General features: G+C 53.0%; 64 protein-coding genes and 4 tRNA genes (1 of these 68 only partly in view). 44 read left to right on the forward strand and 24 right to left on the reverse strand.

Annotated features, from left to right (window positions below; all coding sequences use genetic code 11):
* Positions 1–3,044: InlB B-repeat-containing protein (locus tag O0S10_RS06275; RefSeq protein WP_268925039.1), on the reverse strand; the 3,044-nt coding region annotated here is incomplete at its 3' end.
* A 957-nt stretch (positions 3,045–4,001) separates the two neighbouring features.
* Here O0S10_RS06275 and O0S10_RS06280 point away from each other — a divergent pair.
* A complete protein-coding gene (locus O0S10_RS06280) occupies positions 4,002–4,157 on the forward strand; it encodes a hypothetical protein (protein ID WP_268925040.1) in 156 nt (51 codons plus the stop codon).
* A gap of 4 nt (positions 4,158–4,161) precedes the next feature.
* On the opposite strand, the gene O0S10_RS06285 is transcribed toward O0S10_RS06280, so the two are convergent.
* From O0S10_RS06285 to O0S10_RS06295, 3 genes are all read right to left on the reverse strand, one after another.
* Positions 4,162–4,422 carry an elongation factor 1-beta gene (locus O0S10_RS06285; protein WP_268925041.1) on the reverse strand — a complete coding sequence of 87 codons (261 nt, stop codon included), beginning with the start codon at positions 4,420–4,422 and terminating at the stop codon, positions 4,162–4,164.
* A gap of 9 nt (positions 4,423–4,431) precedes the next feature.
* Positions 4,432–4,593, reverse strand: a complete 162-nt coding sequence (locus O0S10_RS06290) for a zinc finger domain-containing protein (RefSeq protein ID WP_268922908.1) — start codon at positions 4,591–4,593, stop codon at positions 4,432–4,434.
* A 65-nt stretch (positions 4,594–4,658) separates the two neighbouring features.
* The gene (locus O0S10_RS06295) at positions 4,659–5,249 is read right to left on the reverse strand and encodes an amino acid kinase family protein (protein WP_268925042.1); all 591 of its coding nucleotides are present in this window, start codon (positions 5,247–5,249) and stop codon (positions 4,659–4,661) included.
* 38 nt (positions 5,250–5,287) lie between these two features.
* Between O0S10_RS06295 and O0S10_RS06300 the strand changes: the two genes are divergently transcribed.
* A complete protein-coding gene (locus tag O0S10_RS06300; RefSeq protein WP_268925043.1) occupies positions 5,288–6,964 on the forward strand; it encodes a phospholipase D-like domain-containing protein in 1,677 nt (558 codons plus the stop codon).
* Between the two features lie 48 nt (positions 6,965–7,012).
* Here O0S10_RS06300 and O0S10_RS06305 read toward each other — a convergent pair whose 3' ends face one another.
* A complete protein-coding gene (locus O0S10_RS06305; RefSeq protein WP_268925044.1) occupies positions 7,013–7,237 on the reverse strand; it encodes a winged helix-turn-helix domain-containing protein in 225 nt (74 codons plus the stop codon).
* A gap of 231 nt (positions 7,238–7,468) precedes the next feature.
* Positions 7,469–7,708, reverse strand: coding sequence for a winged helix-turn-helix transcriptional regulator (locus O0S10_RS06310; protein ID WP_268925045.1), 240 nt, complete (start codon positions 7,706–7,708; stop codon positions 7,469–7,471).
* Positions 7,709–7,801: 93 nt separating this feature from the next.
* Between O0S10_RS06310 and O0S10_RS06315 the strand changes: the two genes are divergently transcribed.
* Positions 7,802–8,161, forward strand: a complete 360-nt coding sequence (locus O0S10_RS06315) for a hypothetical protein (RefSeq protein WP_268925046.1) — start codon at positions 7,802–7,804, stop codon at positions 8,159–8,161.
* Here O0S10_RS06315 and O0S10_RS06320 read toward each other — a convergent pair.
* Positions 8,158–8,343: a hypothetical protein gene (locus tag O0S10_RS06320; protein ID WP_268925047.1), complete on the reverse strand. Its 186-nt coding sequence runs from the start codon at positions 8,341–8,343 to the stop codon at positions 8,158–8,160. The two genes, O0S10_RS06315 and O0S10_RS06320, sit on opposite strands and share 4 nt — an antisense overlap.
* A gap of 57 nt (positions 8,344–8,400) precedes the next feature.
* Here O0S10_RS06320 and O0S10_RS06325 point away from each other — a divergent pair, with 57 nt between their 5' ends.
* A complete protein-coding gene (locus O0S10_RS06325; RefSeq protein WP_268925048.1) occupies positions 8,401–8,805 on the forward strand; it encodes a hypothetical protein in 405 nt (134 codons plus the stop codon).
* On the opposite strand, the gene O0S10_RS06330 is transcribed toward O0S10_RS06325, so the two are convergent.
* Positions 8,775–10,031 (reverse strand): tRNA (N(6)-L-threonylcarbamoyladenosine(37)-C(2))-methylthiotransferase, encoded by a 1,257-nt coding sequence (locus O0S10_RS06330; RefSeq protein WP_268925049.1) that lies wholly within the window; start codon positions 10,029–10,031, stop codon positions 8,775–8,777. The two genes, O0S10_RS06325 and O0S10_RS06330, sit on opposite strands and share 31 nt — an antisense overlap.
* An 83-nt stretch (positions 10,032–10,114) precedes the next feature.
* On the opposite strand from O0S10_RS06330, the gene ppk1 reads away from it, so the two are divergent.
* Positions 10,115–12,214, forward strand: a complete 2,100-nt coding sequence (gene ppk1 / locus O0S10_RS06335) for a polyphosphate kinase 1 (protein WP_268925050.1) — start codon at positions 10,115–10,117, stop codon at positions 12,212–12,214.
* A gap of 1 nt (position 12,215) precedes the next feature.
* The gene (locus tag O0S10_RS06340) at positions 12,216–12,806 is read left to right on the forward strand and encodes an HD domain-containing protein (protein ID WP_268925051.1); all 591 of its coding nucleotides are present in this window, start codon (positions 12,216–12,218) and stop codon (positions 12,804–12,806) included.
* Positions 12,807–12,813: 7 nt separating this feature from the next.
* Here O0S10_RS06340 and O0S10_RS06345 read toward each other — a convergent pair whose 3' ends face one another.
* From O0S10_RS06345 to O0S10_RS06355, 3 genes are all read right to left on the reverse strand, one after another.
* Positions 12,814–13,392 (reverse strand): MerR family transcriptional regulator, encoded by a 579-nt coding sequence (locus O0S10_RS06345; protein ID WP_268925052.1) that lies wholly within the window; start codon positions 13,390–13,392, stop codon positions 12,814–12,816.
* Between the two features lie 83 nt (positions 13,393–13,475).
* Positions 13,476–14,045 carry a DUF308 domain-containing protein gene (locus O0S10_RS06350; protein WP_268925053.1) on the reverse strand — a complete coding sequence of 190 codons (570 nt, stop codon included), beginning with the start codon at positions 14,043–14,045 and terminating at the stop codon, positions 13,476–13,478.
* Positions 14,046–14,100: 55 nt separating this feature from the next.
* Entirely contained in the window at positions 14,101–14,655 is a 555-nt protein-coding gene (locus O0S10_RS06355) for a DUF308 domain-containing protein (RefSeq protein ID WP_268925054.1), read from the reverse strand.
* 104 nt (positions 14,656–14,759) lie between these two features.
* Here O0S10_RS06355 and O0S10_RS06360 point away from each other — a divergent pair, with 104 nt between their 5' ends.
* Genes O0S10_RS06360 through O0S10_RS06370 form a run of 3 tightly spaced genes read left to right on the forward strand, consistent with a single transcriptional unit; the run spans position 14,760 to position 18,805 of the window.
* Complete coding sequence (locus O0S10_RS06360; RefSeq protein ID WP_268925055.1) at positions 14,760–16,811, forward strand: YIP1 family protein; 2,052 nt, start codon at positions 14,760–14,762, stop codon at positions 16,809–16,811.
* 10 nt (positions 16,812–16,821) lie between these two features.
* Complete coding sequence (locus tag O0S10_RS06365) at positions 16,822–18,261, forward strand: PKD domain-containing protein (RefSeq protein WP_268925056.1); 1,440 nt, start codon at positions 16,822–16,824, stop codon at positions 18,259–18,261.
* A gap of 13 nt (positions 18,262–18,274) precedes the next feature.
* Positions 18,275–18,805 carry a PKD domain-containing protein gene (locus tag O0S10_RS06370; RefSeq protein WP_268925057.1) on the forward strand — a complete coding sequence of 177 codons (531 nt, stop codon included), beginning with the start codon at positions 18,275–18,277 and terminating at the stop codon, positions 18,803–18,805.
* 184 nt (positions 18,806–18,989) lie between these two features.
* Here the strand turns inward: O0S10_RS06370 and guaB are convergent, their stop codons facing one another.
* Together guaB and O0S10_RS06380 are read right to left on the reverse strand one after the other, a co-directional pair.
* Positions 18,990–20,459, reverse strand: coding sequence for an IMP dehydrogenase (guaB, locus tag O0S10_RS06375; RefSeq protein ID WP_268925058.1), 1,470 nt, complete (start codon positions 20,457–20,459; stop codon positions 18,990–18,992).
* Between the two features lie 5 nt (positions 20,460–20,464).
* Positions 20,465–21,154 (reverse strand): (5-formylfuran-3-yl)methyl phosphate synthase, encoded by a 690-nt coding sequence (locus O0S10_RS06380; RefSeq protein ID WP_268925059.1) that lies wholly within the window; start codon positions 21,152–21,154, stop codon positions 20,465–20,467.
* A gap of 108 nt (positions 21,155–21,262) precedes the next feature.
* Between O0S10_RS06380 and O0S10_RS06385 the strand changes: the two genes are divergently transcribed.
* The 14 genes from O0S10_RS06385 to O0S10_RS06450 all read left to right on the forward strand — a co-directional run bounded on the left by O0S10_RS06385 (position 21,263) and on the right by O0S10_RS06450 (position 34,116).
* Complete coding sequence (locus O0S10_RS06385; protein WP_268925060.1) at positions 21,263–21,946, forward strand: HisA/HisF-related TIM barrel protein; 684 nt, start codon at positions 21,263–21,265, stop codon at positions 21,944–21,946.
* A complete protein-coding gene (tmk, locus tag O0S10_RS06390) occupies positions 21,940–22,533 on the forward strand; it encodes a dTMP kinase (RefSeq protein ID WP_268925061.1) in 594 nt (197 codons plus the stop codon). Before O0S10_RS06385 ends, tmk begins: the two co-directional genes overlap by 7 nt.
* A 257-nt stretch (positions 22,534–22,790) precedes the next feature.
* Positions 22,791–23,681, forward strand: a complete 891-nt coding sequence (locus tag O0S10_RS06395) for a dihydroorotate dehydrogenase (RefSeq protein WP_268925062.1) — start codon at positions 22,791–22,793, stop codon at positions 23,679–23,681.
* Positions 23,674–24,435: a dihydroorotate dehydrogenase electron transfer subunit gene (locus O0S10_RS06400; RefSeq protein ID WP_268925063.1), complete on the forward strand. Its 762-nt coding sequence runs from the start codon at positions 23,674–23,676 to the stop codon at positions 24,433–24,435. The genes O0S10_RS06395 and O0S10_RS06400 overlap by 8 nt, the downstream gene beginning before the upstream one ends.
* 4 nt (positions 24,436–24,439) lie before the next feature.
* Entirely contained in the window at positions 24,440–25,090 is a 651-nt protein-coding gene (locus O0S10_RS06405) for a CpXC domain-containing protein (protein WP_268925064.1), read from the forward strand.
* Entirely contained in the window at positions 25,087–25,782 is a 696-nt protein-coding gene (locus O0S10_RS06410) for a CpXC domain-containing protein (protein ID WP_268925065.1), read from the forward strand. Before O0S10_RS06405 ends, O0S10_RS06410 begins: the two co-directional genes overlap by 4 nt.
* Positions 25,769–27,250 carry an argininosuccinate lyase gene (gene argH / locus O0S10_RS06415; RefSeq protein ID WP_425438309.1) on the forward strand — a complete coding sequence of 494 codons (1,482 nt, stop codon included), beginning with the start codon at positions 25,769–25,771 and terminating at the stop codon, positions 27,248–27,250. The genes O0S10_RS06410 and argH overlap by 14 nt, the downstream gene beginning before the upstream one ends.
* Positions 27,247–28,488, forward strand: a complete 1,242-nt coding sequence (gatD, locus tag O0S10_RS06420) for a Glu-tRNA(Gln) amidotransferase subunit GatD (RefSeq protein WP_268925067.1) — start codon at positions 27,247–27,249, stop codon at positions 28,486–28,488. Before argH ends, gatD begins: the two co-directional genes overlap by 4 nt.
* Positions 28,489–30,327 carry a Glu-tRNA(Gln) amidotransferase subunit GatE gene (gene gatE, locus O0S10_RS06425; RefSeq protein WP_268925068.1) on the forward strand — a complete coding sequence of 613 codons (1,839 nt, stop codon included), beginning with the start codon at positions 28,489–28,491 and terminating at the stop codon, positions 30,325–30,327.
* A gap of 98 nt (positions 30,328–30,425) precedes the next feature.
* Positions 30,426–30,695 (forward strand): DUF5350 domain-containing protein, encoded by a 270-nt coding sequence (locus O0S10_RS06430; protein ID WP_268925069.1) that lies wholly within the window; start codon positions 30,426–30,428, stop codon positions 30,693–30,695.
* Between the two features lie 147 nt (positions 30,696–30,842).
* A complete protein-coding gene (gene mmp10, locus O0S10_RS06435; RefSeq protein ID WP_268925115.1) occupies positions 30,843–32,081 on the forward strand; it encodes a methyl coenzyme M reductase-arginine methyltransferase Mmp10 in 1,239 nt (412 codons plus the stop codon).
* Positions 32,078–32,530 (forward strand): ribonuclease III domain-containing protein, encoded by a 453-nt coding sequence (locus O0S10_RS06440; RefSeq protein ID WP_268925070.1) that lies wholly within the window; start codon positions 32,078–32,080, stop codon positions 32,528–32,530. Before mmp10 ends, O0S10_RS06440 begins: the two co-directional genes overlap by 4 nt.
* A gap of 132 nt (positions 32,531–32,662) precedes the next feature.
* Positions 32,663–33,010 (forward strand): peptidylprolyl isomerase, encoded by a 348-nt coding sequence (locus O0S10_RS06445; RefSeq protein WP_483869629.1) that lies wholly within the window; start codon positions 32,663–32,665, stop codon positions 33,008–33,010.
* Positions 33,011–33,030: 20 nt separating this feature from the next.
* Positions 33,031–34,116, forward strand: a complete 1,086-nt coding sequence (locus O0S10_RS06450; protein ID WP_268925072.1) for a HEAT repeat domain-containing protein — start codon at positions 33,031–33,033, stop codon at positions 34,114–34,116.
* Between the two features lie 15 nt (positions 34,117–34,131).
* On the opposite strand, the gene O0S10_RS06455 is transcribed toward O0S10_RS06450, so the two are convergent.
* Positions 34,132–34,779: a CDP-alcohol phosphatidyltransferase family protein gene (locus O0S10_RS06455; protein ID WP_268925073.1), complete on the reverse strand. Its 648-nt coding sequence runs from the start codon at positions 34,777–34,779 to the stop codon at positions 34,132–34,134.
* Positions 34,780–34,895: 116 nt separating this feature from the next.
* Between O0S10_RS06455 and O0S10_RS06460 the strand changes: the two genes are divergently transcribed.
* Positions 34,896–35,573 (forward strand): RibD family protein, encoded by a 678-nt coding sequence (locus O0S10_RS06460; RefSeq protein WP_268925074.1) that lies wholly within the window; start codon positions 34,896–34,898, stop codon positions 35,571–35,573.
* Between the two features lie 89 nt (positions 35,574–35,662).
* Here O0S10_RS06460 and O0S10_RS06465 read toward each other — a convergent pair whose 3' ends face one another.
* Entirely contained in the window at positions 35,663–36,139 is a 477-nt protein-coding gene (locus O0S10_RS06465; RefSeq protein ID WP_268925075.1) for a 23S rRNA (pseudouridine(1915)-N(3))-methyltransferase RlmH, read from the reverse strand.
* The gene (locus O0S10_RS06470; RefSeq protein WP_268925076.1) at positions 36,140–39,379 is read right to left on the reverse strand and encodes a tetratricopeptide repeat protein; all 3,240 of its coding nucleotides are present in this window, start codon (positions 39,377–39,379) and stop codon (positions 36,140–36,142) included. It lies immediately after the preceding gene.
* 132 nt (positions 39,380–39,511) lie between these two features.
* Here O0S10_RS06470 and nifB point away from each other — a divergent pair, with 132 nt between their 5' ends.
* From nifB to O0S10_RS06500, 6 genes are all read left to right on the forward strand, one after another.
* Positions 39,512–40,426 (forward strand): nitrogenase cofactor biosynthesis protein NifB, encoded by a 915-nt coding sequence (gene nifB, locus O0S10_RS06475; protein WP_268925077.1) that lies wholly within the window; start codon positions 39,512–39,514, stop codon positions 40,424–40,426.
* Positions 40,427–40,519: 93 nt separating this feature from the next.
* Complete coding sequence (locus tag O0S10_RS06480) at positions 40,520–41,203, forward strand: ArsR family transcriptional regulator (protein WP_268925078.1); 684 nt, start codon at positions 40,520–40,522, stop codon at positions 41,201–41,203.
* Between the two features lie 43 nt (positions 41,204–41,246).
* Positions 41,247–41,317: transfer RNA gene (locus O0S10_RS06485), tRNA-Gly, on the forward strand.
* A 9-nt stretch (positions 41,318–41,326) separates the two neighbouring features.
* Positions 41,327–42,001 carry a DUF5612 domain-containing protein gene (locus O0S10_RS06490; protein ID WP_268925079.1) on the forward strand — a complete coding sequence of 225 codons (675 nt, stop codon included), beginning with the start codon at positions 41,327–41,329 and terminating at the stop codon, positions 41,999–42,001.
* A 16-nt stretch (positions 42,002–42,017) separates the two neighbouring features.
* Complete coding sequence (locus O0S10_RS06495) at positions 42,018–42,671, forward strand: L-threonylcarbamoyladenylate synthase (protein WP_268925080.1); 654 nt, start codon at positions 42,018–42,020, stop codon at positions 42,669–42,671.
* Positions 42,672–42,724: 53 nt separating this feature from the next.
* Positions 42,725–43,216, forward strand: a complete 492-nt coding sequence (locus O0S10_RS06500; protein WP_268925081.1) for a TspO/MBR family protein — start codon at positions 42,725–42,727, stop codon at positions 43,214–43,216.
* Positions 43,217–43,220: 4 nt separating this feature from the next.
* Here the strand turns inward: O0S10_RS06500 and O0S10_RS06505 are convergent, their stop codons facing one another.
* The 5 genes from O0S10_RS06505 to recJ all read right to left on the reverse strand — a co-directional run bounded on the left by O0S10_RS06505 (position 43,221) and on the right by recJ (position 46,738).
* Positions 43,221–43,688, reverse strand: a complete 468-nt coding sequence (locus O0S10_RS06505; protein ID WP_268925082.1) for a peroxiredoxin — start codon at positions 43,686–43,688, stop codon at positions 43,221–43,223.
* 95 nt (positions 43,689–43,783) lie between these two features.
* Entirely contained in the window at positions 43,784–44,518 is a 735-nt protein-coding gene (locus tag O0S10_RS06510) for a methyltransferase domain-containing protein (RefSeq protein WP_268925083.1), read from the reverse strand.
* Positions 44,515–44,856, reverse strand: a complete 342-nt coding sequence (locus tag O0S10_RS06515) for a nascent polypeptide-associated complex protein (RefSeq protein WP_268925084.1) — start codon at positions 44,854–44,856, stop codon at positions 44,515–44,517. Before O0S10_RS06515 ends, O0S10_RS06510 begins: the two co-directional genes overlap by 4 nt.
* A gap of 57 nt (positions 44,857–44,913) precedes the next feature.
* A complete protein-coding gene (locus tag O0S10_RS06520) occupies positions 44,914–45,378 on the reverse strand; it encodes a PUA domain-containing protein (RefSeq protein WP_338148560.1) in 465 nt (154 codons plus the stop codon).
* Positions 45,341–46,738 carry a RecJ family nuclease gene (gene recJ, locus O0S10_RS06525; RefSeq protein ID WP_268925086.1) on the reverse strand — a complete coding sequence of 466 codons (1,398 nt, stop codon included), beginning with the start codon at positions 46,736–46,738 and terminating at the stop codon, positions 45,341–45,343. Before recJ ends, O0S10_RS06520 begins: the two co-directional genes overlap by 38 nt.
* Positions 46,739–46,894: 156 nt before the next feature.
* Here recJ and O0S10_RS06530 point away from each other — a divergent pair, with 156 nt between their 5' ends.
* From O0S10_RS06530 to O0S10_RS06590, 13 genes are all read left to right on the forward strand, one after another.
* Positions 46,895–48,268 carry an NAD(P)H-hydrate dehydratase gene (locus O0S10_RS06530; RefSeq protein WP_268925087.1) on the forward strand — a complete coding sequence of 458 codons (1,374 nt, stop codon included), beginning with the start codon at positions 46,895–46,897 and terminating at the stop codon, positions 48,266–48,268.
* A gap of 5 nt (positions 48,269–48,273) precedes the next feature.
* A complete protein-coding gene (moaC, locus tag O0S10_RS06535; RefSeq protein WP_268925088.1) occupies positions 48,274–48,747 on the forward strand; it encodes a cyclic pyranopterin monophosphate synthase MoaC in 474 nt (157 codons plus the stop codon).
* Between the two features lie 292 nt (positions 48,748–49,039).
* A complete protein-coding gene (locus O0S10_RS06540) occupies positions 49,040–49,624 on the forward strand; it encodes a 50S ribosomal protein L15e (protein ID WP_268925089.1) in 585 nt (194 codons plus the stop codon).
* Between the two features lie 20 nt (positions 49,625–49,644).
* The gene (locus O0S10_RS06545) at positions 49,645–50,295 is read left to right on the forward strand and encodes an RNase P subunit p30 family protein (RefSeq protein ID WP_268925090.1); all 651 of its coding nucleotides are present in this window, start codon (positions 49,645–49,647) and stop codon (positions 50,293–50,295) included.
* Entirely contained in the window at positions 50,292–50,741 is a 450-nt protein-coding gene (locus tag O0S10_RS06550) for an Rpp14/Pop5 family protein (protein WP_268925091.1), read from the forward strand. Before O0S10_RS06545 ends, O0S10_RS06550 begins: the two co-directional genes overlap by 4 nt.
* Before the next feature lie 2 nt (positions 50,742–50,743).
* Positions 50,744–51,571, forward strand: coding sequence for an archaeal proteasome endopeptidase complex subunit alpha (gene psmA, locus O0S10_RS06555; protein WP_268925092.1), 828 nt, complete (start codon positions 50,744–50,746; stop codon positions 51,569–51,571).
* A 9-nt stretch (positions 51,572–51,580) separates the two neighbouring features.
* The gene (locus O0S10_RS06560) at positions 51,581–52,285 is read left to right on the forward strand and encodes a ribosome assembly factor SBDS (RefSeq protein WP_268925093.1); all 705 of its coding nucleotides are present in this window, start codon (positions 51,581–51,583) and stop codon (positions 52,283–52,285) included.
* A gap of 50 nt (positions 52,286–52,335) precedes the next feature.
* Positions 52,336–52,620 carry a 50S ribosomal protein L37ae gene (locus O0S10_RS06565; RefSeq protein WP_268923034.1) on the forward strand — a complete coding sequence of 95 codons (285 nt, stop codon included), beginning with the start codon at positions 52,336–52,338 and terminating at the stop codon, positions 52,618–52,620.
* Between the two features lie 4 nt (positions 52,621–52,624).
* Positions 52,625–52,756, forward strand: a complete 132-nt coding sequence (locus tag O0S10_RS06570) for a DNA-directed RNA polymerase subunit P (protein ID WP_268923033.1) — start codon at positions 52,625–52,627, stop codon at positions 52,754–52,756.
* Positions 52,753–53,154, forward strand: coding sequence for a Brix domain-containing protein (locus O0S10_RS06575; RefSeq protein WP_268925094.1), 402 nt, complete (start codon positions 52,753–52,755; stop codon positions 53,152–53,154). Before O0S10_RS06570 ends, O0S10_RS06575 begins: the two co-directional genes overlap by 4 nt.
* Positions 53,151–53,423, forward strand: coding sequence for a KEOPS complex subunit Pcc1 (locus O0S10_RS06580; protein WP_268925095.1), 273 nt, complete (start codon positions 53,151–53,153; stop codon positions 53,421–53,423). Before O0S10_RS06575 ends, O0S10_RS06580 begins: the two co-directional genes overlap by 4 nt.
* 2 nt (positions 53,424–53,425) lie before the next feature.
* The gene (locus O0S10_RS06585; protein ID WP_268925096.1) at positions 53,426–53,803 is read left to right on the forward strand and encodes a prefoldin subunit beta; all 378 of its coding nucleotides are present in this window, start codon (positions 53,426–53,428) and stop codon (positions 53,801–53,803) included.
* 52 nt (positions 53,804–53,855) lie between these two features.
* Positions 53,856–54,344, forward strand: coding sequence for a hypothetical protein (locus O0S10_RS06590; protein WP_268925097.1), 489 nt, complete (start codon positions 53,856–53,858; stop codon positions 54,342–54,344).
* 61 nt (positions 54,345–54,405) lie between these two features.
* Here the strand turns inward: O0S10_RS06590 and O0S10_RS06595 are convergent.
* The 3 genes from O0S10_RS06595 to O0S10_RS06605 form a co-directional block, all read right to left on the reverse strand.
* Positions 54,406–54,478: transfer RNA gene (locus O0S10_RS06595), tRNA-Asp, on the reverse strand.
* A gap of 48 nt (positions 54,479–54,526) precedes the next feature.
* Positions 54,527–54,599: transfer RNA gene (locus O0S10_RS06600), tRNA-Asp, on the reverse strand.
* Between the two features lie 30 nt (positions 54,600–54,629).
* Positions 54,630–54,738: transfer RNA gene (locus tag O0S10_RS06605), tRNA-Tyr, on the reverse strand.
* A gap of 140 nt (positions 54,739–54,878) precedes the next feature.
* Here O0S10_RS06605 and O0S10_RS06610 point away from each other — a divergent pair.
* On the forward strand, position 54,879 holds a 1-nt sliver of the coding sequence (locus tag O0S10_RS06610; RefSeq protein WP_268925098.1) for an aldehyde dehydrogenase family protein. The gene runs 1,430 nt beyond the window's last position; just 1 of its 1,431 coding nucleotides falls inside the window; the start codon is cut by the window's right edge — 1 of its three bases falls inside, at position 54,879; the stop codon falls past the right edge of the window.

A 54,879-nucleotide genomic window follows, 5' to 3' on the forward strand; every position in this document is an offset into this window, starting at 1 on the left:
AAGAGTCCGCCAAGTACCGGGGCGGGTGCCTGCGTTAAGGTGGGCTGTGCGCCTGTCGCGGTGGTGGCGACCGGTGCCGCGGTGGTGGCGGATGTGCCGCTCTGCGCCTGCGTGGCTGCCGGTGCGGTGGTCGCTTTCGTGGTCGTCTGGGCGGTCTGCGTAGCGGTTGCTGCGGTGCCGGACGACGTCCATTTTGCATACAGGGTCATGTCGCCCGGGATGCTGTCGCTGAAGCTCCAGGCTTGGGTGCATGCTGCGTCTTTGTACCAGCCGCCGAAGGTGTAGCCGTCTTTGACGGGGTTGGCAGGTTCTGCTACGCGGTCGCCGTAGGAGAGGCCGGTCGCGGGGCTGATGTAGCTGCCGCCGGAGGTGTCGAAGAGGACACGGAAGGCGTTGTTCATGTTGCCGGAGCCGGAACTGACTGCTGCTGCGGTCAGGGTGACATAGTACGAGGAGAACTCAGATGCGGTAAAGGAGATTTTGCCGCTTACGTAGGTGCAGGGTACAAGGGAACGTACACCGTTCTTTGCGTGCCAGACCTGCGGGATCTTGGATCCGTAGTCAACATACAGTTCTACGGGTGCTTTGTCGAGCGTGAGACCGGTAAGGACTACCGAGAATCCTGCGACCGCTTTATCCTTGTCTTCCGGAGGAAGATCGTCTGATTTCGGTTCGTTGACAATCTGTAACGTATAATCAGTACTGAACAGGTTCTGGATGTTGTCGTCACTGCCGGGGATAACCAGAGACAGTTTCAGGTCTTTCCCGTTTGGAAGCGTGACCAGTGCCGGTTCGATGACGGCAGCCGAGATGTTTCCGGTTACGGAGTTGGATGTGGAGTCAACAGTCAGCGTTTCTCCAGTAACAGGCTTCAGGGTGATTTTGTCGCCGGTTGTTGTACCGCCGGATTTCAGGTTGAGGGTAACGTCATCGGCTGTCCCTGATGGCTCAATCTCTACGGTACTTGTATCTACTGTGATGCTGGTGGCACCGGAGGGTTCTGATGTAATGGTTGCCTTCGGTTTTGGCACTTCTTTTGCGACGGTCTTGTAGCTGTTGTCCTCGATGATGGTGAACGGTGCGAATACATAGGAGGCATTCAGCATTGGAGACTGAGCCTGATATCTTCCTCCCTGAATAGCAACTGCTCCATTTCTTTTAACAATTACATCATCGATCATGACCGCACTGGTGAGTGACGTATTTTGTGAAATGAACGTACCTCCCAGAATTGTTACATTTTTAATCTTCCCAGATGCATCCTGTCCCGTTGCAGCACCGCTGTAAAGACCATATCCGTTTTTACTGGTAAACGTTCCGCCCCGGATGGTCATTTCGGTGTTTCCAACATGACTGCTTTTACCGACAATACTTACGGCTGCTCCGGTCGTCTCTGTACCACTCGGGTTTCCCGTGGGTGGAATGGCATTCACACCGGTTGCAGTAAAGGTTCCACCGTAAATATCCCATTTGCCAGCAGGTGCACCAAGTGCTTCATCGCCGGAGAAGGTACCGCCGTAGATGGTGATCTGTGCATATCCGTTTCCGGCAATGGCCTGACCGTCGGCAGTACCAAGGTTAGAACTCGTACCGTGATATCCACGAACCTCAGCACCGTCACGAATGATGATCTGCGGGACATTGCCGCTAGTCTGGTACAAAAAGCCATATACAAATATACCAACGGTTCCAGATTCATCCGGATTACTTTCAGTACCTCCAATTATCGTGCCGGAAACATCCAGTAAGGAACCGTACCCCTGTCTTGAATTCGAAGTGAGAGATGTACTCACAACTGCACCATAGTCTTTACCAAGTACTTTCGCTCCCTTTTCGATAGTAGCTACAGCATAATTCTGGTCAGTACTAGTATCAGATCCATAAACATACAGACCTGCATAGGTACTATCGATCGTTACACCGGATTTCACGGTAAGGGAACCACGTTTAACATTTGCACCACAATAACCTGTGATAGTAGCTTCCGTTGATGCGGAGTTTTTGAGAGTGAGCGCAGCATTCTCGTTGTTCATCTCAAATACTGGTGTAGTAGTAGGTCCGGTGATCGTGTACCCGTTCAGATCGAGCGTGACCTTCTTGGTAATCGTAGCTGTCTCAGTTGTTGTGACGTTCTGTAACAAGGTAATCGTGGCACCGTCAGAAATGTACTTCGTGGCATTGACGAGGTCCTGATGCAGAGCAGGAATTGCCGATGAACTGTTCCGGACAATCACTGATGCAGTAGATGTAAGATCCTTGGGGATCTTGGCATTTGTGGCGAAATCGGATTTCGTCGTCCATGTGCGTTTGTAATTCCCATACGTCTTGATGGTAGTATCCGTGTACCAGTAGTACCAGTCATAGGCAGTATATCCGCTGGCGGATACTGTCACCTTTTCTGGATTGTCACTGTTGATCTGATACGGATCATTCAGGGTGTTACTGCCGGTAAGAGTCAGTGTGGCGGACTCTACACCGGGACTGCTGCTAAGGCCCACATCGATACTCTGCTGCCAATTGCTGTTGGAAATCTCAAGACCGGAAGCCGTAACCGTTGCACCGTTGATGGTGATTCCGCTGCCGGAACTGCCATTCAGTTCAACGTTATTCAAGATAACTGACTGAGATGATTCAAAAATATTCAGACCTTTTGCCTTGCCTTTACTATCGAGATGAAGATTTTTCAAGGTAACAGACTCAGAACCTGTGATGGTCTTCTCAATTTCAAGAAGATGGTCCGATATTTGAGAGGTGGATGAGATTGTGTATCCGGCACCATCAATCGTGACGGATTTGTTTACCTTAATTTCGTGTGTTGCCTCGATATTATTAGATAAGGTGATAATGGTTGTCGTAGAGTCTGCCAGCTTTGCGATCAAGTCGCTAAAGGTACTAACAGTCGCAGTACCAGTAGTATCCTCCGCACTGACAGCTCCCGCCATCAGCGTACACACCAGCAGGAGCGACGCGAGCAGCACCACACCGCGCCGCAGCAGTCCTCCGGTATCAATGGGACGATTCGTCCCGTAATTTCGTAAACTCATGAAATTCCTCCTCAGGACCAGCGGGAACACACTGCGGAAACGATCCGCCATACGCAAAACCCATTGAATCCTAAGATGAGAGGATATCATGCAGAAAATACTTTGATTCAAAATCGGAGGAAAATACTTATTTTGCGCGAGAAAACGGACAAAATTTCGACGTGAAAAATACGCGAAAAATAATAGTATATAATTATTTTGAGCATATTCTGGGTTTTGCAAAACACACAAATTGAATCCTGTTGAATGATTCCCCTCACTCCAAGAACAATTTATGATTACATTTATATTGCATTACGTGCCATATCCTCTCATCTAAGGATTCAACCCTTTGAAACATCCTGCGCGGACCTCTTTTGAAAAATCAGATGTATAGCTTTGGATAATCGCAGATAATAGAATATGATGATAATAGAGCTTCGCTCTATTATCTGCGATTATGTTCTCATCATCCATAAATGTATGGATAGACAAAACCAAGCAAATGCATAGTCAGACACCCCCTGTTTTTCCCGGAAAAACCTAATGTATGCTCAAAATATTCATATACTGCGAAAAGAAAAAACCAGATTATCCCATGGGAAGATACCCGAAACTTCCCCGGGCTGCCTGCGGCCACAACATCATACCGCAGACAACTCCCCAGAAATACTAACCTGCCGCGGCAGAACATCGCTCCCCGCCCGCACCGATCGATCCCCTCCCCGCATCTCACCACCGAACACATGACACATGACACCGAACAACACAAAAAAAAATATCACTCCGGTATCCCTTCCGCATCACAGCGGAACGATACCGGACCCCTCAGTACCCTGTTGTTATGTTATTGCACTCAACCAATAAAAACATCAGCATACAGGGAACACACCAAAAAAAAAATAAAAAATAAAAAAATCATCACACCCCCTGCCGCACCCCCCTGTTCGGTGTTCGGTGTCACGACCCCCGACAACCATGACCCGAAAAATCGCCTACCTCCGCATCCCCGCCGACCTGCTCAGCCTCATCAAAACCATCGCCCACTCCGTACTCGCCGTCAAAGGAATAACCGCCGCAAAAAACAGCATCGGAAACCGATCAGAACAAAAACAAAACAGAAAAGAAAAATAAGTATTTAGAGCATCCGGTTCAGAGACTCAATCTCTGCACGGTCAATGCCCGCAATGCCTGCAAAGAGGCCCTCAATCTTGTCGCCGGAACCTTCCTCATCCTCAGTGATCATAGCGATCTTAATTGCAGAGAGACCAAAACCAATCGGCTCAACTCTCATATCCTGAATACCCGGGATCTTCTCTCTAATCTCAGCCTGAAGCTTTTCCATGTCAACATCCGGAGACTCCGGCATGACCTTCAAAATTACTGCAACTTCGCCCATATTATTTCCTCACGGGCCCTGGAACCCGCACTTCGGACAGGTATATTTAATGCTCTGCTTGCGGCAGTATGCACAACGGTAGATAACCTCACCGCAGTCAGGACACTTAAACTCGGTTGCGCCGCGCTCAGCGAGCGGGGCATTACATGACGTACATTTCGTAGCTGCCATTCGATCAAACTCTCTAAATTATTAGCTCCCCACAATTATAAACGTGTGGCCTCCACCGCCGCATATCACCGAACCCGGGTCCCGGAAACACAAACCCCGTGCAGACAGGCAGACAGACGATCCGGACATCTCCCATTGATAATTTTCGCCGGAACCGCATACCTGCGCAGAACATCCCTGCAGCAGGGATCAATCACATCCGTCTCCAGACCCTCCGGCATCTCAGCAAGCACCTCCCCGCCCGACATAACACCATCAACCGACTTCAAAAGAATCAGCGGACAGCCCAGCCGCCCCGCAACCCACGCCGAGATCGCATCCGACGTCACATCCCACGAATGCGGCAGAGGATCCGCCTCCCGCAAGGTACGGTACGGAAGAAAAATCCGCGCACCCGCCTCAGGCAGCGAACAAACATCATCCGCCAAAACCCCAAATGTAGACAAAAACCACCCGTACTGATCCATCGCAGCCACCGCCATCCAGTGTGCAGCAGTTCCGTCAATACCCAGACCTCGTACATCATTAGCAAAAACACCCCCGCCCGGCACAATCAAAACCGGCACAGGAGACGCAGCAAGAACCCGCATCACAGAACCAGCCGCATCCATCAGACTGCCCCCCACCTTCACAACAACACCTCCGCTCACAAACATACAATACTATTAATCTGTCTCATAACACAAAAACCAGTATGAGAGTCTGGATACTCCTCTGTATCATCCTCTGCATAACTGTTGCCCCTGCATCCGCAGACTATCTCATAACCGAGATATGTCCCGACGGATACGCAAAAGGAGACGGAGACGAGTACTTCGTACTATCCGGAACCGGCAGTCTGGATGGCTGGACAATAACCGACGGCGAAGGCTCAGTCCGGTTCCCGCCAGGAACAACCGCCTCGGGCGACATAATCATCGCCCGCGAAGGAACCGCCTATCACAGCATTCACGGCACATATCCGGACTATGAAATATACAGCACCCACCCTTCCGTACCCGACGCACTCTTCACTGGCCGGTTTCAGATGGCAAACACCAAAGACGACATCACCCTTCTTTATCATGACTCCCCGGTACAGTCCTTCTCCTGGCCGGAAGACTTCACCCCGGGAAACGGGCGGATTCACCGTTACACAGACGGCATATGGGATGAACGGATTTACAAAATCGGTCAGAGCCGTTTCTCTCCCGAAACATTCACCGCAGAATCCGTCACACTTTTCGTATCACCCGACTCCTCATTTGAAGTAGTTGACTCCGTCATCACCAATGCACGCTCCAGACTCTGTATCTCCATGTACGAATTCACCCATCCGGAACTCGCAGAATCGGTTGCCGACGCCGCATCACGGGAGGTTGCAGTAACACTTCTCGTTGAAGGCGGACCGGTGGGCGGCATGAGCTCCGAAGAAAAAGGCGTACTGAACTACCTCACAGACGCCGGAGCTGCGATCTACACCATAGAAAGTACAGACAAACTGCCCGCACGCTACCGGTATCTGCACGCAAAATATCTGATAGCTGACGAAGAAACCACACTCATCCTCTCGGAAAATTTCAAACCAACCGGCATCCCGCTCCCGGGAACACGCGGCAACCGGGGCTGGGGGGCAGCAGTACACAGTGCCGGCGTTGCCGAATACTTCCACGAAGTCTTTACCGCAGACCTGACAGGCTATGACATCTACCCGTATGTCCCCGGGACAGAACCTCTCCCGGACACCTGGAAAGACAAAGACATCACCGTCCGGTTCCCCCCGCACACCGTGTACAATGTCGCAGTCACACCAATCGTATCGCCGGACACAAGTGCCCTCATCCCCCGACTGATACAAAATGCCAGGGAAAAAATTGACCTCCAGCAGGCATACATCTCCGGATACCCCGGGGGCGCGCATAATATCTGGCTTGATTTAGTGCTTGAAACAGGGGGTCGCGGCATCCCGATCCGCGTCATGCTGGACGGGATGTATTACAACACGGAAAGTGATGCGGATAACGATGAAATAGTCGCAAATATCAACCGAATTGCCAAAAAAGACAACATTTACGCAGCAGCAGAGCTGAAATTTCAGGATGAATACATAACCAAGCTGCATAACAAAGGACTGATAGTTGATATGAAATACGTACTCATCAGTTCGGTGAATTGGAATTATAATTCCCCAAATAATAATCGGGAAGCGGGAATTATCCTTGAAAATGAAGAATCAGCAGAGTATTTTTCAGAAATTTTCCAATATGACTGGAATGGAGATCCCGGTAAATTGGAAATCGGAGATGCAAAACAGATTGATTTACGCCATATTTTAGTTGCCGCAATACTCGTGCTACTGGTTATAATTTGGCAACTGAAAAGACGAAGATAAAATAAAATTAAATGAAGGAGATATTTCCGGTTCTCCTCAGGATATTGTTTATGCAGAGGCCTGATTTGAAGGAACGGCAAGCTTCGGCTGGTAGATGACCTGACGGGCATCACGGAAGTTGAACTTCTCGATCACGAGACCATTCTCCTTCAGACGCTTGAGTGCATATCGAACGGTACGCGGAGCCAGTCCGGTGCCCGCAACGATATCCTTGTGTGTCTGCGAACCGGTGCTCTCCAGAAGGCGGAGAATCGTGATACACGACTGGGGCATTTCTGTTCTTTGCATACAAAACAATTGTTTTAAAAGTATTTATAGATTTCTAATATAGTTCGTATACATACGAACCATATTAATTTACGGCGAAAAAAGGCATTATTTTGAACAATAGACGCTGAAAACAGGACGTTTAGAATTTAGTGAGAATTACGGGGAGATTCCGAGACATTTTTGAATCAATCTAAAAAAGGAGAGATTTTTCAGGCTTTTAAGCCAAATCCCCGCTTATGCAGTTGCCTGAAGAGGGGCCGAAGGCACTTTCAGAGAGTACAGAATCTGCCTGGCATCGCGGAAATTGAACTTTTCCACGAGCAGATCGTGTTCCTTCAGCTTTTTCAGCGCATAACGGATAGTTCTTGGAGATAACCCTGTTAACTGGGCAATTTCCTTGTGTGTCAGAGAGTTGTACGGGTCCAGTACTGACAGTACTTTGACCGATGACTTGGGGAGTTCTGTTTTAGTCATACCGAACAATCGACTTCTGAACATATATAGGTATCTACCCTGCCAAAAAGAGTAATCTACAAGTAGATCACAACCCATACATTCAAAACAACCATGCTGACCCCTCCAGAACGGCATGCCGTACTTATTCTCGCAGGCATCATCGCAGTCCTCGCCCTCTTCCATTTCGGGATTGTCTATCTCTACCCTGACGGCGGGGCAGTTCCGTACACGAGCGATAGTTCTGACGGCTCACTTGTCACCCTTACCGGCACAGTGGAAGACATCACCCTTACCAGAACCGGCGGACACCTGATTCTCAACATCTCCGGCACAGCCGTATTTGTACCGGACGGCGGATCCGCCCTTGAACTTCTGCGGGGAGACAATGTAACGGTGCGCGGCATCGTAGACACGTATGCCGGAAAAAAAGAGATTATCGTAAATAATCCTGCTGATATTGTACTGATTTAAGTCCTGTCTGCTTCGCCGGGAAGACCTTCGCCCTCAATCACGGTTACGTGACTTGCAAAGCCTTTCTTTTTCTTCTGATCCTCAGAACCTGAAATTTTGGCTGACCCGCTCTTTGCCTTGCGTCCGTCAACACCTGCTCCGGTATCGCTTCCTTCATCAATATCATTAAATTTTATTCGCATAGGGAAATCATCGACCCGCAACAATAAAGTCATTTGCACGAGGACAAGTACATCACCATGACGGAGCTTCCGAAAACAGGTGAACGTATTGATGTCCTTGTACTCCGCGAACTGCGCCGGACCGAGCGCATCAATATCTACCTGTATATGGACGAAGAAATCGCACGAACCTCAGACCTGACCACCGACCTTGCAAAGTACCGGCTGGTCGATCCCGACTTCCGGCCGGTACTGGAGATTGAAGAATGGTTCAAAACCATGCAGAAACAGATGCGCCAGATAGCAGGTGCAAACGCACGCGTGGAAGAAATGTTTACCGCAGAACCCCTGCACGCAGAAATTCTGGAGACCGGAACGTTAGAGACCGCTGTAGGCCGGCGCACCTACCTCAAAGCACTTCTCCCCTACCTTGACGAAATGGAAGAGATGCACTACTCCAATGCCACTATGCCCACAAGATAATGCCGGCGGTGTCCGGTAATGGTCACGCGAACCTGCGTCCCGACGGGAATCTCTGACAGAATCACAATATTCTGATACGTTCTGTCGCGTGCCGTAACACTTCCCGCACGCACCACCTCGGTCACCATCGCATCAACCGTTTTTCCAATCCAGGTCTCATTATTTGCATCATACACCGCATTCGCCGCATTCGTCAGGGCACGCGACCGCTCCTTCTTCACCGGCTCGGGGAGATTTTTCATCTTTGCCGCAGGAGTTCCGGGCCTCACCGAAAACCGGGTAATATTCACCTTCCCGGGCCGCGTAGCAAGAATTTGCGCAACAGAAGCTTCGCCGTCCTCCGCCGTTTCCCCGGAGAATCCTGCAATATAATCTGTTGAGATGCGGATGTCGGGATACCGCTCGCGGGCGCGGAGGCAGATCTCCTCATACTGTGCTGCCGTGTATCTCCGCCCCATCGCCTTCAGTACCGCATCCGAACCTGACTGTACCGGCACATGCAAAAACAAAAAGATCTTCGGATCCGCAACTGCATCCAGAAAATCATCCAGAATCGGCAGCAGCGTATCAGGATTTGCCATACCGATACGGATGCGGAACTTCCCCGGAATCTCAGTCAGCGCCCGCAGAAGATCCGGCAGACGCAGACCATCAGTGCGGTCCATTCCCCAGGAACTGACATCCTGGGCAGTTACCTGAATCTCGGTCACCCCTGCCTTCACAAATTCCCGCGCCTGATCCACAATATCCTCAAGCGGGAAACTCGTCAGCTTCCCCCGGGCAAACCGGGTAATACAGTAGGTACAGTGGCCGTTGCACCCCTTCGCAATCTGTAATACTGCATGATCTCCTGCACACACCGTCCCCACCTCACGGTAGCAGGTGTGAATCAGATCCGGATCAATAATATATGCATCCGGATGCACCGCCAGCACGCGGTCTGCCGATATACCCGGCAGACATCCCGTCACAACCAGAATCTTTCCGGCAAACAGACGCATCCGCTCATACATATGCTCCTCGGTTCTCGCAACCACAATACAGGTATTGATCAAAACCGCATCCGCATCCTCCGCAGTATCAGTAATAGTACAGCCCTGGGACCTGGCAATCTCGATGACCTTCTCGGTATCCCCAAAATTATACGTGCAGCCGTACGTCTCTGCATACAGCCGGATATTTCTCAGCCGGTCAAGTGCTGCAGCGGTCAGAGCTGTTGAATCCATGTATGCTATACTGATCTGTGCCGAACTAAATAACTAAGTATCTCCGCGAACCATACATTTTCATTTCAGGCCGGGATACTTCCATGGGCAAAAAACATAAGAAGGATGGAAAATCCAAAAAGGACAAAACGCTCTCTGACACAGATAAGCTGTTGTGTGAAGACTGCGGCAGATACTTCAACCGGGAACTCTCCTGGCTGAAATTCAATGAACGCGTCCTGGCTGAGGCAAGAAACCCCAAGAACCCGCTGCTGGAGCGGGTATCATTCCTCGGCATTGTCGCCGACAATCTGGACGAGTACTTCATGGTGCGGGTTCCCGCCTATCAGGAGGGAGCAACCCGGTCCAGTGATGAGTACGAAGAAGTGGTCGGCAGCCGCACACAGCTGGAGATGATCTATGATCGGACCATCTTTTTGATGCGCAACATCTCCTGGGTCTGGGCAAAGGAACTCAAGCCGGAACTGGAAAAATCCGGCATCATCTTCACCAAATATGCCAAATGCAGTGAGTCAGAGAAGCGTACCCTCCGAAAAGAACTGGGAGAGATTCTTGCAAACAACCCGGTGACGGTCATCCGCGGGGATCGATTCGAGGACATCGGACATGATGAGTTCCTCAAAGGCATGGGACTGCTTGCCAAGTCTGACCGTGGTTACGCGGTTATCCCTATTCAGGACATTCTGGATACGTACGGAAGATTCGTCCGCGTCGGCAAACGAAAGGCCGAATACATTTTCCGTGAGGAACAGCTGCGGAAAAATGCCGATCTCCTCCTGCCCGACGAGACAGTCCGGGCCGTTGTACCGGTGCGTCTCACCCGCGACTCGGACCTGAACCTGAAAGGAGACGATGCCGACGATCTGATCTCAGCTATTAAGGCAGCTCCCGAAACGCTTGCAAAGAAACTCCCCTCGCGGCTTGAGACGGAACAGTGGCTGCCGTACGGATACACCAGCTATCTGGTAAATGCTCTTTCCCTGCTTCCGGAGCTGGTCTATGACGTGCCGTCCCCCCTCGGTCTTGCCGATCTCAAGAAGTTTCCCGTTTCTCGTCCTGAACTGAAGTTTCCCCCTTATGCACCGGCGCTTCCGGCAGGACTGTCTGAAGAGGATCGGATCTTTGAACGGCTGGCGGACAAGGACATCATGCTGTTTACCCCCTACGACAGCTTTGACGGGCTGGTCAACTTCCTGAACGCCGCAGCAAAGGATCCCGCCGTGCAGAAGATTCAGATGACATTGTATCGTCTCGGCTCTGAATCGCCGGTAGTTGATGCTCTGATTGCGGCGGCCAGAAACGGTAAGGATGTCACCACCGTTATTGAACTGAAGGCGAGCTTTGACGAAGAGGCCAACTTCCAGTGGGCGACAAAACTCAGTGAAAACGGTGTTACTGTGACGCACGGTATGCCGGATCTGAAGGTACATGCAAAATGCTGTCTGGTCACCCGCAGGGAAGGCGAAAAAACGGTCCGGTATGCCACCATCTCAACCGGCAACTACAACGCAAAAACGGCAAAGATTTACTCAGACATCTCGCTGTTTACGGCAGATTCCGGCATCTGCCGGGATGTTGCCATGCTGTTTGCATACCTGACGAAAAAAGAGGAGCACCCTGAATACAAGCATCTGCTGGTAAGCCCGGATTTCATGGAGGATTCCCTGATGCATTTCATTCAGCGCGAGATTGATCATCAGAAACGTTCCGGAGGCGGGCATATTATTCTGAAGATCAACTCCCTGACTCACCGGCCGATCATCAATGCACTGTATGAGGCATCCAACGCCGGAGTGAAGATCGATCTGATCGTCCGCGGTATCTGTATGCTCCGGCCCGGCGTCCCGAACCTCTCTGATAATATCCGGGTCATCTCAATTGTCGGCAGATTCTTGGAACACAGCAGAGTATTCTACTTTAGAAACGACGGGGACGAACAGGTGTTTATCGGCAGTCCGGATATGATGTCGCGCAACCTCAAGCGGCGTGTTGAGATCATCTGCCCGGTGCTTGACCGCAAAATCAAAAACGCAATCATCAACAGAATCCTGCCGACTTTCATCCATGACACAGGCAAGGGGCATATACTTACCGCGAACGGTGTGTACCTCCCTCCCAAACATCCCGACTCCGGTCTTGGAGCACAGCAGATGTTTATCGCAATGAGAAAGGTCTGGTGGTAAGGTGAAAAAACAGGATCTGCAGATTGTGCATGAAGCGGCAGCTCTTCTCACCGAGGATTTCCGTCATGCGGAGCAGGTCTGCCGTCTGTCGCTTGCCATCTACGATGATCTCTCTTTGGTGCACGGCTGCGGCAAGCAGACGCGGCGTCTGCTCGCGGCGGCGGCACTTCTGCATGACATCGGCTGGAGCGTCTCGAATGTTTCCCATCACAAATGCGGCATGGCGTTTATTGCCGAGGACCGGACTCTGCCGTTTTCGTTGCGCGAACGGATTCTGGTAGCACTCGCCGTCCGGTACCACCGGGGACCGCTGCCCAAACAGCGCCATCAGCTTTATTGCGGCCTTTCCAAACAGGACCGCCGGAAGGTTCAGCTGATTGCAGGAATAATCCGGATTGCTGACGGACTGGACCGTTCCCATGCAGGTGTTGTCCGGTCGGTTCACGCGAAACTTTCGACCGGGACCCTTGTCATTTCCTGCACCGGGTCCGGCCGGGGATCTCCGGAGCAGCGGACGGCTGCAAAAAAAGCGGATATGCTGATGAAGGTGTTTTCTGCGGGCATCCGGATCTGCTGGAAGCGGTGCCCGTAATCAGACGTTACCGTTTCCAGAATCCCGATTTCTTTTGTGCATCCTGATCGCGGAAGTACTGCTCCAGAGATGCGATCTGATCCCAGAGTGTGTGTACCTCCCCGCGAAGGGCTGCAACCTCTTTTGCAACCCCGGCAACTGCATCCAGTACCGCTGCATTGTCGTCTGCGATCTTTTCCCGCATGGCAGCCATCCGGTGATCCATCGTCTGAACCGCAGATTCCGCAGACCGTACGGCAAGGATAAGTTCTTCTTCGGTCTCACTCCGGGGGATCGGTTTTGGCGCCTGTATCTGCGGTTCTTTGGGCGTCTCAATTCCCATCCGCTTCATGTCTTCCAATGCCCGTTCTTCCAGGGTCTTGCCGCCTTTGATTGCTGCCGTGATCACTTCCGGCGGAAGGCCCTGTGCATGGAGGTCTGCGATCTTCCTGAACCGGTCAACCATGTTTTCATCGTACACCCGGACTTTGCCGATCTTTTTGCAGGGGAGAAGTGCTTCATAGTCATCTGCGATCCGCCTGCATTCATTCTCGGGGATTCCGAGAATCTCGGCAATGTCTGCAAGTTTCCGTGTTGTATCGGCCATGGATGTTCCTACGTTTTTGATGGGATAATGACCGATAAAAGGTTTGGGATGTGAATCCCGAAAAAAGCGGGAGGGGGATGCCCTCATTCGACAAGGGTTGCAAACTCTTTTTTGTAGACATATCCCTGAATCAGGGATACGATACCGGCGATTGCGAGGAGGATACCAAGAACCAGTGTGAGGACTGGCGCTCCTTCTTCGGGGAAGAGCAGGAAGAACAGACCGATGATGATGCCGATGATTCCAAGAATCAGCATCAGAATTCTCTGACCGGCAGAGAGTCCGCGGCTGAATGCGGAGATCACATCTGTCACTCCGCTGAGAAGTGCCACAATGCCGATAAAGACGGTTGCAATCCAGATCATTCCTTCCGGGTGGATGAAGGATGCAAGCGCGATGATAATGCCGATGATGCCGAGCAGTATCATCCACCAGGTTGCTTTCGGTTCACCAAAGGCAGCAAATCCGGAGAAAAGTGCGGCAATGGAGACGAAGAGCAGAAGAACTGCAATCAGATAGGCTCCGACGTTTAATGCGGCGAAGGGAAATGCCAGACAAAAGATGCCAAGCACGAGCAAAACGATTCCCTTGAGGAGCAGGGGTTTCCAGGCATCCGGGAGCAGTGTCTGCTCGAGGATAACAATGTTATTCATATACTATCCTTGTCTTTGGTAGATATATCCCCTTGGGTCGTAATAAAAAAAGTAATTAAGCTGTCTGAACAGCTTTTTTTGCCATGTATCCTTCTGCGATTGCAAGGATACCGAAGGCAAGCAGGAAGATTCCGGTTACCTGAACGATGACAAATGCCCCGACGAACGGAGAGATGATGAACAGGATACCAAGGATGATACCGAGGATTCCGGATATTGCAACAAGGGCGCGGTTTGCCATTCCGCATTTGTCAGAGATGGCAAGTGCCAGATCGGTGAATCCGCTGATAAGAGAGGTGATTGCGATCAGGAACACAATATAGAGCGTCATCATTGCCGGGAAGATGAATGCAACGATACCGAAGATGATTGCAAGAATTCCCAGAAGAATTACCCACCATGTGCGTTTGTACTCACCGAGGAATGTAGATCCCGAGGTGAGAAGCTGGATACCCAGGATAATAAGGACAATACCAAACAGATAGTCAATCGCAAGGATTGAACTGAAGGTAAATGCCAGCATGATAATTCCGAGAATTATCATCAGGATGCCTTTGAGAAGGAGAGATTTGAAGATATCTCCAGCCACAGGGCTTTCAGTTTCAGTCATACAGAACAAAATGCACTGCAAATACTATTAAATCCTTGTATGAAGATAGTCCGGCTGGTTTGACAGATTTTTATAACATCAAGTCAATAGGTAATAAATATACTATGTCTCCCGTAGAGATGCATGAGGACGAGGTTCGATATTACTCTTCGCCCGTCATGGTGAAAACCCAGCAGTACATGGGTACCCTTACCAGTGAACGGCTGATTATTGAAGGTGGTTCAGCTCCCCGCGAGTTTAAAATTACGAATATTGTGGGTGCAGAGCCGATTACGCTCCCGAGTAACGAGCCGGGCCTGAAAATTGTTTTGTCAACCCCGGGCGGCCATAAAGAGATGGTATGGTCGTTTCCGGTGGGCGATATTTTCAAGGCGGGTGAGCAGCAGGCCTGGGTGGATCAGATCAGGAAAGCCATCGGGGATAAGCCCTTTGCCGTCCCTGCGTCGCAGCCTGCATCCGTGCGCGCCGTTCCGACCGCTGCGGCTGCGTCACCCCAGTCGCCGGTGTATTCTCCGGGCGAGATGGAGATTCTGAAAACTGCGGGTGTCAGGATTAAACGTACCTATTATACGCTGTATCTGACGAATCTCCGCCTGATTCTTCAGAATAGTGCGGGACAAATTGGTCGTGAGTTTGCGATTGCGGAGCTGATGGATGCGTCCCGGATGGAGAATGAGTCCGGCGAGCCGGCGGTTGCGCTGACGATCGGGTCGCAGACCGGGGTGAAGCAGATGATTCTGACGTTCCCGTCTCCGGGGTCCCGCGAGGCGTGGATGGTTCAGCTGTCAGCGAAGCTGCCGGCTCATGTGATGCCGCAGGTTCCGCCGATGATGCCGCAGGGAGCGGCTGTATCTGCGGGCGGTATGGGCTATGGTGCTCCGCAGGCTGCCCAGCAGCCGCAGATGCTTACGCTGCAGCCGGGAGAGAAGACGTATATGTCTTCTCCGGGTGTGCGGGTAAAGCGTTCGTCGTTTACGGCGTATCTGACGAATACACGTTTTGTGCTGATGGGGAATACGAATGGTATGCTTGCGATTGCGGGCGAGTTCGCGGTGAATACGCTGAAGAAAGCTGTTCGTATTGCGGGAGAGCTCGGAGAGCCGGGTATCGGGCTGACGATTGTTTCCCGTGACGGGGAGAAGGAGATGCATCTGCTTTTCCCGTCGATGGATCTGCGGGAGATGTGGATCGGGAAGTTTGAGGAGATTATTCCGCCGGAACAGCCGCAGATGTTCGGTGCTGCGGCGTCTGCTGCGCAGTACTCGGTGACGACGGTGACACCGCCTGCGCGGGGAAATGCGCCGGTGAAGTACTGTACGGTCTGCGGGGCGCGGAATCATCCGGATGATCATTTCTGTGCGATGTGCGGCAAGCCTCTGGGGGAGACGGGGGCTGCCGGTGCGGCGGCTGCGGCAGGGTCAATGTCGGAGCCGTCGGTTCCGGATATGTTCGGCGGAAGCGATGCACCGCGTCAGCGGAAAGGAAAGGCAAAGCGGGAGAAGCGGTCCCGGCGTGATGCTGATGAGTATGATGAGCCGCGGGAGCGCCGGACCAGGGAGCGGCCGCCCAAACGCGAGCGTGCTCCGAAGCAGCCGAAGGAGAGGAAGCCGTACGAGGGCGGTATTGCCGGGTTCCTGACGCGGCCCGCGGATGCGTTTGCGTATTACGGCCGCGAGAGTCCGCGTGATGCCGTCGGGCTGTTCCTGATTGCGGGAGTTGTCTGGGCGGTTATTTCCGTTGTGATGCTTGCGTTTGTGCTGCCGATGATTCTGCCGATCACAACCGCGGACTTCCCGATTATCGGTGCGCTGCAGAGCAATATGCTGGCGATGGTGATGCTGATTCTGGTGATGCTCGTGCTGTGGATTGTGTTCATCATGATTCAGGGTGTGCTCTCCGGCGTTTTTGCCAAAGTGTTCGGCGAGGATGCGGAGATCGGCGAGACGATGGCGGTTGTGATGCGGAGCACGCTTCCGTATGCGGCGGTCGGCTGGATTCCGGGATTCGGTATTCTGATTGCGGCGGTCTGGTCACTGGTGGCAACGATTAAGGGATTCGGCGCTGCTCTTGAGATGCGCGGCGGTGCGGCGGCAGGCTGCGGTATTCTCGGCCTCGTCGTGGTTGCGGTCATCCTTGTGGTGCTCGGCATTGTGTGAGGTGCATGAGATGCGAAAAATTCTCGTGATGCTTCTGGTGTTCGCGCTGGTGATCGGATGCGTGGGAGTGGTGAGTGCGGAGGATAACCCTGCAGACGATACCCTGCCAAATGTAGACGAGAAATCCAGTACCCTGGATGATACGGAAATAGAGGGAGAGCCGACCCCCGGAAGCTCTGTCACACCAGCAAAACCAGTATTGGAACCGTTAATCAGTAACAAAATCAGCGGTTCTGCGCCATTGACTGTGGAGTTTACTGTCACTGCAACAAGCGGGAATCCAACGGGATATGTGTGGAATTTTGGAGATTCGAATACGACACCAAATTCCAATACAAAAGTGACCCATAACTTTACTACTGTGGGGAAACATACGGTGAAAGTCTGGGCAATGAATGGCACGGTGGCATCCGACCCAAGAACGCTGGAAATCACCGTTACTGATGTCCTGATTCATCCGGTCGTAAATGAGCTGATAGCAAATGAGACGAACGGTCGTGCACCGCTGTCTGTTTTGTTTACAGCAACAGCAACCCACTCAACTGAATATACGTGGACGTTCGGTGACGGGACTGCACCCCAGACAACCACAAACAACACAGTAACTCACGTGTTTACGAAAACTGGAACCCACACCGTAAATGTCATCGCAAAAAATACAAACGGTACATCAGAACCTAAATCAACCACGATTGTGGTAAACGCAAATACCTCCGCATATAAGGTTGCCATTGATGCAACACCGGTCAAAGGTGTTGCCCCGCTGACGGTGAAGTTCACATTAAATACTACCATTCCTGATGAGGACCTCTCGAAGGTAGATTGGAACTTTGGAGTAGATGATAAATCGTGGATATCGAAAAGTAATGAAACATACAAATCCCCCTCGTGGACATACACAGAGGATGGTGACTATAAGGTAAAACTTACTGTTGAATCCTCCTTGACCGGTAAGGAATATCAAACAGAGATTACTATCTCCGTTTCTGACCTCGTTGCTGCCTTTGATGCATCCAAGACATCTGGTGCCGCACCGCTTGAGGTGAAGTTTACCGACAAATCCACCGGCCCGACCTCGTGGAAATGGACGATCTACAAAACCGACGATGGTTCCCGGACCCTGCAAAAGGAACTTACCAATCAGAACATCACTTACACATTTGATCGTGAAGGAAAATACGAAGTGGAACTTGCAGCCATAAAAGGTTCCAAGTCGGTTACAACCTACAAAGAAATTATTGTCAGCGCAAAAGCAACGACCGCCACAACCGTAGCGACAACAAAAGCAACAACCGCACCAACAACCGCCGCGACAACATCCCCGATCGTAAAAACAGCCGCTCTCTCCGATGATGACAGCCCGGTCCCCAACCCGATGGACATCATTGAAGAGTTCCTACGTCTGCTGAAGGTCATGCTGGTCCCGGAAAACTACTCTCTTGCCCCCTGAGAGGTGAAACAATATGAAAAAATACCTTATACCCCTTACCTTCCTCCTTGCAGCTGCGCTCTTTGCATTCCCCGCAGCCGCCGCAATAACTGCTGACTTCTCCTACAGCGTTGACTCCTCCAACCCGCTGACCATCCACTTCACCGACAAATCCACCGGTGGCGTCGGCAACTGGTTCTGGATGTTTGGTGACGGAGGGGGCGCAGTGTCAAATGAACAGAACCCAACCCATACCTATAGCAGTGAAGGCACGTACACCGTCTATCTTGCATCGACAGATGCAAACTATGACGGAGAATCTACCAAAACAAAACAGCTCACCATCACCCGGAACGGCGTAACCGATGACAGCGGCGGACAGTCCGGCGGCTCCTCATCAGGCGGAAGCAGCTCCGGCGGTCAGTCAGGTGGAAACTCCGGCGGCGGCATCAGTTTCCCGGACATCTCCCTTGGCGGCATCAGCATTCCCAACCCGCTGGACCTCATCGGCGAGTACATCAAACTCATCCGTGTCATGGTCATCCCTGGTAATTACCAGCTCTAAACACTCTTTTTTGTGCTCCCTGCATCAGGACGTATTTTTTCATCGGAAACGATACGAAAAAATCTTTTCCCGGGTTATTCTCAGGCGCAGCCGTTGGTAGGATGCACACCCCGGAAAAAACGAAATCATTCCGTGACGGCACACGTTACCCAGAAATATCCCGACAAACAAAAAAAGAAAAAAATCAGAGACCCATCCGATAGTTCGGGGCCTCATCCGTAATCAGAATATCATGCGGATGACTCTCCTTCAGACCCGCCGCAGTAATCCGCACAAAGCGTGCATTCCTGCGCATCGACTCAATATCCTTACTACCGGTGTAGCCCATCGCAGACTTCAGACCACCGATCGTCTGATAGATAACATCCGTCACCGACCCGACATACGGCGTTGCACCCTCAACACCCTCCGGCACATACTTCGTTGCACCAATACCCTTCTTCTGGAAGTACCGATCGCTCGACTGGCCCGAAGTCATCACACCAAGAGAACCCATACCGCGGTACTGCTTATAGCGGCGCCCCTTCACCACAATAATTTTACCGGGCGCCTCATCCGTACCCGCAAACATACTGCCCATCATCACCGACGACGCACCCGCAACAATCGCCTTCGCCACATCACCGCTGTACTTCACACCCCCGTCCGCAATCACTGGAACACCCGCAGGCTCGGCAACATCACACACATTCGAAATCGCCGACACCTGCGGAACACCAACACCCGCAACAATACGGGTCGTACAAATCGAACCGGGACCAATACCCACCTTAATACCATCCACAAAGTCCACCAGCTCGCGGGCTGCCGCTGCCGTTGCAATATTTCCTGCAACCACATCGCAGGAAACAGACCCTTTGATATCCTTCACCCCTTTCACCACGTGCATGTTGTGACCGTGGGCACAGTCCACAATAATCGCATCAGCACCTGCCTCCGCAAGCATCAGCGCACGGTTCATATCAAACGGACCCACCGCAGCCGCAACCCGGAGATTGCCGCTCTTATCCCGGTTCGCGTTCGGGAACTGCTGCTTCTCCAGAAGATCCTGCATCGTAATGATACCGATCAGCTTACCCTTCTCATCCACCACCGGCAGCCGCTCAACCTTCTTCGCATACATCGTATTGATAGCCTCATCCGCAGTGATATCCTCCTTCACCGTGATCGGCCGCTTCGTCATGATCGTATCAACCGTCTCCGCACCCAGCTTATGCACCACACCGCGCACATCACGGCGGGAAACAATACCGACCAGCTTCCCCTTGGGGCCGACAACCGGAACACCCCCGATACCGTGCATATCCATCAGATTTGCCACAAACCCGATCGTCGTATCAGGCGTCACATACCGGACATCGCGCTCGATCACCTTCTCGGCATTCTTCACCGACTCCACAAAAGCAACCTCCTGCTCCGGCGTACAGTTTCTGTGCAAAACTCCGATACCACCGGCGCGTGCCAGGGCAATTGCCATTGCCGACTCCGTAACCGTATCCATAGCCGAACTCACGAGCGGAATTGACAGCGGAATATTCTTCGAAAACCTCGACTTCACATCCACATCACTCGGCTCGGTCCAGGACTCCGCCGGTTCAATCAGCACATCGTCAAACGTTAATGCCGTTGGAATATTGAGTTTGTCACTGTACATGTTGCTTACCTGACCATCTGAATTGCTTTTGCTACCAGCTCTGCTTTGACCATCGTTGACCGGTCACCGCCGCAGACCATACCGCGGACGCCGATAATCTCGGGATTGATCTCCTGTAAAACAGGAATATCCTCGAACTTCAGGGAACCGGCAAGAGCCGTTCCCAGACCAAGCGACCGGTTCTGATCCGTAAATGCCTGCAGAGCCTCCTTGTTCATAAACTCAAACGTACTCTTGCCGTCCTTCTTACCGGTATCAATCATCGCAAAATCGGCTCCGCACTCCGCAGCAATCGGGGACATAACATGCGGAGCAATCGTTCCCAGCCGGACATAATCGGAATATGCAGCAATAACCACGGTTTTCTCCGGGAACGGCTCCTTGACGGCACGAACCACACCTTCAATGACGTCGCGGGCTGCATCCTTGTCGTTGAACATCAGACCGATCTTTACAAAATCCGCACCGGCGCACGCCGCACCGTATGCTGCAAGAGCTGCATTGCCCGGAGTCGGACCATAATCACCGATAGCAGCGGAGACCGGCGTAGTTCCGGCAAGCTTTTTAATTTCGCGGATTACCCACGGAAAATTCGCACCCAGCGACCCCTCGGCGGGACGCTTTACATCGATAATGTCAGCATCGAGGCAGAATTTCGCCTCTTCTATAGAGCTTGGGCTGACTAAGAGTTTCATGGATATTATATGGTCTTTACCCTTAATAAGGACATTCACTTTTGGTCCCGCGTACTCCGGCCTCGGGGATTTTTTATTCCCCGGCACATCATATATGACAGTAACAAAATGGATGTTGTACTTGCAATGGATCTCAAGGGCGGATACGTGGTACACGGAAGCTCCGGCAACCGCGGGACCTATGCCCCGCTGACCTGGGGACTGTCCCCCTCGGCAGAACCGTCCGCATATCTTGCAGCGATGCAGCCGAAATATCTGTATGCCGCAGACCTCGATCGAATCGGAATGTGCGGGGATCACACCGGACTGATCCTCCGGCTTGCAGAACAGGTCGCAGAACTCTGGGTGGATCGCGGATGCAGCATCCCCGAAGAGTATCTGCGGGGTGAAAACATCCGGAATATTGTGGGAACAGAAACGATCGATGCCCCCCTGAACGAATTTGACGGCGGATTCCTGAGTGTAGACGTCAAAGACGGACACGTGATTGGCAACGCATTCCCGTCTGCGGCCGGCCCCGTGGACGTTCTGCGTGCAGCAAACGAAACAGACTTTGACGGATGCATCCTCCTGAACATCTCCTCGGTCGGCACCTCCTCAGGTATCGACCCCGCATACGCCGAACTGCTCCGCAGCAGTTCAGCAAAAAAACTCTACTACGGCGGAGGCGTGCGGTCGCCGGAGGATCTGCAGACTCTCGCCGACGCCGGATTTGATGGGGCGATTGTTGCAACTGCGGTGCACAAGGGAACCATACCCCTCAAAATTATTCAGGAGGGATCATTTTGCTGATTACGCTTGAGGGCATCGACGGCTCCGGCAAATCAACACTCTACGAAGGACTGAAGAACAGACTTGCAGATCTGAATCCCCTGTTCACCCGCGAACCCGGAAGCCCCTACCTTGGCGACGCCGTCCGGCGCGCCATTGCCGCCGACAGCGACCCGATGGTCGAGGCCGCACTGTTCGTCGCCGACCATGCAGTACATCTCGCAGACGTTGTCCGTCCGGCTCTGACCAAAGGACGGCTCGTCATCTCCGACCGGTACTCGGACTCACGGTTCGCCTATCAGGAAGTATCACTTGCCGGGGCCCATCCCGACCCGCACGGATGGCTGGAGGCAGTCCATGCAGGCTGGTCCATCCGGCCGGACCTGACAATTCTGCTTGTCCTGCCGATACCTGTGGCGATGTCGCGGCTTGCCGGACGATCCGAACAGGAACACTTTGAACGGCAGGAATTTCTGGAACACGTGCAGAAAAATTATCTTGCCCGTGCCGTACACGACCCCGGACGATTCGTTCTGGTGGACGCCGACCGTGACGCGGAAACAATCCTCGACTTTGTGGAAAAAAGTATTCGTGCAGCCGTACAGTAAAGCCCGGCAGGGCTTTACCCTGATCTCCACCCCCGGTACAGGGATTCGTTTCGTGTATTCCGTGATTACTCCCGGGCAAAAATCCATGAGATCTTCAACCTCGTGAAACGCCTCACGGGACAAACACGTGGCAGAAAAATCCCGATCAATCAAATGTGAACCCGGCCCGGACATTATAAACAAGTAGGGACTTTTGGAACAAAGCCCATCGCCTCGTTAGGATTAATGCAGGGCGGACTACATACAATAACACAGATATGATCAAGCTGCAGACACCGACAGAAAAGATCGGCGGCGTCCCTCTCACCAACCATATGCTCCTCGCCGCAGGAGTTCTCGGGACCACCGCCGCATCACTGTCACGAATGCTTCGCCTCGGGGCAGGCGGAGTTATCACCAAGTCGATTGGCCCGGAACCCAAAGACGGCCATCACGGCCCGTCGCTGATACCGGTCTCAGGCGGCATCCTCAATGCAATGGGCCTGCCAAACCCCTCGCAGGAGTTCACCGGAGAAATTGCCCCGCTTCTTGCCGAAAACGCACCCGTAGTGATCAGCATCTTCGGCGGAACTCCGGCAGAGTTCGCCAAAGTTGCCGGATGGTTCCCGGACGCCCCCGCATTTGAACTCAATCTCTCCTGCCCGCACGCCGAAGGATACGGAGCTGCAATCGGCGCAAACCCGCGGGTCGTACGGGAATGTACCGAAGCCGTCAAAGCCTTCGGCAAACCGGTCTGGGTCAAACTCACCCCGAACGTCGCTGACATCGGCGTAATCGGCAGAGCCGCAGAAGAAGGAGGTGCAGACGCCATCGTTGCCATCAACACCGTAAAAGCAATGCGCATCTCAACCGGCATGCGCCGCCCGGTACTCGGAAACAAGTTCGGCGGCCTGTCCGGAACCGCCGTATTCCCGATTGCAGTGCGTGCAGTATATGACCTCTATGAAGCATGCACCATCCCCGTCATCGGCTGCGGCGGCATCTCCACCGCAGACAACGTCCTTGAAATGATGATGGCAGGTGCTGCGGCAGTTGAGATCGGCAGCGCAGTCTATGACAACATCAACGTCTTCGCCGACATCGCCGAGGACCTGTATGCTCCAAACGGAATACCCGCCGGGGAACTCGTGGGGTGCGCTCATGACTGAAGAACACATGCCGGCGGTGGTCACCATCACCAAAGTAATCGATGAAACACCGACCATCAAAACCTTCGTCTTCGACGAACTCTTCAACATCCGGCCCGGCCAGTTCTGCATGGTCTGGGTACCGGGCGTCGACGAAATCCCGATGGCCTTTTCCGCCGCAAACGCCATCACCGTCATGAAAGTCGGGGACGCAACCGCAGCCCTCTTCACCCTCAAAGAGGGTGACAAAATCGGCATCCGGGGACCATTCGGCAACGGATTCTTCCCCACCGGAAAAGTTCTTGCCATCGGCGGCGGCATCGGGGTGACACCCCTTTTCACCCTCGCCGCAGGCGGCGAAGTTGACACCTTCATCCTCGGAGCACGCACCGCTGAAGAACTGGTCTTCGCTGACGAACTTGCAAACGTAACCGACCTGAAGATTGCAACCGACGACGGAACCCGCGGATACCACGGATTTGTCACCGGCATTCTCGACCAGCTTGACGCAACCGAATATGATACCATCTGCGTATGCGGTCCTGAAATGATGATGAAAGGCATCCTTGACCGGCTCATTGCCAGAGGCATCGAATCACGGGGACAGTTCTCCCTGCACCGGTACATGAAATGCGGCGTCGGCGTCTGCGGCTCCTGCTGCATCGATCACGAAGGCCTCCGCGTCTGCCGTGACGGTCCGGTCTTTACCGGTGACATCATCAGAAACAGCGAATTTGCCCATCACCACCGGGGCCCTTCCGGAAGAAAGGAATAATACCATGAAACCTGTAGTAAAAACCATAACCTGCCCGAAATGCGGAGAAAAACAGAATTTCACCATGTACCCGAGCATCAACGCCTCGTCGGACCCGGGTCTTGCAGAAAAATATCTCGAAGGAACCCTCACTACCCTGACCTGTGAAGAATGCGGATTCTCAGGAGTTGTTGAATATCCGATGCTCTACCATGACCTTGACAAAAAGTTCTCGGTCTTTTTCGCACCGGATACCACCGATCGCGAGGCAAAACTTCCAAACGTCCTGCCTGCACACCTGCTCCCCGAGATGCGGATGCGTCTTGTCCACAACGCAGACGACCTCCGCGAAAAAATCTTCATCTTCCGCGATCTTCTGGACGACCGGATCGTCGAGACCGTAAAAGACTCCATTCTGCGTGAAATGGATGCCCGTCACGAGGAAAAAATGCCCGACTCCCTCTACTATGCCCAGGACATGTTCGGCTGCGAAGGCAGATCCCTCATCTTTGTCCCGAAAAAAGGCGGGGAGTATCTGGAACCGATCAAAATTCCGTTCGAAACCTATGAAAAGATCAAGATGCTGATGCACGGCATCTGGGAACGGCCGGTCGAAGGCTACACCGTTGTTGACAAAATCTGGATACAGGCTGCCGCAAACAAGGAGCAGACATGATCACAGACGAAGATGTGATCATCTGTCCCGAGTGCGATCATGAACAAAAGATTACCATCTGCCCGTCCGTGAACGTAACGACCGACCCGGAGATGCGGGAAAAGGTCCTCTCCGGCGAACTGTTTCTATTCACCTGCGAAAAGTGCGGCTACACCGGGTTTGCCGGATACCCGTTCGTCTATGAAGACAAAGAAACGCAAGGCGGATTTCTGATCTACCTTGAGCCTGACTGTCCCGACCGCGAGGTGGGCATCGACGGTGATATGGCGGATCAGGTCGTGTACCGGGAAAGACCGATGCGGCTGGTTTCGGATCTGAACGCCTTAAAAGAAAAGATCTTCATATTTGAGGCGGGTCTTGACGATCGAGTGATGGAACTGTTCAAGATGCTCACGCTCACAAAACTGCACGGCGACAATCCGGATCAAGTACCGGACGTTCTGCTGTTCACCAAGGTTGACGAGGATACGGACGGCAAAAAAATCTTTCTTGCAGCGTTCCGAAACAACAAATACCAGGGCGTTGTCGAACTGCCGTACTCGCTCTACCAGACCTGTATGGTAACCGGCGAGCCTATCTGGGATGTACCAGTAACGGAATGCGCGGCAATTGATCAGGAATGGATCGCTGACCGGCTGAAAGCGGGCGAAGCAGAAAAAGACTGCGGGTGTAACCATGATGACCGGAACTGACCAGATCCGCAAAGGGCGGCTCGGCGGCGACCGGAGTACTGCGGTTGCAGAGTTTCTCTCTTCGGCATCGGCAGACCGGCGTATTGCCTACTGCGATCTCCGTGTGGACATGGCACACATCCTGATGCTTGCAAAACAGAACCTGATAGATCCCACATCAGCAAAAACGCTGCTGTCGCATCTTCATCGGTATATGAATGAGGGACTCCCCGAGACAGTGTTCGATCCGACCCACGAGGACATCCATGCAGGCATTGAGGCACAGCTGATCGCAGATTGCGGTGCGGATGTCGGCGGAAGAATGCACCTCGGCCGCAGTCGCAACGACGAAGTCGCGACATGTCTGCGGATGCAGACCCGCCTTGACATTCTGGAAATTCTTGACGGCATCGCCGCGCTGCGCCGATCCTTACTTAACCAGGCGGCACAGCATACCCGCAGCATCATGCCGGGCTTCACCCACTTCCAGCACGCCCAGCCGACGACACTTGCCCACTACCTGCTCGCATATGAAGCAGTATTTGCCCGTGATGCGGGACGGCTGTTTGACGCATACACCCGCCTCAATGTATCACCGCTCGGATCCGCCGCGTTCGCAGGAACCGGATTTGCCCTCGACCGTGAAGCAACCGCGGCATATCTTGGATTTACCTCGGCCATGACCAACTCAATGGACGGCGTTGCATCCCGCGACTTTATGCTGGAGGTACTTGCGGCACTATCTATTCTGATGACAAACGTCAGTCGTCTGTGTGAAGAACTGGTACTCTGGAGCAGTGCATTCATCCGGTTTGTAGAACTGGACGATGCCTACTGTTCAACCAGCTCCATCATGCCCCAGAAAAAAAATCCCGACACCGCAGAGATTATGCGGAGCAAATCCGGTGTTGCATCCGGTGAACTGATAGCAGGCATTACCCTGATGAAAGGACTTCCGATGAGCTACAACCGCGACATGCAGGACTTAACGCCGCATCTGTGGCGGAGTCTTGACACCGCAGAGGCGAGCCTGCCGATCCTCGCGGGAATGATCCAAACTGCATCCTTCAACACCGGAAGAATGGCAGAAGAGTCCGATCGCGGCAACGCAACGGCAACCGAGCTTGCGGACATGATGGTGCGCGAGTTCGGGATGCCCTTCCGTACCGCGCACAACATCGTAGGCCGGGCCGTAAAACTCGGCGGACTGTCGATCGATATTGTCGAAAAGGCAGGCATGGAAATATATGGCACGTCTCTCAAAGAGATGGGACTCACCCAGAAGCATATTGACCGCGCGCTGTCGCCGTCCGAGATGGTTGCAGCGAAACAGAGCGCAGGTGCGCCAAACCCGGACATGATGGCAGCAGCGGCAGAGACCGCAGGCACCCTGCTTGCACGCGACGAGGAACGTGCAGAAACTCTGCGTTCTGCACTATTCCGCGCAGACGACACTATAAAAACAGACTACATGAGGTTAACGGCATGACATTTTCCAACAACGATCCCGTAAACATAGCGTTTGCAGATCTTAACCTGCACGGCATTTACATCTCCGGCTCAGACGGCAATGCCGTGGTGAAACTTTCGAGCGGCTACAACATCTGTGTGCCCGAATCACTCTGCACCCCCGCTCCGGAGCGTTCCACAGCACAACCACCCCACACAGCAGCAGAACCTCCAAAGCAGGATGCAAACCTGCCGCTGCTTTCGATCATCTCAACCGGCGGAACAATTGCAAGCACGGTTGACTACCGGACAGGAGCAGTCTCTTCCAAATTCACCGCAGATGACATCATCCGCTCCATTCCCGAACTTGCAGGAATTGCACGCTATCACACCGCCCAGCCGTTCAACATCCTGTCGGAGAACATGAACCCTGCCATGTGGCAGGAACTTGCCCGCGCGGTGCGCGACGAAATTACCGCTGGTGCGACAGGAGTTATTGTAACGCACGGAACCGACACAATGCTCTACAGTGCCGCGGCGGTTTCGTTTATGTTGGAGACACCGGTGCCGGTGATCTTCGTTGGCGCCCAGCGGTCTGCCGACCGGCCGAGCAGTGACAACGCCATGAACGCGATCTGCTCGGCAAAAGCCGCGATCTCGGACCTCGGCGAAGTTGTTGTCTGCATGCATGCAACCTCGGATGATGTGGAGTGTGCCCTGCACCGGGCAACCCGTGTACGCAAGAATCACACCTCACGCCGCGACGCATTCCAGAGCATTGGAAGAGCACCGGTCGGTATGGTATCATATCCGGACGGTGCGGTAACTCTCGGGAAGGATACCGTCCTGCGCGGAACCCGGGAACTCCGGTTGTTCGACCGGCTTGACTCACACTGCGGCCTCCTTCAGTACTATCCGGGTATGGACCCCGCAGTGTTTGATGCATTCCGCGGCTATGCAGGTCTCGTGATTGCAGGAACCGGTCTCGGCCATGTGGGAACAGACTGCATCGCAAAAATTGCAGCACTTATCGCCGCCGGAACGTTTGTAGTGATGACCTCACAGTGCCAGGCAGGCAGCGTCTGCGACCGCGTGTATGAAACCGGGCGCGACCTGCTTGACGCGGGTGTCGTTGAGGGAGGAAGCATGCTGCCCGAAGTGGCGCTCGTGAAACTGATGTGGGTTCTCGGCAATGCCACCCGCCGCGAGGATGCAGTGCGGATGATGCAGACGAACCTGAAAGGGGAACTTGACTATGATCTTTGGAGGGAGATGTAAATGACCGACTTCGACTACGAAGCCCTGGGCTTAAAAGCGGGAATCGAGATCCACCAGCAGCTCAACACAAAGGAGAAACTGTTCTCCCACACGCCGACGATCATCCGCGACTCAGTCGAGCACACAGGCGAGGTGAAACGTTTCTTGCGTGTTGCAACATCCGAGATGGGAGATATTGACCGCGCGGCAAAAGAAGAGATGCTGGAAGCCCGGCTGTTTACGTACTACACCTATGACACAACCGGCCTCGTGGAGATCGATGAACAGCCTCCCGCACCGCTGAATCCTGACGCACTGGATCTGGTGCTGACGATTGCAAAAATGTTTGACATGACGCCGCTGCCGCAGATTCACACGATGCGCAAAATGATCGTGGACGGTTCAGCCACGAGCGGATTCCAGCGGACAGCACTTGTTGCGCTGAACGGTGCAATCGATCAGACCTGCCGGATTGAGACAGTTGCCGTTGAAGAAGATGCCTGTCAGCGTGTTACCGATCAGGTATTCTCGGTTGACCGGCTCGGCATCCCTCTCATTGAGATTACAACCGCACCGTGCATGAGAACACCTGAACAGGTGCATGACGTTGCCCAGTACATCGGCATGACGCTGCGCTCCACGGGACGGGTAAAGCGTGGTCTCGGCACCATTCGTCAGGATGTGAATGTGTCCATCCGTGATGGTGCGCGGGTGGAGATTAAGGGCGTGCAGGAACTGGATCTGATCGCAGAGGTTGTCCGCCGCGAGGTCCAGCGCCAGCTGTCGCTGCTTGCAATCAAGGATGAACTGGTTGCACGCAATGCACTGGTAAACGGTGAGGTGTACGATGTAACATCGGTCTTTGCTAAAACCCAGTCACAGGTGCTGAAGAAAGCGAAAGTGATTCTCGGAACCGTTCTGCACGGCTTTGCCGGACTTGTCGGGATGGAGATTCAGCCGGGCAGAAGACTCGGATCTGAGATGTCGGACTATGCAAAGAAGTGCGGAGTCGGCGGTCTGTTCCACACCGACGAACTGCCCGCCTACGGCGTGACGGCTGAGGAGGTCGCCATCCTGAAAGAGAGTCTTGGTGCAGGCGAACAGGATGCGGTAATCATTGTTGCGGCAACCGAGCAGAAATCCCGGTGTGCAATGCAGATGATCATCCGCCGCGCGAAGATGGCTATGGAGGGCATACCGGGGGAGACGCGCAAGATGCTTGAGGAAGGATCAACCGCCTACATGCGGCCGATTCCGGGAGCTGCACGGATGTATCCGGAGACGGACATTCTGCCCGTCCCCGTTTCCCGGGAGTACTGGGAAAGCATTGCAACACCGGAACTGCTGACCGACAAAGCGAAGCGGTTTGTCTCCGAGTATGGTCTTGATGCCGGGATGGCGCACCAGATGGCGTTTTCCGAGAAACTGCCGCTGTTTGAGCTGGCAGTTGCCGAGGGTATCCGTCCGGTGTTTGCAGCACGCACGATTCTGGCGTCTTTAAAAGAACTGTCCCGTGCAGGAATTTCACCTGATGCGATGCCTGATGACTCAGTAATTGCGGTGATGAAAGCGGTTGAGGCGGGCCATGCAGCAAAAGAAGCGGTATCGGAGATTCTGTCCGCATGCGCACGCGGCATGACACTGGATGAAGCGATTGCCACAGTCGCGCCTGCATTTTCCCGCGAGGAACTGCAGACACTGGTTCGCACGATCGTTTCCGAACGCGTTGATTTCATTAAATCACGCGGCAAAGCAGCACTCGGCCCGGTAATGGGTGTAGTGATGAAAGAAGTACGTGGCCGTATTGACGGTAAGGTGGTTTCCGAGGTTTTGGACGAAGAACTTGAACGGATCATCTGATCCGTTCAGATTTTCCGGCTTGCTGACAGTTTCAGTCTGACCGCCGTCATTGAGATATATTTAAGTGAATAGGGCACGAACAAGGTAAGGAGTTCAATATGGGAAAGACAGGTAGCATCAACTGGCACCAGATCAAAGGTGTTAACGGTCAGATCAGACTCGTTCCCCAGAAAGAGGGAGAAGTCAAGAAACCGGGACCGAACCAGAGATTCAAGAGAGCAAGCATTGTTACGAAGATCGAAAGCCGCATGGCAAACGCTCCTCAGCAGGGCCGCCGTGGACCGAAGATCGCAGACCCGCGTGTTCGCCGCCGGATCCGCAGATCCAAGAAGTCCATGATGGGCGCAAAAGCAAAGGCAAAGCGCTGATCTTCTCGGACATAATACGTTCACCCCCGATGTATGTACTCCCGCATGCGGGAGTACATTTCCAATTTTTTTCAGTTTGTTGTTTTTTCCGATTCTTTTATCTCAACAATTCATAACCCCGCAGCGCTAATGGATAAAGAAGAAACCATGGTGCATCTTACCGTTGATATAGGCGGCCGTCCCGGTACTGACTGCCGGGGTTTTTGCGCCTACTGTTACTTCAAGCATGCGAAGGATGTACCGCCGTTCGGCTGCCGGTACTGTCTTCCGTTTTTAAAAGGCTGTGACTACTGTTCCCGCGGGGTCAAAGAAGAGTACGCCGGTTTTCTGCCTCTGCAAACCGTTGCCGAGTCGTTTCTTGCAGACCTTCAGATGATCACGGGAGACGTTACCCGCATCACCATCTCCGGCGGCGGAGACCCCAGCTGTTACCCTGAGTTCCGCGATCTTGTGGAACTGCTTGGAACACTGGATATTCCCCTGCATATCGGCTATACCAGCGGGAAGGGCTTTGATGATCCGGAAATTGCCGATTTTTTAATTGCAAATCACCTGACAGAAGTTTCATTTACCGTATTTGCCGCGGATGCAGAGCTCCGGCGGAAATGGATGCATGATCCAACCCCGGAAACATCGCTTGAAATCATCCGTCGCCTTGCAAAGCAGGTTGAGGTGTATGCAGCAATTGTCATTCTGCCGGATGTAAATGACGGTGCCGTTCTTACCGAAACACTGTCCTGGCTTTCAGAAGCCGGAGTGAAAGGTGTGATTCTGATGCGGTTTGCGAACCGTCCGGAACAGGGACTGATCCTTGAAAATGCCCCGATCCTCCCCGGCCAGCGGGTACATACAGTTGAGGAGTTTGCCGATCTTGTGCGGGAAAGTGCAGCCGCATTCCCTCATCTCCGTATATCTGGAACTCCGCTGTATGACCCCCGGTTCGACTCGCCGTTTGCCATCCGCAACATGCCCGAGCTGCTGGATCGTCTGCCGAGGGTGGACAAAAGGGCAACCATTATAACCGGAGCCGTTGCATTTCCATATATCAGAACAGTTATCTCAGCCTGCGGCGGGGATCCGTCCTCAGTTGTTGCGGTGGACAAAGAGATTGCCTGTCTGATAACCATTGATGATCTCACATCACTTCATCTGCCGGATCTTTGTGATACCGTGATTATTCCCGGTCGCGCATTTGTGCATGATGCAGAAGCGGAAAAGGTTCTTTCGCGTGACGGTGTGTTTCGCACTGTTGTCCGGGGACCTGAGATGCTTTCAGCTGACGGGGAGACAAGCATGGGTATGACAGAGGTTGATGTCCTTACCATGGAAATGGAAGGGTTTTCTGCCCTTATCCGGCTGATAAATCAGTATGGGTGTCCTACATGAAATATGCTAAGCTATATGAGAAGATAGGATACACGTTCAAAAATGAAGCGTATCTTGACCATGCAATGACACGGACTGCATACGCCCGTGAACATGAAACGCCTATGAATGAAACCATGGATTCGCTTGCTGTCCTCGGTGACGCGGTGCTGGATCTGGTAATGATCTGCGAGATCATGGCGGAAGGCGAGTATGACAAAGGTGAAATTACCCGCAAAAAGATTGAAGCCGTCAATATGACGGTTGTCAGAAAAATTGCAGAACAACTGGAACTTCCCTCGTATATGCGGTGGGGGAAGGGTGAACTCCGCATGCAGATATGGACGAGCGGCCGTGTTTCTGCAGAGTGTTTTGAGGCGCTGGTCGGCGCCGCATACATAGACGGCGGTGTTGAGGCCGCAACGAAGATTATCAGAACCGTTCGTATGCCGCAAGGTTCGGCAAAATAACATCAGCTCAAGGAAAAAGGCAGGATGTATCTCATCCGATGCAGAATTTTTTCCATGATCTGCTTTTATTTTGTTTGATCCTCTCTGCATTTTTGATTTTTTTGTTTGAGATGAATTCACATGAAGTCAGCGATGCATGTCACTAGTCCACAATCGTGCCGTCATAGTTTATTGCGTTGCAGTGCGATATGCTATGGTATGGTACGGGTGAAGGCATCCCACATTCTGGTAAAGACGGAATCTGAGGCAAAGCAACTGATGAAACAGCTTGCTGACGGCGATGATTTTGCAAAACTTGCAAAACTTCACTCTCAGTGCCCATCGGGAAGATCAGGCGGCGATCTGGGATACTTCGGCAAAGGACAGATGGTGAAGCCGTTTGAAGATGCAGCGTTTAAGGCAAAAATCGGTGATGTTGTCGGACCGGTGAAGACGCAGTTCGGCTGGCATGTGATCAAAGTTACTGATGTGAAAAACTAAGAATATCTCTTTGGTGTTTTATGGATGCAAAGACCTTTTTGTGCTGCATTGAGGCAATAAAAAGCAGTGATATTGCAGTACAGGAAGATGCGGCGAACGCGGTTGCGGCATTAACGGAAAAGCACTGGTTGCCGCAGATTTTGCATCACCTTGACGATCCAAACCCTCTTGTCCGCAGAGTTATGCTCTGGACGCTGCGAAACTATATCGGGCAGATCTCGTATCCGCAGTTTCTTGCATATCTCCATGATCCTGATATGGCAGTGCGCGAAGCAGCGCTTCTTTTGTTTATGGAAGGGGGAAGCCCTGCATGCGATGCACTTGTTGCAGCAGTTTCTTCAGAGGAGGAGGAACTCCGGTTTTCTGCGGTTCAGGCACTCGGACAGTTCCGGACACCCGAAGCGATCGTTCCCCTGATGCACGCAGCAGGTGCAAAAAACCCTGATATCCGCGAGGTTGCAGTTTTATCTCTTGGCGTGTACGCGGATGCATGCGTGGTCCCGCAGCTTCTTGCAGCACTGGCGGATGAGCCGCAAATTCGTCTTGCAGCGCTTGAGGGTCTGCGGGGGCGGGAACTGTCTCCCGAGGATCTGGTAAAAATCTCAGGATGTCTCTATGACGCTGAGTATCCGGAAATCCGTGCAGCAGCGGTTGCAGTGCTCGGCCCTCTGGTTCCCGAGGAGATTGCCGCTGACGCGAGTTCCCAGGTCCGTCGCGCTGTTGCATCGGCGGCAGCATCACCAGAGCTTCTGGCACACCTGTGTACGGACGCGGATGCATCAGTCAGGATGGCAGCCGCGGAAGCTATCGGCAAGCAGGGATATATTATGGAGGATGTACTGCTGCCGCTTTTTTCAGATGCAGTACCGGGTGTACGGCGTGCGGCGGTGACTGCTCTTGCATCGTCCCGGCGGCCTGACGTGGTTGCGGCCCTGATCAACTGTCTGCATGATCCAAAACCCGGGATTCAGGCGGCAGCAGCAACCGCACTTGGAGAGATAGGCGGTGATGAGGTGATTGCAGCACTCACCGAGGCATCAAAGAGTGGAAATGCGATTCTCCGCGGAATTATGAAAAATGCGCTGAATGCAGCTCTGAAAAAATAAAAATATATACTTCTTTTACTCTTCCTTGTAGGCACCGTGACGGCGTGCAAGATAGAGAATTCTCTGCAGAGCCGAGAGGTTGGTGCAGACGGCAATGAGAATTACGGCGATCCAGATTTGGCTGATGAGACCGAAGAGGATGAGACAGATGATTGTCTCCGGTCTGCCAAAGAACCCGATTCCTTCCAGAGGATCACTGATTTTTCCATCCTCTTTTTTGGTATAGCCGATTTCTGCATAGGTTACCGGTTTGATGAAGGTGTTCATCAGTGAACCGATAATGGCAAGGCCGACGATTGCGGTGTCAACCCAGGACGGAACAGTGAAAAACTGAGAGATGACAGCAGTTCCGGAGAGACCAATTCCAAGAAGGACAAGCCCGTCCACATATTTGTCGATGATCCAGTCGAGTACCGCGCCGAAATCGCTCTTGCGGTTGGTTTTCCGGGCCACGTTCCCATCTACAAGATCCAGGATCGCGGAGACCGCAAGCAGGATACTGCCAAGGAGGAACAGACGCTGCATATAGCAGACAGCGCAGGCAATACCAAAAACGAGAGAAAGTATTGTTATCTGGTTTGGTTTCAGTCCAATCCGGACGAAGGCATTGCCGATTGGATCAATGCAGCCAATCAGCCGGGGACGAAGAGCGGTAATATTCATGGTAACCTGACTGCATCAGATGCCTGACAGACAAGGTATGATGCATTTTTGGACGGGATTTCCATACCAAATATTCTTTAGCTTTTATTCCTATATGAATCAAGAGGAAATACTTCATGAATACAATACTGCATAAACCCCATGTGCTGATGATCTCGGAGATTACAGCGGATGGGAAACTTACCCTGAAGCGTGGTGCTTCCAGCAAGATTCTGATGAAGCATATGTCGCACGAGGCAGAGATCCTGCTGCATGAGACGCGTGCTGCCTATGATGCGATTATGGTTGGATCCTCCACGATTAAAATTGATAACTCATTTCTGACAGTGCGCATGGTCCCGGGAAAAAGTCCTCTGCGGGTGATACCCTCAAGTCTGGCGGACATCCCGCTGGATGCAAATGTACTGGATACATCAGCCGTACCAACAGTTGTCGCTGTGTCTGCTGCGGCTCCGTCAGATAGGATTGCGGCGCTTCGGGAGAAAGGAGTGTCCGTCGTCGTCGCAGGAGAAGAGAAGGTGAACCTCTCCCTGCTGATGGATATCTTATACCGGGAATTTTCAGTAAGGAAACTGATTATTGAAGGGGGGCCTACCCTGAACTGGCACATGCTGCATCATCATCTGGTAGACGAGATACGATTAATTCATCTGCCGTTTATTGTGGGAGGAAATGACACACCGTCACTGGTTGGAGGAATGCATATCGATTCGGAGGATCAGATGATCCGGCTGGAACTTTCCGGAACACGGATGGCTGGAACAAATCTGATTACGGAATACCGGGTACTCTAAAACGAAAAAAAACAAAATCGTCAGTACAAAATACCGGTGCAGCTCACAAGCCCCGGACCACTCCGAATTTTTTTACGATCCCGCACAGGTCACTTGTGATACGGTTCTCCGCGCAGAATCCGAAAACCCCGGTAAATCTGCTCAAATAAAATCAGCCGGATCATCGTGTGCGCAAACGTCAGCCGGGAGAAGGACACCTTTCGATCCGCCGCCGCAAGAACAGACGGCGACAGACCGAGCGGTCCCCCGATAATAAAACATACATTCTTCCCCGAAAGCTCTGCCTCTCCAAACAGAACTGCAATCTCCTCGCTTGCGATCAGCGGCGCACGGGGATCCAATGCAATCGTCAGAAATCCCTGCTTCACCCCGGCAAGAATCCTCTCTCCCTCCCGTTCCTTTACCTGTATTTCGGCAGATGGTGATGCACTCTCCGGGACTCTCACCTCTGCAAGTTCCGTCACAAAAACAGTAGCATAGGGTCTCAGCCGCTTCGCAAACTCGGCGATTCCCTCATTCAGATAACTGTCCTTAATCCTGCCGACACACAGGATCTGAATCTGCATTCAGGCTTCCCCGTCCGTGTCAGTGCCCTTGCCCCCGTCCAGCTCCATCACGTTCGTGAAGCACTCGACCGCCTCACGGAGATGACCGGCTGCCTCAAGCGCACGCCCTTTCAGATGCCAGGCAGGAGCATGATCCGGATGATTCTCCAGAATCTTTTCTGCAGCAGCAACCGCAAGATCAAACCTGCTCTGCTGCAGACAGATCAGACCACGGCAGTAGAACAGATCCGGATCCGCCGCCCCCACACGCTCCGCCTTTTCCAGCTGTGCAAGCGCCTCCGCAGGCCGGCCGCACAGCATCTGCATAAACGCAATGCCGGAAAGCAGATACGGATTCTTCGGATCAATCAGAAGGGCTGACTCAAACGCCTCAACCGAAGACGGAATATTCCCGACCTTTACCAGCATCATTGCCTTTTGCAGATGTGCAAGGCTGTTCTTCGGATACAGTCCGATCAGTTTATCGTAGCACTTCGCAGATTCCAGATACTTCCCCGCGCGACCAAACAGATCCGCAACCGCAAACAGTGCCGCCGTATTATCCGCATTATTTGCAACCAGTCGCGAAAACTCCTCAACCGCCTCATCGGTTCGTCCCGCATTCGCCAGAGCCGATGCATACGCGTACCGCGCGGCGTCATCATTCGGCCGCTCATCCAGCAGATCAGAGTATGCCGTCGCTGCCTCATCATACCTGCCGAGATACCACAGCGTCTCCGCACGCTGACGAACCGTCACCAGATCTTTGTCATTCTCCGCAAGCAGCATGTCGTATCCCGCAAGAGCCTCCTCGTAGTTGCCCTTGATCAGATAAATCGCCGAGAGTTTCCGGACCACATCACTGCTGGACGCACCACTCTGCAAATATGCCCCATACACCTCAAGCGCCTCATCATACTTCTGCATCTGCTCAAGAACACCCGCAAGATCCAGTAGCGCCTTCGTATCCGCTTCGTCCGCAGTTGTCAGCTTCCGCAGAACATCTTCAGCTTCCGGGAGTTTTCCCAGCGCTGTAAGAGCCGCCGCCTTATCGCGCAGTGCGTTTGTGTTTTCCGGTTCAAGCTCCAGAACCTTGTCCATACCAATCGACGCCTCGCGGAAGTCGCCGCTGATCAGATGCAGATGACCAATGCCGAACCAGACGTGTGCATTCTCCGGCATCAGTTTTGCAACGCGGGAGTAGTACTCCGCCGCTTCATCATACCGACCGAGCGTCGTACAGATGTCTCCGCCGAGCGTCAGAAGATCCGGACTTCCCTCAGAATCCTTCAGTGCAAGTGCAACCGCATCCGCCGCCTCTTCATTTCTGCCAAGGGCCACGCAAAGCTTTGCCACCTGTACCGCAACACCCGGAATCTCCGGATATTCGCGCAGAACTCCCGAATACGTTGCAACCGCCGCCTCGGTATTACCGCCCTCCGCCTGCACCCGTGCGAGCGCAATCAGAACACCCGGATGACCGGGCAAAAGCTGTTCAGCCGAAATAAGCGCCTCGCCTGCTTCCGCATACTTCCCAAGCATCTCACAACACTTTGCAATACCCATGTGAGCTGCGGGTGTTTCAGGGGACAGCACTACAGCACGCTCATAGTATGCAAGCGCCTCGGTATACTTTCCGTCGCGGAACAATGCATCCGCTGATCCGAAGACAAGCGAAAGATCGTCGGGCATCGTTTCCAGCAGATGTGCATACGCCGTTGCCGCTGCCTCGTACTTTCCAATGCCGATCCATGCATCTGCAACACCAAAGAACGCAGGATTATTATCAGGAGTGGTCCGGATAATCTCCTCCCACGCCTCCGCCGCCTCCTTATAGCGGCCTATGCGCATCATCGAGGACGCATACAGTTCATGTGCTGCAAGTGACTCGGGATCTTTTGCAATCACGCGGGCGGCGACATCCGCCGCCTGCTGATAGCTGGACAGGGCCGCAAGACACTTTCCGTGCAGAAGCTGTAAATCCAGCCGGTCAGGTGCTGCATCCAGCGCACGCACGGCAGTTTTATCCGCCTCCGCATAGCGTCCGAGTGCGGACAGCGCAAAGCTCTGCATCGAAGCAAGACCAACGTTGACCACACCTATCTCGGGTTTTGTCATCGCAGCCGCTCCTACCGGCACAGGGTTATTGAACAGCTGCATGTCATCGTCCTCCTCGGCAAACCACTTCATCTTTGACGGGGCACGGCCACCCTCACCACCGAGTTTGCCCATCCGGGTAAAACTGTCAATGGCTTCTTTGTATCTGCCGGACAAATACTCGGCGCACCCTTTCATGTACCAGACCGATGTGTTCGACTGATTCAGATGAATCATCTCAAGAAACGCCTCGGATGCACGTTTCATATTGCCTGAGAGGAAGGAGACAATGCCCAGCAGATACCACAGTTCCGCATTTGCATATCCGCGTGCAAGCACTTTTTCCAGCTGTACCGCAGATTCCGTCTCGTTGCCATCCCAGTAGAGGCAGAGTGAACGGCGCAGTGTCACGGTAATGTCGGTGTCTGCCGAGTACTGCTGAACCATTCCATAGGATGCTGCCGCATCTTTGTATTTTCCCATGCTCTCTTCAAGCCGAGCACGGCGGTACCAGCCGGTTGGATCATCCTCGGCAAGGCCGGCATACCGCGAAAGGGCACCGTCACGGTCATTCAGCATTTCACAACAGAACGCAGCCGAGGACAAAAACACGCCGCGATCATCAAACGACGTTGCTGCAATCTGATCAAACATGCCTTTTGCCTCGGCAAAGTTTCCGGACCGCATGGTAAGTTCTGCCAGGCGCATCCGCAGATGTTTGTCATCGGGACGGAGACTCGTCAGATGACTGCATACCGCCGCTGCATCCGCATACCGCCCGATGCGTTCCAGCCACTCGCACTTCAGCTCCTGCAGGTACGGTTCACTGTCCCCGAGCGTCACATGACTGATAGCTGAGACAGCCTCGTCAAATCTTCTTGCATCCGCAAGAAGCGTTGCAAGCGTGACCCATGCATCCATGTTCTGAGGGTCAAGCTCGGTCGCTTTCGCAAGTGACCTGGCCGCATGTTCATGCTGGCCGGAACGGTTCTGGGATACGCCAAGCCTGTACCACAGGGAACTGTTCTGCGGTTCATGCTCCACAGCACGGGCAAAACTTTTTGCCGCATCCTCATAAAGTCCCTTTTCAAATGACAACTCTCCGCGGGGGGTCCACGGGTTCTGCCGATCATTTTTGCCAAACAGGCCGCCGATATCAACCATATACGTATATCCTCGAGAGTAGTACTGTAATGTTTGATCCCTCTACTATACCATGTTTCTGCAAAAACTTTTCCTTCGCGCGTGCCGAATCCCCATAATAGAAATAGGCGGGGTGGTTAATAGATTATAATTATGGAACATAGTGGCTCTACGCCGGCACAGGATCTTCCCTATGATCCTGAAACACTCCGGCGCATCAACGAACACCCCTGCTACAGTCCGGAGGCCCGGCACTCCTTCGGTCGCTGCCATGTTGCAGTTGCTCCCAAATGCAATATCCAGTGCAATTACTGTGTCCGCGACTTCGACTGTGTCAACGAATCACGCCCGGGGGTTACCAGCATGGTTCTTCAGCCGGGAGAAGCACTGGAACGCATCGACGAGGTCGTCGATAAGATGAAGCACATCAAGGTTGTCGGCATCGCAGGCCCGGGTGACCCGCTTGCAAACCCTGAGACCTTTGAAACGCTCCGTCTGGTTCATGAAAAGTATCCGGACACGATTCTCTGCATTAGTACAAACGGCCTTCTTTTGCCGGACAAGATCGATGAGCTGGAAAAATACGGTGTGCGCAACATCACCGTCACCCTCAACGCGATTGATCCTGCCGTCGGCGAAAAGATCTACACCTTCGTTGAGTACGGTGGTAAAAAGTATCACGGTCGTGAAGCTGCCGAGCTTCTGCTTTCCCATCAGCTTGCAGGAATTGAGGAAGCGGTAAAGAAAAAAATGCTGGTAAAGATCAACACTGTATATATACCAGGAGTAAATGATGCTCATATCCCAGAAATTGCCAAAAAAGTTGGTGCAATGGGTGTGTTCAACTTCAACATCATTCCCCTTATCCCGCAGTACAAGTTCAAGGATGTAACCCCTCCGACACCAGCGGAAAAGGCGCACATGCATGAACTTTGTGCCCCTTACGTCCGCCAGATGCGTCACTGCCAGCGCTGCCGTGCGGATGCTGTCGGCATGCTCGGTAAAGACGTTCAGAATGAGTTCGGCTGTTGCGGCAAGGGGGACGGTTCCGGAACAGGCTGTCGGTAACTCTCATTTCTTTTTTACGGTCCTTTCAATTGGATCACATCCCCGGAGAGAATCTTTTTACGGGTTAAACACTTACAATATGTAAGCTGCACTATGATGGATCAGGACGCAATAGCTCATCTTCTGGATATTCTCGGGAACCGGAACAGACGAAGGATACTTGATCTTCTCCGCCAGAAGCCATGCTTTGTAACGGAGATATCCGAGCGTCTGGTGATTAACCCGAAAGCGGTAATTGAGCACCTGGCAATCATGCAGAAAGAGGACGTTATTTCCTTTTATCAGGATGAAAAACGGCGAAAATACTATTATCTGGTGCAGGATTTTGAACTCTCGGTACAGATGACAAAGCCCGTCCAGCCGCCGCAGAGTATTGCTGTAGTGTCTGACCCAAAAGGAGATGAATTACCGACCCCTCCCCTCACCGACAAAATACTGATGATACGCCTCCTGCTGGATTCCCGTGAGAAACTGATCGAAAATCTTGAGGCGGTGGAAAAGGACATCGACGAGATGATGAACGATGTCATCGTCAGTGGCAGGAGTGTGTTCCAGAACAGTATTGAGTCGGAGATTCTTCTTGCCCTCATCTACTCACCGCTGACGCCGATAGAACTCTCTGATACCGTCGGTCACCCGATCCCTGAGGTAACAGGATCGCTGCGAACTCTTGCCGCAAAGGGATATGTGGAATCGGAAGGCGGCCGTTACAGAATCAAGGGAACACAGAAAGCTGTTGCACTCGCCGCAGGCCCAACTCTTCCAATGCGAATCTGACGATAACCTCTATATTCACTGACGGCAAAAAGAAATACTGCATGCGGTAATGGTCTAATGGCATGACAGGGGCTTCCCAAGCCTCTAATCCGGGTTCGATCCCCGGTTATCGCACTCACTTTTATGGACGACGGTCAGAATTATGCGATCAGTCTCATCGCCGAGAATCAGGTAGGAATCCTGCGGGACATCGGTTCAGTTTGTGCAGAGTACAATGCAAACATCGTACTGACCCAGCAGGAGACGGTTACCCGCGGCCCTGATTCCGGCTATTCATGGGTAGATCTTGAGATTGCGGCCTGCAACCGTGTGCAGGAACTGGTAGCAGCTCTCCGACTGATTCCCGGCATCCGGGAAGTGAAACTGCAGGATACGTTCCGTACCATCTTCGGCAAGCGTGTGATCATTATGGGCGGCGGTGCACAGGTGGCGCAGGTTGCCATGGGTGCAGTCAATGAAGCCGACCGCCACAATATCCGGGGCGAGAGAATTTCGGTGGATACGATTCCGCTGGTGGGTGAAGCAAACCTTGCGTCTGCGGTTGAGGCGGTCACACGCCTGCCGCGTGCATCTATTCTGGTGCTTGCCGGATCGATCATGGGAGGAGAGATAACAGCGGCTATCCGTGCGGTGCAGGCCGAGGGTATTCCGGTTATTTGTCTGAAAATGGTTGGCAGTGCGTCTGCAACGGCGGATCTGGTCGTCACAGATCCAATTCAGGCCGGCGTGATGGCGGTGATGCATATCAGTTCCATCGGTGTCTTTGATCTCAACCGTGTCCGGGGCAGAGAATTTTAATTGTGGAAATACAATCATGACAAAACCAACAGAGTCCGACAGTCCGTGCTGTAGTCCCTACAGCTATGAACGTGCAGAAATAACCCCTGCACTGGAAGCAGTGATTGAGAAAGCCGTCCGTGTTCTTGCCCGCGACGGTCTGGTGGTGTATCCGACCGAGACCATCTACGGACTTGGAGCGGATGCACTGTCCGAGATTGCTGTCTATAAAGTGTATGAAGCAAAGCAGCGACCGATGGGAAAACCGATTTCCGTTGCGGTCTCGGATATTGAGATGATCTATGGTATCGCTTATGTGGACGAGTTTGCCGAGCGGTTTATCCAAAAGTTTTTGCCGGGACCGGTGACGGTAGTGCTGCCGGTGAAAAGCTGCCTTCCGTCCGATCTATCGGGCGGAACAGGTACGATCGGTATCCGGTATCCGGATAACGCGGTTGCACAGGCGATTATTGCAGGGCTTGACGGCCCGATTACCGCAACATCTGCAAACATTTCCGGCGAGGTGTCACCGGTGACATCGGATCAGGTGAATGTTCCGCATGATTATTTGATCGACGGCGGGAAACTTCCCGGAACCCCGAGTACCGTGATCGATCTTGCCGCAGGAAAGATCGAGCGTCCCGGTGCTATGCTTGATGAGATTGCGGCGTTCTTAAAAGAAGAGAGATAATATTTTTGGTATCATCTTCGGACATTTATCTGTTACATACGAAGATGATCCATATGACAACTGCATATCGGATGCCGTCCCTCCCCTTACTGTTCGGGACGGTTGTTCTTTGTTTTTTCGCTGCCGGACTTGGTTCGCTGGTGACGATAACCGGCACAGATTCCTGGTTTATGACGGAACTGATCAAGCCCGGATGGCAGCCGCCGGATTATCTGTTCGGACCGGTCTGGACCGTGCTGTATCTGTTGATGGGCATAGCACTTGCGTTTGTTCTTGCCCAGGGGACTGAACGCCGAGATGTTCGGATTGCAGCAGGAGTATTCCTTGCACAGCTTGTTCTGAACGTTTTCTGGTCGTATCTGTTCTTCGGCTGGCAGATGATCAGCGCAGCAGCAGTTGAGATAGTACTGTTGTGGGTTGCAATATGCGCGACAATGTATCTGTTCTACCAGATACGACCGGTTGCTGCGTATCTTCTGATACCGTATCTTGCCTGGGTTACCTTTGCAACGATTCTGACAGCGGCAATCTGGATACTGAACTGAGAAGTTATCTCAGTTCCTGCACTTTTTGGAGGACAACCGCTGCATGACCCTTTGCTTTGACTTTGTTCCATGAGGCAAGGATTTTTCCGAAACCGTCAATGATGAAGGTACTCCGGTCAACGCCCATATATTCACGCCCGTAGAGTTTTTTCTGAATCCATACGCCAAATCCCTCAATTGCGATGTGATCAGGATCAGAGAGCAGCGGAACGGTCAGCTCCTGTTTTTGGATGAACTTTTCATGGCTTGCCACACTGTCCTGACTGATGCCGTACACCTTCACGCCAAGTTCGGTAAACTTGGGCAAAAGCTCGGAGAACTCTTTTGCTTCCAGAGTACAGCCGGAGGTGTTGTCTTTCGGATAAAAGTAGAGGACCGTGAGTTTTGCGGATGCGTCCGGGAGACAAACTTCACCACCCGTTGTATTCGGAAGACAGAAGTTGGGAATGATGTCATTTACGCTCAGTGACATGCCTGTAGCGTTGTATTCGGAAGTGCAAAAAATATACTGTCGGGATAAACCCGACGGGAAAAATACGGAAAAGATGCGTGACCCGGAACAGGTATTCAGAATTTCCGTGCGATTGTCAGATAGCCGGTATGGGAGACCTTTGTTGAGGGGCGGGTTCCCCGCGCACTCCGCGTCAGCTCGCGTTCCATACACTCAAATGTCTGCACGGCATCCTCACCGAACAGCAGTCGCGCCGTATCCATCACGCAGAAGGTCTGTTCCAGAAACGGCGTATAGGTAGCAAAGTATCCGCCGCAGCGGAGCAGCCCGTAGGCATGCTCCACATGCTGCGGCTCAATCATCATATCAAGATGGACCACATCAAACGGCCCGTCCGAGACATTCAGCACATCACATGCACGGCATTCCACATTCGACAGTCCGGCATCACGGATATTTCCTTCTGCTGTTTTGGAGAAATCCTCGCGTGCCTCACAGGTTACGACCCTGTCCGCAACCCCGCCGAAGAAGATCGCAGCAATCCCCGAACCGGTACCTGCATCCAAGACGCGGTCACGGTGCGACATGCCTGTATATGCTATCACCATACCGATATCCTTGGGCATCATCGGCGCGCCGGTACGTTTACCATGGGAAAAGAAATCCGTTGCACGGGGAACCAGCACCGTAAACGGTTTTCCAAGATGTGTCTGAATCTCATCCCCGCTCTCAAGCTCCGCAGCCGCCGCAAGATCGATCATTCCGAGATCCGTCGAAAGCTTCCCCTCGCCGGCACGCACATAATACTCGCGGCCGTGTCCCCGGACAATCACTCTGTTTGGTCCGATCATTCTATTGCCGTCAGTTTCAGGATTGCCTCGGCAATATCTCCGTTGCACTCCTCCAGAGCCGCACGTGCCGCATCAGGAGACACCGACGTCTGGGACGCAACCAGTTCCACGTCGGACTCGGGGATCTCCACTTTGGCCGGCTCAAATCGCGGAGTCCCGGACAGCTGATATGAGGTCTGTCCCTGCATTGTAATACCGACCACTTCAGCAGGCTCAAAGACGTAGTTGCCGGAGGACGTATAGACAACAACCTTCTGGACATTCTCTATCTCCTCCATCTTCATGCCCATCTTCTTCATCGCGGCCTTCATCTGTTTTGGGTTAATACCTGGCATCATAGTTTTCAACCAATCCTCGTTACTGTTTTTATTCAATGATTCTTAATCCCATCGGGCCTACTGCCGGTTTTTACCCTGCCGTACCTTTACCGCTGTTCCGTAAGAGAAACCGAGCATCTCGGTTCCTGCAAGAATTGCCATGCCGGTTGCAAGCAGATTGTCGTTTGCATCCACCACAAACACCTCATCCTCTGCCATGATCTCCGGATCACTTGCGATCACATGTTTGGCCATCGCATTCTTTCCGTCAAGGATAAACGGCACGGCATCCTCCATCACCACAACACGGTTCTTCGGTGCCGCAAGAAATGCATGCAGACGTTCCGCCGCAGGATAGCCGAGCGTCAGTCTGCCGTCTCCCGCACGCACGGTAACCAGCCGGGTTTTGCCGAGATTGGCATACCGGATACGTTTCGTGTTGGAGTAGGAAAACGTCGTCTCATCAGGAAACATCGCCTCCCCCGCTCCCCTGCCGAACTGGAAATCAGCGATGCGGCGCACCCGCTGTAAGCTGGCCGGCAATAAGCTCGTTAACTCTTCTGATGAAATCATCTTCACAACCTTTGGGGATATATGCCCCCGCAGCAATATTATGTCCTCCGCCTGCACCGTTGAACTCCGCTGCAGCCGTAACCAGGGCTGCCTGCAGATCAACACCGCACCGGAGCACTTTTTCATAGGTCCGCATCGAGATTTTGACAAGATCCGGCTCATCGGAGACGCTGCACAGCACCATAATGGGCTTTGTCGTATCAAGCTTGGACAGTGCCATTCCGGCGCCGATACCAACAATGGTGTCGGGATACGAATCTCCTGTGTGAATCCACTGTATGCTGCCTGCGTCTGCAACACCGGTGTCGAGGATGTACTCGCACAACTCGCGGATAATCGATCTGTGATGACGGAGCATATGTTCGGCCTCGCGGTACTGCTGACCACGGTCGCCAAAACAGACGGCTGTTCCGATCTTCGGTTTTGCCCATCGTCCGCAGGCATTGAGCATCGTCGCATATTCAGATGCATTGCGCAACGGGGATTTTTCGGTTTCGTGCGGGAAGAAGTACAACTCCGCAAACAGCCGTTCGGTTGATTCACCATTTGCAATCATCTGTTCAGCAACAACGCTTGCCAGAAGTTTTGCCTCGTCCGCATGCAGTTCCTCCCAGACCCGCTGATCAGATGGTTTTTCGTAGATACCAAGCCGGATCAGAAGATCAATCGCTGCTTTCGGATCTCCGGAGATTCCCGGAAGGAGGGGGTCGTCACTGTTCGCAAGACAGAGATGCAGGGGGCGCGTGGACAGACCGTAGCAGTTGAGACCTTTGGTGATGCGGACACGACCCGATCCCACACCGTCGTCGGCGATCCACCGGGCGATTCCCACCAGGCCGCAGGTTTCGCGTGCCATCATGTCGCCGACGTTGCCGACCACGGCGAGGTCGGCAAGATCGGCGTTTGCCGGATCCAGCTTTCTTGCAACCATATAGGTAACACCCGCAGCGGAACACTTGGCATACTCCTGACCGTAGAACTGGGAGTTCACCTGCGGGTACACTGTGCCGCCCGGTGCCGGCTGGTTGATGTGATGGTCAAGAATCAGGACGTTATCAGAGGACAGTCCTGCCTCTTCCATGAGATTCTGCTGCCCTGCACCGAGATCGGTGAATATCTTCAGAGTGTCGTCGTTTGGCACATGCCGCATGGTCAGCGGTTCAAGCTGCCGGACGAAAACCGGGGTTACGGGGATGCCGAGGCGGGATATTGCCTGAGCGGCAATCGCTTCCGCAGTGATGCCGTCCGCATCGATGTGCGAGACAAGCGTTACTGCATCCGCATTTCTGATGATGTCGGTTGCAGTACTGATGTCCTCGATGAAACCCATTTCTACTAGGTACTTGGCACTGCGGTAAACTATAGGTATGGTTTATCGCAGCTTTGTTCTGTGAGATGACAAAAAAACCAACAAAACCTTTTCACAGCATCATATCAGGAGAAGATAGTTTATCTTTTCACAGGCAAACGTATCTACTACGAAAAAATGCGGGAACTATCAGCTTTCGGTCTGTCAGGAATCATCTCAGCAGATGACATGCGGGTCATTGACAAAAATGCGGACGGCTGGGGGATCTCTGCGCTTCAGCGCATGGAGAGTGCAGGTACCGTTCTTGCATCCGTCGTCAGGGATGAACACCCTGACCGTGTTGCAATCCTCTGCGGTACCGGTAACAATGCAGGAGACGGACTCTGCGCCGCACGCCACCTTGCAAACGAGATGGAGGTTCTTGTTTTCTGTGCGGGTGAACCAAAAACTCCCGAGGCACGCGCCCAGCTTGCCGCCCTCACCGCATGCCCGGTCACGATAATGGACGCAGAAACTCCGGACCTATTCGCCAGTGATGTGATCGTGGACGCACTGCTCGGGACAGGAGCACGCTTTCCACTCAAAGAACCGTATGCAGGTCTTGTCGCCCGCATGAACGCGTCATCCGCCAGAATCATCGCCTGTGATGTACCGACGCCGGGCTGCCGCGCCGACCGTATCGCCGCATTCCATCTCGCAAAAACGCACGCTGCCGAGGTGTACAACATCGGTATTCCGATCGCCGCCGAAGTCTTCTGCGGAGAGGGAGACCTCCTTCTGGTTCCAAAAAAACCAGCAGACTCTCACAAAGGATCCGGAGGTACCGTTCTTGTTGTCGGCGGCGGGCCGTATCAGGGTGCGCCGTTCCTTGCAGGAGTTGCAGCACTCCGGGCAGGAGCCGATATTGTCCGGGTCGCATCTCCGACGAACGGCTTCATGCCGGACATTATTCACGACCGGTTATCCGGGGATCACATCTGCGAAGCGCATCGCGATCACCTCATCTCACTTGCGGAGAATGCCGATGCCGTTGTCTGCGGCCCGGGACTCGGGGGTTCAGCTGACAGTCTCACGGTTGCTGCCGAGGTTGTTGGGGCAGCACGAAAAGCCGTCGTGGACGCAGATCTCCTCCGCTCCCCGCTGCCCCGCGCAGCAAGTGAGACCATTTATACCCCGCACCCAGGCGAGTTCGCCCGCGCCTTTGGTACAGTGCCGGAGAGTCTTGTAAAGAGGGGCGAAGCGGTCCGCACTGCTGCCTCCGCCACGGGCGGTGTCATCATTCTCAAAGGAAAAGTTGACATTATCTCGGACGGGAGTCGTGTGCGGTTTAACAGGACAGGGGCTTCCGGCATGACCACCGGCGGCACCGGCGATGTACTCGCCGGATGTACAGGCGGCCTTCTCGCGCGCATGCAGGCCATGCATGCCGCCTGCGCCGCAGCATACGCCGTTGGTGTCACCGGCGAAACCGTCTGCGAGGAGCTCGGTGACGGTCTTCTCGCAACCGATCTTCTTAGACATCTTGCGCACACATTATACACAGAGTTGTGATACTCATGCCTACATTTACCCATCTCAACGAGAAGAACGAAGTGCATATGGTTGACGTCACGCCAAAACCGGACGTTTCCCGCGAAGCAACCGCCAGCGGCAGAATCTATCTCCGGCCCGAAACCCTCAAAGCAATCGCGGAAGGGACGGTTGTAAAAGGCAACGTTCTTGCAACCGCGCAGGTTGCAGGAACCATGGCCGTGAAACAGACATGGGCACTCATCCCCATGTGCCACCCAATTCCTGTTGGCGCGGTTACGATATCCTTTGTGCAGACCGATGAGTACATCGAAGTATCCTGCCGCGTTAAAACCTTCGGCAAAACCGGTATTGAAATGGAGGCGCTCACTGGCGCATCCGTTGCCCTTCTGACTATCTGGGACATGGTCAAATCCGCCGAAAAGGATGCAGACGGTCAGTACCCGGTAACCCGCATCGAAGGCATCCATGTTGTGGAAAAGATCAAGGGAAGTTCGTAAACGTGAATTCCCGGTCTAATCTGAGGATTATCAGGACGTGGATGGAAAGAATGCACATATGTTCCGCAGACCTGAGCCACCGGCAGGACCGGGATTGGATTGTGTAGTTCGTGCGGCTTGACCGTCTGCCACAAGTGGAGTGAACCGCATATTAGAAATAGGAATCCCAACCAATAATATACAGTTTACAGCACTGCACCGTTTGATGCAGCTGTATATCACAGGAATGTGGCAGAATGGTTCCTGAGGCAACTCGGAAACGAAGACTGCTGAACCTGAGGTGAATGAAAAAATGTCCAAGTCAATGTATGGATACGTTCGGGATGCGTGGAAGAAACCCGCAGATTCCGGTGTAAAGAAACTCCTCTGGGAGAGAATGCAGGTATGGCGCCGGCAGGGCGCTGTCGTTCGTATTGAGCGCCCGACACGTATCGATCGTGCCCACGCACTCGGTTACAAAGCCAAGCAGGGCGTCATCGTCGTTCGTGCGTCCATCCGCCGCGGCGGTCGCAGAAAGTCACGGTATATCCGCGGACGCAGAACCAACCGTATGGGAATGCGCAAGGCAACCCCCGGAAAGAACCTGCAGACCATCGCAGAAGAGCGCGTGCAGGACCGCTACCCGAACATGGAAGTGTTAAACTCCTACTGGGTTGGACAGGACGGAAAGTGCAAATACTTCGAGGTTATCCTCGTTGACCGCAGCAGCCCCTCGGTTCTTGCTGACAAGAACCTTGCATGGGTTGCAACCACCCGTGGACGTGTCTACCGCGGAAAGTCTTCCGCAGGAAGAAAGGGACGCGGACTCCACAACCGCGGAGCCGGTACTGAGAAGTGCCGTCCGAGCATCCGCTCCCACAAGAACCAGGGCAAATAACCCTGTATTCTTTTTTTCTTATGATTACCGACGCCTGCATATTTGTAAATCAGGACGGATCAGCAACACCGCGCCGCATGCTGCTTACTGCAAAATCCTGCGGGATTTCCCGTGTTGTTGTCTGCGGCAATGCCTCTGATATCCCTGCGTCCTATGCAGGAGTAACTGTTCTCCGCGGAAAAGTCATTGGCAGACAGAACGGCAGACAGTTTCTTGACGCGGTCAGAAAAATTCCGGCAGGCTGTGTTGTCCTGGTCAACGCAGGAGAAAACAGTTTCAACCGGACGGCAATTACCACCAAAGGTGTGCATCTCCTAACCGGCATCACGGATCTTCCCAAAGGAGGGTTCGATCACGTCGTCGCAAAAATGGCAGCAGACCACAACACCGGCGTTGTCTTTGATCTCTCCCGCATCATCAACCCGAAAAGCCGGAGAACTGCTCTCTCAAGGTATGCGGAGGTTCATCTCCTTCAGCGGAAGTACCACTTCCCGCTCGTAATCTCAAGCGGAACAGACACCATCTTCGGTTTTAGAAACACGACCGAGATTGTTGCGCTCTGTTCGCTGTTCGGCATGACGCGGTCTGAGGTTTATGCAGCACTGAACGGTCTTGATGCAGTTCTTGCCCCGCCGCAACTGGTGACAGTTGTAGAGAAGGAGAGGACATGAGACCACTTCCTCCGACACTCAGGGAAAACCGCCGGTATCTTCTGGTAAAGATCACCGGAGAATTTTCTGAGATGCCGCCGCAAAAGGAGATTTATCATGCAGTCCATGATGCCGCAGCCGAACTGTTCGGCGATGTCGGTTCCGCGCAGATGCATATCGCGGTTGTCTGGTCGGAGGGAGAACACGCAGTTATCCGATGCAGCAGAGGATGGGAACAACAGACAATCGCCTGTGCTGCAGTGGTCACCAGACTCTGCGGATCCTCTGTGGTGTTTCGGACGGTTGCCGTATCCGGAACCGTGCACGGCGCCAAAAATCATATCAAGAGTACTACATGGGACAGCGGCAGCCTGCCGGGCTATCAGTGCTCCGGCAAAAAAGTTGATAGTCTCAAAGGTAATAATACGCAACAATATCTCACACGAGATGATATATTTAAGGAGTAATCATGCAGCCACAACAATATCAGATGGGAGGCTACGATCGTGCCATTACGATGTTCTCTCCCGACGGGCGCTTATATCAGGTTGAATATGCCCGCGAGGCAGTGAAACGCGGAACAACCGCGGTTGGTATCAAATGCAAGACCGGCGTTGTTCTTCTCGTTGACAAACGTGTCAGTTCCCGTCTTCTGGAACCATCCTCGATTGAAAAAATCTTCATGATCGACGAGCACATCGGCGTTGCCTCCTCCGGTCTTGTCGGGGATGCCCGTGCGCTGGTTGACCGTGCAAGGATTGAGGCACAGATCAACCGCGTCAGCTACGGCGAACCGATCGATGTGGAGACCCTGGCCAAAAAACTCTGCGACCACATGCAGACCTATACCCTCTTCGGCGGTGCACGTCCGTACGGTACCGCACTGCTGATTGCAGGTGTGGACAGTGAAGGCGGCGAGACCCGCTACCGGCTCTTTGAGACGGATCCGTCCGGCACACTGCTTGAGTACACAGCGACCGGTATCGGTATCGGCAGACCTGCGGTGATGAAGCTCTTTGAGTCTGAGTACGTAGAGAACATGACCGCCGAAGAGGCGATCGATCTCGGTCTGAAAGCTCTGCACACGGCAACCGAAGGGAAGTTTGATGTGAATACCGTCGAGATCGGTATTGCCGGTTCGTACTCCGCAAAGAAGCGGACATCCAAGAAGGTCGAGGCACCGGTTGGTTCCGAGACGGCAGTTCTGCCCTTCAGGAAACTCAATGCTGAAGAGGTAAAGACTGCAGTCATGAAATTTTCCAAGGCACATGCCGAGGACAAAAAGACGGACGCGTGAGGGGAGTATATGATCTCGCTTGATGATGCAGTGACGGCACGGCTGGAAACGCACGGTCTCCGGTTCGAGATTCTGGTGGATCCGGAACTCGCTGACAAAATGCGCCACGGCGACGAAAGTATTGCAATCGAAGACGCAGTAGCCGCACTGTATGTGTATGAAAACGCCTCTCACGGTGACAAGTCGCCGGAGGAGGATCTGGAGAAGGTGTTCAAGACTACCTCCTTTGAGGAGATTGCAAAGCAGATCATCCTGAAAGGTGAGATCCATTTAACGACCGAGCAGCGCCGCCGCTTAATGGAGGAGAAGCGCCGCCGTGTTATCACCTTCATTGCCCACAATGCGGTAAACCCGCAGACAGGTCTGCCGCATCCGGTGACCCGTATCGAGATTGCACTTGAAGAGGTCCGTGTCAACTTTGATCCGTTTAAGTCGGTGGATGATCTGGTGAAGGAGACTGTAAAGGCCCTGCGCCCAATCCTCCCGATCCGGTTTGAGGAGCGTAAGATTGCAGTCCGGTTCCCGATGGACTTTGCAGCACGGGCGTTCAGTGCGATGTCCGGAGCTGCATATGTCACGATGGAGAAGAACGAGTGGCAGAATGACGGATCGTGGATTTGTGTCGTCAAAATCCCCGCAGGGATGCAGGAGGAGTTTTTCAGCCTGGCGAATCATGCGGCGAAGGGCGATGCCCAGATCAAGATTTTAGAATAAGATTAAAACATCTGAGAACCAATAGTAGTAGATATTTCTGAGGAATAATTATGGCATCCAAGAGCAAGCACGTAGCAAAGGGACGCGTTACCGGCAGTGCCGGACGTTTTGGTCCGAGATATGGTCGTTTCAACCGTAAGATGGTTAATGAAAGTGAGAAGATTTCCCGCGCAAAGCACCTGTGTCCGATGTGCGACACCGTTGCAGTAAAGCGTGTTGGAACCGGCATCTGGGAATGCAAGAAGTGTGGCTACAAGTACGCCGGCGGTGCATACGTTCCGCAGACCCCTGCCTTAAAGGTCGTTCTCCGCTCTATCGAGACCAAAGGAGTATAACTGAATGGTCAGTTACAAGTGCGCCCGCTGTAAACAAACAGTTGAGATTGACGCAAATGTCCGTTGTCCCTACTGCGGACATCGTATTCTCTTTAAGGCGCGCGGTGCCGGAACGAAAGTGCTGAAAGCCCGATGACGTTCGTAACCTCATCGCGCAAACCGTCACCGGAAGTGCGCAGACTCGCAAAAGAGATCGCCTTTGCGCTTGATCTCCCGTATATTCAGCGGGGAAAGGCCGGTCTTCGGACAATGGATGCCGAAGACCCGGTAATAATTTTTCTGTCCGGCGCAAAACGCAACGGCCAGATATTTGATCTGACCGTGTCAGGAAAGATCGTTTTTTCCATGCTGATTACCAATGTTCTGACGAGCGAGAGGACAGGTGCGTTCCACCACGGATTCGTTATCCGGGAACGTGAGTTGTATGATGCACTCTCACCGCATCTTCCCGTGATGTTTGATGCAGAGGCACCGGGCCCGATTGTATTCTCCGGAACCCAGAAAATGCAGTATATTCTGCAGGTCATGGTATGACCGGCGGACAGAGCATTCTCCGGGCAGGGACATGTGGGCCGACGCACACAGCAGAGTTCCGATTTGCCTGCCCGTATGCGGAGAAGCTGTATGCAGTGCTTGCACCGGAAGCAGGATCGGATCCGGGCGAAAAGTCCTGTGTGCGCATTTCCTGCGAGGGAGAGGTTGTGACGCTCTTCGTGGAGGCGGAGGATGTATCAGCCCTCCGTGCTTCGCTGAATATGTGGCTTCGGTTAGTGAATGTGTGTAAAGAAGTATTGGAGTTGTAAAAATGGCAAACCCACAGACGGGGATTCCCCCGCAGATTCAGCAGCAGCTGGCAATGTTTCAGCAGATTCAACAGCAGCTGCAGCAGGTATCTTCCCAGAAGATGCAGTATGAGATGACGCTTCGCGAGACCAAACGTGCCCTTGAAGAGCTCGGTGCGGCAGCTGAGGATGCGGTCGTGTTCTCCTCGGCAGGTTCGATTCTTATCCAGAAGAAGAAGGATGCGGTCGCAGCCGAGCTTCAGGAGAAGATCGATTCTCTTGAGCTTCGCGTTGGTTCTCTTGAAAAGCAGGAGAAGGCGATGGCTGCGAAGGCAAGCCAGTTGCAGAAGCAGATTCAGGATGCAGTTGCCGGTGCGGGCAGCATTCCGACTGCAGAATAATTTTCTTTTTTTTCGTCTGTTTCAAATAGATGTCCGTCAATATATCGACGATATGTGTTTTGTATCTGTTGGAAAGACTGCAGGATGTTTTGGATGTCTGTTGTTGCTTGGGGGGATGGTTGCGCCGCTTTATACAATTAATCTGGTTGTGGTGGAGCTGTATCCGGTTACGGCGGCATCTGATCTCCGGCTTGCGCTGTGTTTTGTGCTGCTGCTGTGCGGGGCGGCGTACGCGACCGTATACGGCAGGCATCTCATTCTTGCCCTCACCGGCATTCTGACCTTCCTGTTTACGGTTCTGCTGTATACAGTGCTTACGGAACAGGTGCAGGCGCTTGCAGTGTCACTTGGAGAGTTTGGCGGCGGGGCATCCACCCTTCTCGGCGGTATTCTAAGCGGGGTCGCAGGCTATCTGATCAATGCAACAGTCGCGCCGTCATGGGGCTGGTATCTCTTCATCGCAGCAGGTATCGTTCTGTTCGCGGCAGGCATCCTCGGAATGATAATGGAACGAAAACACGGTGTGGAGAATACAGCCTGAGACCATTTTTCAAAAAAATAAAAAAACCAATCAATGCTATATTTAGAAAAGGAAAAGATAACGCTCAAGTCGGAATTCGAATCCGAGTCGATGCCGTGACAGGGCATCATGATAGGCCACTACACTACTTGAGCACAAATATCTTGGCAGATCATCCCTTGGACAGCAATCAAAAACGTAAACGCTCAAGTCGGAATTCGAATCCGAGTCGATGCCGTGACAGGGCATCATGATAGGCCACTACACTACTTGAGCACATGAAGTTTTTGACTGCGGTCATGAAAATGGTCCCGACTCCCGGATTCGAACCGGGGACATCGCGGTAGCCGCGCAGTACGCCCGCAGGCGTTAATCTTACTACAGCCGCGCACTCTACCATCTGAGTTAAGTCGGGATGACTGCTTTAATAAGAATGTCGTTTGGAAATATAAACATGACGATTTTCAGATTTCCATTTTATTGTCAGATTCCCAACTCTTTAATAGATGGAACAGAAGAGAATAGAACGAAACAAACTCGGGGGAGTTGAAAAAAA

This window comes from Methanocorpusculum petauri (genome assembly GCF_026891975.1).
Taxonomy (GTDB): Archaea; Halobacteriota; Methanomicrobia; order Methanomicrobiales; family Methanocorpusculaceae; genus Methanocorpusculum; species Methanocorpusculum petauri.

Bases quoted from the DNA above. Each gene is read 5' to 3' on its own strand.
- O0S10_RS06450 (WP_268925072.1), top strand. From the start codon at position 33,031: ATGGATGCAAAGACCTTTTTGTGCTGCATTGAGGCAATAAAAAGCAGT.
- O0S10_RS06585 (WP_268925096.1), top strand. From the start codon at position 53,426: ATGGCAAACCCACAGACGGGGATTCCCCCGCAGATTCAGCAGCAGCTG.
- O0S10_RS06505 (WP_268925082.1), bottom strand. From the start codon at position 43,688: ATGTCACTGAGCGTAAATGACATCATTCCCAACTTCTGTCTTCCGAAT.
- O0S10_RS06510 (WP_268925083.1), bottom strand. From the start codon at position 44,518: ATGATCGGACCAAACAGAGTGATTGTCCGGGGACACGGCCGCGAGTAT.
- O0S10_RS06445 (WP_483869629.1), top strand. From the start codon at position 32,663: ATGCATGTCACTAGTCCACAATCGTGCCGTCATAGTTTATTGCGTTGC.
- O0S10_RS06380 (WP_268925059.1), bottom strand. From the start codon at position 21,154: ATGAAACTCTTAGTCAGCCCAAGCTCTATAGAAGAGGCGAAATTCTGC.
- O0S10_RS06325 (WP_268925048.1), top strand. From the start codon at position 8,401: ATGACGGAGCTTCCGAAAACAGGTGAACGTATTGATGTCCTTGTACTC.
- O0S10_RS06355 (WP_268925054.1), bottom strand. From the start codon at position 14,655: ATGACTGAAACTGAAAGCCCTGTGGCTGGAGATATCTTCAAATCTCTC.
- O0S10_RS06310 (WP_268925045.1), bottom strand. From the start codon at position 7,708: ATGACTAAAACAGAACTCCCCAAGTCATCGGTCAAAGTACTGTCAGTA.
- O0S10_RS06395 (WP_268925062.1), top strand. From the start codon at position 22,791: ATGATCAAGCTGCAGACACCGACAGAAAAGATCGGCGGCGTCCCTCTC.
- O0S10_RS06560 (WP_268925093.1), top strand. From the start codon at position 51,581: ATGATCTCGCTTGATGATGCAGTGACGGCACGGCTGGAAACGCACGGT.
- O0S10_RS06300 (WP_268925043.1), top strand. From the start codon at position 5,288: ATGAGAGTCTGGATACTCCTCTGTATCATCCTCTGCATAACTGTTGCC.
- O0S10_RS06370 (WP_268925057.1), top strand. From the start codon at position 18,275: ATGAAAAAATACCTTATACCCCTTACCTTCCTCCTTGCAGCTGCGCTC.
- O0S10_RS06500 (WP_268925081.1), top strand. From the start codon at position 42,725: ATGACAACTGCATATCGGATGCCGTCCCTCCCCTTACTGTTCGGGACG.
- O0S10_RS06480 (WP_268925078.1), top strand. From the start codon at position 40,520: ATGATGGATCAGGACGCAATAGCTCATCTTCTGGATATTCTCGGGAAC.
- O0S10_RS06575 (WP_268925094.1), top strand. From the start codon at position 52,753: ATGACGTTCGTAACCTCATCGCGCAAACCGTCACCGGAAGTGCGCAGA.
- O0S10_RS06345 (WP_268925052.1), bottom strand. From the start codon at position 13,392: ATGGCCGATACAACACGGAAACTTGCAGACATTGCCGAGATTCTCGGA.
- O0S10_RS06565 (WP_268923034.1), top strand. From the start codon at position 52,336: ATGGCATCCAAGAGCAAGCACGTAGCAAAGGGACGCGTTACCGGCAGT.
- O0S10_RS06285 (WP_268925041.1), bottom strand. From the start codon at position 4,422: ATGGGCGAAGTTGCAGTAATTTTGAAGGTCATGCCGGAGTCTCCGGAT.
- O0S10_RS06315 (WP_268925046.1), top strand. From the start codon at position 7,802: ATGCTGACCCCTCCAGAACGGCATGCCGTACTTATTCTCGCAGGCATC.
- argH (WP_425438309.1), top strand. From the start codon at position 25,769: ATGACCGGAACTGACCAGATCCGCAAAGGGCGGCTCGGCGGCGACCGG.
- ppk1 (WP_268925050.1), top strand. From the start codon at position 10,115: ATGGGCAAAAAACATAAGAAGGATGGAAAATCCAAAAAGGACAAAACG.
- O0S10_RS06540 (WP_268925089.1), top strand. From the start codon at position 49,040: ATGTCCAAGTCAATGTATGGATACGTTCGGGATGCGTGGAAGAAACCC.
- O0S10_RS06405 (WP_268925064.1), top strand. From the start codon at position 24,440: ATGAAACCTGTAGTAAAAACCATAACCTGCCCGAAATGCGGAGAAAAA.
- guaB (WP_268925058.1), bottom strand. From the start codon at position 20,459: ATGTACAGTGACAAACTCAATATTCCAACGGCATTAACGTTTGACGAT.
- O0S10_RS06290 (WP_268922908.1), bottom strand. From the start codon at position 4,593: ATGGCAGCTACGAAATGTACGTCATGTAATGCCCCGCTCGCTGAGCGC.
- O0S10_RS06470 (WP_268925076.1), bottom strand. From the start codon at position 39,379: ATGGTTGATATCGGCGGCCTGTTTGGCAAAAATGATCGGCAGAACCCG.
- O0S10_RS06495 (WP_268925080.1), top strand. From the start codon at position 42,018: ATGACAAAACCAACAGAGTCCGACAGTCCGTGCTGTAGTCCCTACAGC.
- gatD (WP_268925067.1), top strand. From the start codon at position 27,247: ATGACATTTTCCAACAACGATCCCGTAAACATAGCGTTTGCAGATCTT.
- O0S10_RS06550 (WP_268925091.1), top strand. From the start codon at position 50,292: ATGAGACCACTTCCTCCGACACTCAGGGAAAACCGCCGGTATCTTCTG.
- gatE (WP_268925068.1), top strand. From the start codon at position 28,489: ATGACCGACTTCGACTACGAAGCCCTGGGCTTAAAAGCGGGAATCGAG.
- O0S10_RS06530 (WP_268925087.1), top strand. From the start codon at position 46,895: ATGCGGGAACTATCAGCTTTCGGTCTGTCAGGAATCATCTCAGCAGAT.
- O0S10_RS06305 (WP_268925044.1), bottom strand. From the start codon at position 7,237: ATGCCCCAGTCGTGTATCACGATTCTCCGCCTTCTGGAGAGCACCGGT.
- O0S10_RS06465 (WP_268925075.1), bottom strand. From the start codon at position 36,139: ATGCAGATTCAGATCCTGTGTGTCGGCAGGATTAAGGACAGTTATCTG.
- O0S10_RS06320 (WP_268925047.1), bottom strand. From the start codon at position 8,343: ATGCGAATAAAATTTAATGATATTGATGAAGGAAGCGATACCGGAGCA.
- O0S10_RS06460 (WP_268925074.1), top strand. From the start codon at position 34,896: ATGAATACAATACTGCATAAACCCCATGTGCTGATGATCTCGGAGATT.
- recJ (WP_268925086.1), bottom strand. From the start codon at position 46,738: ATGGGTTTCATCGAGGACATCAGTACTGCAACCGACATCATCAGAAAT.
- O0S10_RS06570 (WP_268923033.1), top strand. From the start codon at position 52,625: ATGGTCAGTTACAAGTGCGCCCGCTGTAAACAAACAGTTGAGATTGAC.
- O0S10_RS06440 (WP_268925070.1), top strand. From the start codon at position 32,078: ATGAAATATGCTAAGCTATATGAGAAGATAGGATACACGTTCAAAAAT.
- O0S10_RS06515 (WP_268925084.1), bottom strand. From the start codon at position 44,856: ATGATGCCAGGTATTAACCCAAAACAGATGAAGGCCGCGATGAAGAAG.
- O0S10_RS06455 (WP_268925073.1), bottom strand. From the start codon at position 34,779: ATGAATATTACCGCTCTTCGTCCCCGGCTGATTGGCTGCATTGATCCA.
- O0S10_RS06280 (WP_268925040.1), top strand. From the start codon at position 4,002: ATGACCCGAAAAATCGCCTACCTCCGCATCCCCGCCGACCTGCTCAGC.
- O0S10_RS06490 (WP_268925079.1), top strand. From the start codon at position 41,327: ATGGACGACGGTCAGAATTATGCGATCAGTCTCATCGCCGAGAATCAG.
- O0S10_RS06360 (WP_268925055.1), top strand. From the start codon at position 14,760: ATGTCTCCCGTAGAGATGCATGAGGACGAGGTTCGATATTACTCTTCG.
- O0S10_RS06295 (WP_268925042.1), bottom strand. From the start codon at position 5,249: ATGTTTGTGAGCGGAGGTGTTGTTGTGAAGGTGGGGGGCAGTCTGATG.
- mmp10 (WP_268925115.1), top strand. From the start codon at position 30,843: ATGGTGCATCTTACCGTTGATATAGGCGGCCGTCCCGGTACTGACTGC.
- O0S10_RS06580 (WP_268925095.1), top strand. From the start codon at position 53,151: ATGACCGGCGGACAGAGCATTCTCCGGGCAGGGACATGTGGGCCGACG.
- O0S10_RS06385 (WP_268925060.1), top strand. From the start codon at position 21,263: ATGGATGTTGTACTTGCAATGGATCTCAAGGGCGGATACGTGGTACAC.
- O0S10_RS06350 (WP_268925053.1), bottom strand. From the start codon at position 14,045: ATGAATAACATTGTTATCCTCGAGCAGACACTGCTCCCGGATGCCTGG.
- O0S10_RS06590 (WP_268925097.1), top strand. From the start codon at position 53,856: ATGTGTTTTGTATCTGTTGGAAAGACTGCAGGATGTTTTGGATGTCTG.
- psmA (WP_268925092.1), top strand. From the start codon at position 50,744: ATGCAGCCACAACAATATCAGATGGGAGGCTACGATCGTGCCATTACG.
- moaC (WP_268925088.1), top strand. From the start codon at position 48,274: ATGCCTACATTTACCCATCTCAACGAGAAGAACGAAGTGCATATGGTT.
- nifB (WP_268925077.1), top strand. From the start codon at position 39,512: ATGGAACATAGTGGCTCTACGCCGGCACAGGATCTTCCCTATGATCCT.
- O0S10_RS06365 (WP_268925056.1), top strand. From the start codon at position 16,822: ATGCGAAAAATTCTCGTGATGCTTCTGGTGTTCGCGCTGGTGATCGGA.
- O0S10_RS06330 (WP_268925049.1), bottom strand. From the start codon at position 10,031: ATGGATTCAACAGCTCTGACCGCTGCAGCACTTGACCGGCTGAGAAAT.
- O0S10_RS06400 (WP_268925063.1), top strand. From the start codon at position 23,674: ATGACTGAAGAACACATGCCGGCGGTGGTCACCATCACCAAAGTAATC.
- O0S10_RS06545 (WP_268925090.1), top strand. From the start codon at position 49,645: ATGATTACCGACGCCTGCATATTTGTAAATCAGGACGGATCAGCAACA.
- O0S10_RS06430 (WP_268925069.1), top strand. From the start codon at position 30,426: ATGGGAAAGACAGGTAGCATCAACTGGCACCAGATCAAAGGTGTTAAC.
- O0S10_RS06410 (WP_268925065.1), top strand. From the start codon at position 25,087: ATGATCACAGACGAAGATGTGATCATCTGTCCCGAGTGCGATCATGAA.